The sequence below is a fragment of the Tetragenococcus halophilus subsp. halophilus DSM 20339 genome, from assembly GCF_003841405.1.
Taxonomy (GTDB): Bacteria; Bacillota; Bacilli; order Lactobacillales; family Enterococcaceae; genus Tetragenococcus; species Tetragenococcus halophilus.
The window spans coordinates 634384-692054 of the sequence record NZ_PXYA01000002.1; the positions used below are offsets into that span (position 1 = coordinate 634384).

The 57671-nt window shown below is 35.6% G+C and carries 55 protein-coding genes, 8 tRNA genes, 2 rRNA genes, 2 pseudogenes and 1 other annotated feature (2 of these 68 only partly in view); of the genes and pseudogenes, 52 read left to right on the plus strand and 15 right to left on the minus strand.

The genetic code is table 11. From position 1 onward, the window contains the following. The 16 genes from C7K42_RS08675 to C7K42_RS08750 form a co-directional block, all read left to right on the plus strand. A 23S ribosomal RNA gene (locus C7K42_RS08675) occupies window positions 1-276 on the plus strand (it extends 2637 nt beyond the left edge of the window). An 84-nt stretch (window positions 277-360) separates the two neighbouring features. Continuing rightward, window positions 361-476: ribosomal RNA gene (gene rrf, locus C7K42_RS08680) — 5S ribosomal RNA — on the plus strand. A 7-nt stretch (window positions 477-483) separates the two neighbouring features. Continuing rightward, window positions 484-556: transfer RNA gene (locus tag C7K42_RS08685), tRNA-Val, on the plus strand. Window positions 557-558: 2 nt separating this feature from the next. Next, window positions 559-631 (plus strand) — tRNA-Lys (locus C7K42_RS08690). 13 nt (window positions 632-644) lie between these two features. Then, window positions 645-726, plus strand: a tRNA-Leu gene (locus C7K42_RS08695). Window positions 727-737: 11 nt separating this feature from the next. After that, window positions 738-810 (plus strand) — tRNA-Thr (locus C7K42_RS08700). Between the two features lie 11 nt (window positions 811-821). Further along, window positions 822-893 (plus strand) — tRNA-Gly (locus C7K42_RS08705). Window positions 894-908: 15 nt separating this feature from the next. Continuing rightward, window positions 909-994, plus strand: a tRNA-Leu gene (locus C7K42_RS08710). Window positions 995-1015: 21 nt separating this feature from the next. After that, window positions 1016-1089: transfer RNA gene (locus tag C7K42_RS08715), tRNA-Arg, on the plus strand. 3 nt (window positions 1090-1092) lie between these two features. Further along, window positions 1093-1166: transfer RNA gene (locus C7K42_RS08720), tRNA-Pro, on the plus strand. 137 nt (window positions 1167-1303) lie between these two features. After that, window positions 1304-2182 (plus strand): ribosome small subunit-dependent GTPase A, encoded by an 879-nt coding sequence (gene rsgA, locus C7K42_RS08725; protein ID WP_014125858.1) that lies wholly within the window; start codon window positions 1304-1306, stop codon window positions 2180-2182. 10 nt (window positions 2183-2192) lie between these two features. After that, window positions 2193-2843, plus strand: a complete 651-nt coding sequence (gene rpe, locus C7K42_RS08730) for a ribulose-phosphate 3-epimerase (protein WP_014125857.1) — start codon at window positions 2193-2195, stop codon at window positions 2841-2843. Next, window positions 2843-3481, plus strand: coding sequence for a thiamine diphosphokinase (locus C7K42_RS08735; RefSeq protein ID WP_103099860.1), 639 nt, complete (start codon window positions 2843-2845; stop codon window positions 3479-3481). The genes rpe and C7K42_RS08735 overlap by 1 nt, the downstream gene beginning before the upstream one ends. 126 nt (window positions 3482-3607) lie before the next feature. Continuing rightward, window positions 3608-4465 carry a rod shape-determining protein MreC gene (gene mreC, locus C7K42_RS08740; RefSeq protein ID WP_014125855.1) on the plus strand — a complete coding sequence of 286 codons (858 nt, stop codon included), beginning with the start codon at window positions 3608-3610 and terminating at the stop codon, window positions 4463-4465. A gap of 1 nt (window position 4466) precedes the next feature. Next, entirely contained in the window at window positions 4467-4973 is a 507-nt protein-coding gene (gene mreD / locus C7K42_RS08745) for a rod shape-determining protein MreD (protein ID WP_103097213.1), read from the plus strand. A gap of 189 nt (window positions 4974-5162) precedes the next feature. Then, the gene (locus C7K42_RS08750; protein ID WP_124175418.1) at window positions 5163-7040 is read left to right on the plus strand and encodes a C40 family peptidase; all 1878 of its coding nucleotides are present in this window, start codon (window positions 5163-5165) and stop codon (window positions 7038-7040) included. A gap of 65 nt (window positions 7041-7105) precedes the next feature. Here the strand turns inward: C7K42_RS08750 and C7K42_RS08755 are convergent, their stop codons facing one another. After that, window positions 7106-7795 carry a prepilin peptidase gene (locus C7K42_RS08755; RefSeq protein ID WP_014125852.1) on the minus strand — a complete coding sequence of 230 codons (690 nt, stop codon included), beginning with the start codon at window positions 7793-7795 and terminating at the stop codon, window positions 7106-7108. Window positions 7796-7963: 168 nt separating this feature from the next. On the opposite strand from C7K42_RS08755, the gene C7K42_RS08760 reads away from it, so the two are divergent. From C7K42_RS08760 to C7K42_RS08780, 5 genes are all read left to right on the plus strand, one after another. Further along, window positions 7964-8434: a Dps family protein gene (locus tag C7K42_RS08760; RefSeq protein WP_014125851.1), complete on the plus strand. Its 471-nt coding sequence runs from the start codon at window positions 7964-7966 to the stop codon at window positions 8432-8434. Window positions 8435-8649: 215 nt separating this feature from the next. After that, window positions 8650-9093, plus strand: a complete 444-nt coding sequence (rplM, locus tag C7K42_RS08765) for a 50S ribosomal protein L13 (protein ID WP_041591865.1) — start codon at window positions 8650-8652, stop codon at window positions 9091-9093. A gap of 15 nt (window positions 9094-9108) precedes the next feature. Then, entirely contained in the window at window positions 9109-9501 is a 393-nt protein-coding gene (rpsI, locus tag C7K42_RS08770; RefSeq protein ID WP_014125849.1) for a 30S ribosomal protein S9, read from the plus strand. A gap of 259 nt (window positions 9502-9760) precedes the next feature. Beyond that, window positions 9761-10657, plus strand: coding sequence for a proline iminopeptidase-family hydrolase (locus C7K42_RS08775; protein WP_061841184.1), 897 nt, complete (start codon window positions 9761-9763; stop codon window positions 10655-10657). A gap of 121 nt (window positions 10658-10778) precedes the next feature. Then, the gene (locus C7K42_RS08780) at window positions 10779-11516 is read left to right on the plus strand and encodes an alpha/beta hydrolase (protein ID WP_103099738.1); all 738 of its coding nucleotides are present in this window, start codon (window positions 10779-10781) and stop codon (window positions 11514-11516) included. A gap of 30 nt (window positions 11517-11546) precedes the next feature. Here C7K42_RS08780 and C7K42_RS08785 read toward each other — a convergent pair whose 3' ends face one another. Next, on the minus strand, window positions 11547-12023 hold the full coding sequence (locus C7K42_RS08785) for a GNAT family N-acetyltransferase (RefSeq protein WP_014125845.1): 477 nt from the start codon (window positions 12021-12023) through the stop codon (window positions 11547-11549). A gap of 164 nt (window positions 12024-12187) precedes the next feature. Between C7K42_RS08785 and C7K42_RS08790 the strand changes: the two genes are divergently transcribed. Continuing rightward, window positions 12188-12940: a DeoR/GlpR family DNA-binding transcription regulator gene (locus C7K42_RS08790; RefSeq protein WP_103099739.1), complete on the plus strand. Its 753-nt coding sequence runs from the start codon at window positions 12188-12190 to the stop codon at window positions 12938-12940. Between the two features lie 72 nt (window positions 12941-13012). Here the strand turns inward: C7K42_RS08790 and C7K42_RS08795 are convergent. From C7K42_RS08795 to C7K42_RS08805, 3 genes and pseudogenes are all read right to left on the minus strand, one after another. Then, window positions 13013-14423 (minus strand): annotated as a pseudogene (locus C7K42_RS08795) (PTS galactitol transporter subunit IIC). A gap of 19 nt (window positions 14424-14442) precedes the next feature. Further along, a complete protein-coding gene (locus tag C7K42_RS08800) occupies window positions 14443-14748 on the minus strand; it encodes a PTS sugar transporter subunit IIB (protein ID WP_038024326.1) in 306 nt (101 codons plus the stop codon). Beyond that, window positions 14741-15244 carry a PTS sugar transporter subunit IIA gene (locus C7K42_RS08805; RefSeq protein ID WP_014125840.1) on the minus strand — a complete coding sequence of 168 codons (504 nt, stop codon included), beginning with the start codon at window positions 15242-15244 and terminating at the stop codon, window positions 14741-14743. The genes C7K42_RS08800 and C7K42_RS08805 overlap by 8 nt, the downstream gene beginning before the upstream one ends. A gap of 183 nt (window positions 15245-15427) precedes the next feature. On the opposite strand from C7K42_RS08805, the gene lacA reads away from it, so the two are divergent. From lacA to lacD, 4 genes are read left to right on the plus strand one after another with little or no spacing between them, the layout of a single operon-like run. Continuing rightward, window positions 15428-15856 (plus strand): galactose-6-phosphate isomerase subunit LacA, encoded by a 429-nt coding sequence (lacA, locus tag C7K42_RS08810; protein ID WP_014125839.1) that lies wholly within the window; start codon window positions 15428-15430, stop codon window positions 15854-15856. 28 nt (window positions 15857-15884) lie between these two features. Next, the gene (gene lacB, locus C7K42_RS08815) at window positions 15885-16400 is read left to right on the plus strand and encodes a galactose-6-phosphate isomerase subunit LacB (RefSeq protein WP_103099740.1); all 516 of its coding nucleotides are present in this window, start codon (window positions 15885-15887) and stop codon (window positions 16398-16400) included. 26 nt (window positions 16401-16426) lie between these two features. Further along, complete coding sequence (locus tag C7K42_RS08820; protein ID WP_103083592.1) at window positions 16427-17359, plus strand: tagatose-6-phosphate kinase; 933 nt, start codon at window positions 16427-16429, stop codon at window positions 17357-17359. 15 nt (window positions 17360-17374) lie between these two features. After that, complete coding sequence (gene lacD, locus C7K42_RS08825) at window positions 17375-18331, plus strand: tagatose-bisphosphate aldolase (protein WP_231834353.1); 957 nt, start codon at window positions 17375-17377, stop codon at window positions 18329-18331. A gap of 183 nt (window positions 18332-18514) precedes the next feature. Here lacD and C7K42_RS08830 read toward each other — a convergent pair whose 3' ends face one another. Continuing rightward, window positions 18515-19003, minus strand: coding sequence for an arginine repressor (locus C7K42_RS08830; RefSeq protein ID WP_014125835.1), 489 nt, complete (start codon window positions 19001-19003; stop codon window positions 18515-18517). 80 nt (window positions 19004-19083) lie between these two features. Beyond that, window positions 19084-19569: an arginine repressor gene (locus tag C7K42_RS08835; protein ID WP_014125834.1), complete on the minus strand. Its 486-nt coding sequence runs from the start codon at window positions 19567-19569 to the stop codon at window positions 19084-19086. 357 nt (window positions 19570-19926) lie between these two features. Here C7K42_RS08835 and arcA point away from each other — a divergent pair, with 357 nt between their 5' ends. The 5 genes from arcA (at window position 19927) to C7K42_RS08860 (ending at window position 25471) form a co-directional block, all read left to right on the plus strand. Then, entirely contained in the window at window positions 19927-21159 is a 1233-nt protein-coding gene (gene arcA / locus C7K42_RS08840) for an arginine deiminase (protein WP_103099741.1), read from the plus strand. Window positions 21160-21177: 18 nt separating this feature from the next. Further along, complete coding sequence (gene argF, locus C7K42_RS08845; RefSeq protein WP_038024312.1) at window positions 21178-22197, plus strand: ornithine carbamoyltransferase; 1020 nt, start codon at window positions 21178-21180, stop codon at window positions 22195-22197. A gap of 138 nt (window positions 22198-22335) precedes the next feature. Further along, window positions 22336-23268, plus strand: coding sequence for a carbamate kinase (gene arcC, locus C7K42_RS08850; RefSeq protein WP_014125831.1), 933 nt, complete (start codon window positions 22336-22338; stop codon window positions 23266-23268). A gap of 21 nt (window positions 23269-23289) precedes the next feature. Next, complete coding sequence (locus tag C7K42_RS08855) at window positions 23290-23982, plus strand: Crp/Fnr family transcriptional regulator (protein WP_014125830.1); 693 nt, start codon at window positions 23290-23292, stop codon at window positions 23980-23982. A gap of 43 nt (window positions 23983-24025) precedes the next feature. Further along, window positions 24026-25471 carry a YfcC family protein gene (locus C7K42_RS08860; RefSeq protein WP_041591864.1) on the plus strand — a complete coding sequence of 482 codons (1446 nt, stop codon included), beginning with the start codon at window positions 24026-24028 and terminating at the stop codon, window positions 25469-25471. A gap of 251 nt (window positions 25472-25722) precedes the next feature. Here C7K42_RS08860 and C7K42_RS08865 read toward each other — a convergent pair whose 3' ends face one another. Continuing rightward, the gene (locus tag C7K42_RS08865) at window positions 25723-26178 is read right to left on the minus strand and encodes a MarR family winged helix-turn-helix transcriptional regulator (RefSeq protein ID WP_014125828.1); all 456 of its coding nucleotides are present in this window, start codon (window positions 26176-26178) and stop codon (window positions 25723-25725) included. A 5-nt stretch (window positions 26179-26183) separates the two neighbouring features. Beyond that, window positions 26184-26653, minus strand: a pseudogene (locus tag C7K42_RS08870) (YbaK/EbsC family protein). A gap of 101 nt (window positions 26654-26754) precedes the next feature. Here C7K42_RS08870 and C7K42_RS08875 point away from each other — a divergent pair. The 6 genes from C7K42_RS08875 (at window position 26755) to C7K42_RS08905 (ending at window position 34292) form a co-directional block, all read left to right on the plus strand. Beyond that, window positions 26755-27336 (plus strand): B3/B4 domain-containing protein, encoded by a 582-nt coding sequence (locus C7K42_RS08875; RefSeq protein ID WP_014125826.1) that lies wholly within the window; start codon window positions 26755-26757, stop codon window positions 27334-27336. Between the two features lie 116 nt (window positions 27337-27452). Next, complete coding sequence (locus C7K42_RS08880) at window positions 27453-28559, plus strand: IS4 family transposase (RefSeq protein WP_014125825.1); 1107 nt, start codon at window positions 27453-27455, stop codon at window positions 28557-28559. Between the two features lie 321 nt (window positions 28560-28880). Then, window positions 28881-29330: a GNAT family N-acetyltransferase gene (locus tag C7K42_RS08885; protein ID WP_014125824.1), complete on the plus strand. Its 450-nt coding sequence runs from the start codon at window positions 28881-28883 to the stop codon at window positions 29328-29330. Window positions 29331-29401: 71 nt separating this feature from the next. Continuing rightward, window positions 29402-29595, plus strand: a binding site (T-box leader). Window positions 29596-29653: 58 nt separating this feature from the next. Next, a complete protein-coding gene (argS, locus tag C7K42_RS08890) occupies window positions 29654-31345 on the plus strand; it encodes an arginine--tRNA ligase (RefSeq protein ID WP_014125823.1) in 1692 nt (563 codons plus the stop codon). A 620-nt stretch (window positions 31346-31965) separates the two neighbouring features. Beyond that, window positions 31966-33264: a group II intron reverse transcriptase/maturase gene (gene ltrA, locus C7K42_RS08900; RefSeq protein ID WP_232510086.1), complete on the plus strand. Its 1299-nt coding sequence runs from the start codon at window positions 31966-31968 to the stop codon at window positions 33262-33264. Window positions 33265-33425: 161 nt separating this feature from the next. Then, window positions 33426-34292, plus strand: a complete 867-nt coding sequence (locus C7K42_RS08905) for a GRP family sugar transporter (RefSeq protein ID WP_103097170.1) — start codon at window positions 33426-33428, stop codon at window positions 34290-34292. A 54-nt stretch (window positions 34293-34346) separates the two neighbouring features. Here the strand turns inward: C7K42_RS08905 and C7K42_RS08910 are convergent, their stop codons facing one another. After that, window positions 34347-35459, minus strand: coding sequence for a helix-turn-helix domain-containing protein (locus C7K42_RS08910; protein ID WP_103097166.1), 1113 nt, complete (start codon window positions 35457-35459; stop codon window positions 34347-34349). A gap of 203 nt (window positions 35460-35662) precedes the next feature. Between C7K42_RS08910 and C7K42_RS08915 the strand changes: the two genes are divergently transcribed. From C7K42_RS08915 to C7K42_RS08950, 8 genes are all read left to right on the plus strand, one after another. Beyond that, window positions 35663-36445, plus strand: a complete 783-nt coding sequence (locus C7K42_RS08915) for a sulfite exporter TauE/SafE family protein (protein WP_061841019.1) — start codon at window positions 35663-35665, stop codon at window positions 36443-36445. Between the two features lie 170 nt (window positions 36446-36615). Further along, the gene (locus tag C7K42_RS08920) at window positions 36616-38037 is read left to right on the plus strand and encodes a cytochrome ubiquinol oxidase subunit I (protein ID WP_094244090.1); all 1422 of its coding nucleotides are present in this window, start codon (window positions 36616-36618) and stop codon (window positions 38035-38037) included. Then, on the plus strand, window positions 38030-39049 hold the full coding sequence (gene cydB / locus C7K42_RS08925; RefSeq protein WP_103097163.1) for a cytochrome d ubiquinol oxidase subunit II: 1020 nt from the start codon (window positions 38030-38032) through the stop codon (window positions 39047-39049). The genes C7K42_RS08920 and cydB overlap by 8 nt, the downstream gene beginning before the upstream one ends. Continuing rightward, the gene (cydD, locus tag C7K42_RS08930; protein WP_061841016.1) at window positions 39046-40764 is read left to right on the plus strand and encodes a thiol reductant ABC exporter subunit CydD; all 1719 of its coding nucleotides are present in this window, start codon (window positions 39046-39048) and stop codon (window positions 40762-40764) included. Before cydB ends, cydD begins: the two co-directional genes overlap by 4 nt. Beyond that, complete coding sequence (gene cydC, locus C7K42_RS08935; protein ID WP_061841015.1) at window positions 40757-42502, plus strand: thiol reductant ABC exporter subunit CydC; 1746 nt, start codon at window positions 40757-40759, stop codon at window positions 42500-42502. Before cydD ends, cydC begins: the two co-directional genes overlap by 8 nt. 239 nt (window positions 42503-42741) lie before the next feature. Continuing rightward, window positions 42742-42852 (plus strand): putative metal homeostasis protein, encoded by a 111-nt coding sequence (locus C7K42_RS08940; protein WP_103099774.1) that lies wholly within the window; start codon window positions 42742-42744, stop codon window positions 42850-42852. Between the two features lie 25 nt (window positions 42853-42877). Beyond that, window positions 42878-43858, plus strand: a complete 981-nt coding sequence (locus C7K42_RS08945) for a metal ABC transporter substrate-binding protein (protein ID WP_014125814.1) — start codon at window positions 42878-42880, stop codon at window positions 43856-43858. Window positions 43859-44077: 219 nt separating this feature from the next. Further along, the gene (locus tag C7K42_RS08950) at window positions 44078-44515 is read left to right on the plus strand and encodes a NusG domain II-containing protein (protein ID WP_014125813.1); all 438 of its coding nucleotides are present in this window, start codon (window positions 44078-44080) and stop codon (window positions 44513-44515) included. Between the two features lie 93 nt (window positions 44516-44608). Here C7K42_RS08950 and C7K42_RS08955 read toward each other — a convergent pair whose 3' ends face one another. The 3 genes from C7K42_RS08955 to C7K42_RS08965 form a co-directional block, all read right to left on the minus strand. Next, window positions 44609-46252: a peptide ABC transporter substrate-binding protein gene (locus C7K42_RS08955; protein WP_103083659.1), complete on the minus strand. Its 1644-nt coding sequence runs from the start codon at window positions 46250-46252 to the stop codon at window positions 44609-44611. Between the two features lie 22 nt (window positions 46253-46274). Next, complete coding sequence (locus C7K42_RS08960; protein ID WP_103099775.1) at window positions 46275-47693, minus strand: transglutaminase-like domain-containing protein; 1419 nt, start codon at window positions 47691-47693, stop codon at window positions 46275-46277. Window positions 47694-47989: 296 nt separating this feature from the next. After that, window positions 47990-48970 carry a polyprenyl synthetase family protein gene (locus C7K42_RS08965; RefSeq protein WP_014125810.1) on the minus strand — a complete coding sequence of 327 codons (981 nt, stop codon included), beginning with the start codon at window positions 48968-48970 and terminating at the stop codon, window positions 47990-47992. A gap of 102 nt (window positions 48971-49072) precedes the next feature. Here C7K42_RS08965 and C7K42_RS08970 point away from each other — a divergent pair, with 102 nt between their 5' ends. Together C7K42_RS08970 and C7K42_RS08975 are read left to right on the plus strand one after the other, a co-directional pair. Further along, window positions 49073-49978, plus strand: coding sequence for a prenyltransferase (locus tag C7K42_RS08970; protein ID WP_014125809.1), 906 nt, complete (start codon window positions 49073-49075; stop codon window positions 49976-49978). Between the two features lie 25 nt (window positions 49979-50003). Next, window positions 50004-51200 (plus strand): NAD(P)/FAD-dependent oxidoreductase, encoded by a 1197-nt coding sequence (locus C7K42_RS08975; protein WP_014125808.1) that lies wholly within the window; start codon window positions 50004-50006, stop codon window positions 51198-51200. 87 nt (window positions 51201-51287) lie between these two features. On the opposite strand, the gene C7K42_RS08980 is transcribed toward C7K42_RS08975, so the two are convergent. Beyond that, the gene (locus C7K42_RS08980) at window positions 51288-51752 is read right to left on the minus strand and encodes a MerR family transcriptional regulator (RefSeq protein WP_014125807.1); all 465 of its coding nucleotides are present in this window, start codon (window positions 51750-51752) and stop codon (window positions 51288-51290) included. 128 nt (window positions 51753-51880) lie between these two features. Here C7K42_RS08980 and C7K42_RS08985 point away from each other — a divergent pair, with 128 nt between their 5' ends. The 5 genes from C7K42_RS08985 to C7K42_RS09005 all read left to right on the plus strand — a co-directional run bounded on the left by C7K42_RS08985 (window position 51881) and on the right by C7K42_RS09005 (window position 57399). Next, on the plus strand, window positions 51881-53344 hold the full coding sequence (locus C7K42_RS08985) for an MDR family MFS transporter (RefSeq protein WP_014125806.1): 1464 nt from the start codon (window positions 51881-51883) through the stop codon (window positions 53342-53344). Continuing rightward, a complete protein-coding gene (locus C7K42_RS08990) occupies window positions 53341-53841 on the plus strand; it encodes a DUF4811 domain-containing protein (protein WP_014125805.1) in 501 nt (166 codons plus the stop codon). Before C7K42_RS08985 ends, C7K42_RS08990 begins: the two co-directional genes overlap by 4 nt. A 494-nt stretch (window positions 53842-54335) precedes the next feature. Beyond that, window positions 54336-55760, plus strand: coding sequence for an NAD-dependent succinate-semialdehyde dehydrogenase (locus tag C7K42_RS08995; protein ID WP_014125804.1), 1425 nt, complete (start codon window positions 54336-54338; stop codon window positions 55758-55760). Window positions 55761-56082: 322 nt separating this feature from the next. Beyond that, a complete protein-coding gene (locus tag C7K42_RS09000) occupies window positions 56083-56589 on the plus strand; it encodes a VanZ family protein (protein ID WP_014125803.1) in 507 nt (168 codons plus the stop codon). 87 nt (window positions 56590-56676) lie between these two features. Further along, window positions 56677-57399 (plus strand): YebC/PmpR family DNA-binding transcriptional regulator, encoded by a 723-nt coding sequence (locus C7K42_RS09005; protein WP_014125802.1) that lies wholly within the window; start codon window positions 56677-56679, stop codon window positions 57397-57399. Between the two features lie 41 nt (window positions 57400-57440). On the opposite strand, the gene C7K42_RS09010 is transcribed toward C7K42_RS09005, so the two are convergent. After that, on the minus strand, window positions 57441-57671 hold the 3' portion of the coding sequence (locus C7K42_RS09010; protein WP_014125801.1) for a L,D-transpeptidase family protein. It continues 1173 nt past the right edge of the window; the window shows 231 of its 1404 coding nt (coding positions 1174-1404); its start codon lies off the right edge, out of view — the gene reads right to left on this strand; its stop codon occupies window positions 57441-57443.

Sequence of the window (57671 nt, forward strand, 5' to 3'; positions counted from 1 at the left end):
GCGTAGGAAATTTGCGAGGCGCTGTCCTTAGTACGAGAGGACCGGGATGGACCTACCGCTGGTGGACCAGTTGTCGTGCCAACGGCATCGCTGGGTAGCTAAGTAGGGCAGGAATAAACGCTGAAAGCATCTAAGCGTGAAGTCCCCCTCAAGATGAGATTTCCCCTTTCTAAAAGAAAGTAAGATCCCTGAGAGAAGATCAGGTAGATAGGTTCGAAGTGGAAGACCCGTGAGGGTTGGAGCGGACGAATACTAATCGATCGAGGACTTAACCACAAAGGTTTGGATTTTCGGTGAAGCGAAGCAGTTGTTTTTCATCCAGTTTTGAGGGAACCGAAAGGTTCACTCAACGTCAAGTTGTGTGGTGATGATGGCAAGAAGGAGACACCTGTTCCCATGCCGAACACAGTCGTTAAGCTTCTTAGCGCCAATTGTAGTGAGGGGCTTCCCCTTGTGAGAGTAGGACATCGCCACGCAGCAAGCGGAGGTTTAGCTCAGCTGGGAGAGCATCTGCCTTACAAGCAGAGGGTCATAGGTTCGAGCCCTATAACCTCCATTGAGTCGTTAGCTCAGTTGGTAGAGCATCTGACTTTTAATCAGAGGGTCACAGGTTCGAATCCTGTACGACTCATTTCACAAAATCAGCGGGTGTGGCGGAATTGGCAGACGCACTAGATTTAGGATCTAGCGCCGCAAGGCGTGGGGGTTCAAGTCCCTTCACCCGCATGTAGGAACAAGCCGGCTTAGCTCAGTTGGTAGAGCATCTGATTTGTAATCAGAGGGTCGAGGGTTCAAGTCCTTTAGCCGGCATCCGACAAGCTGCGGAAATAGCTCAGCGGTAGAGCACCACCTTGCCAAGGTGGGGGTCGCGGGTTCGAATCCCGTTTTCCGCTTGATGCCAAAACCACGCCGGGGTGGCGGAACTGGCAGACGCACAGGACTTAAAATCCTGGGGTAAGTAATTACCGTACCGGTTCGATTCCGGTCCTCGGCATTGAACAAAATATGCGCATATGCGCCCATAGCTCAACTGGATAGAGTGTCTGACTACGGATCAGAAGGTTGAGGGTTCAAATCCTTCTGGGCGCGTAACGGGAAGTAGCTCAGCTTGGTAGAGCACTTGGTTTGGGACCAAGGGGTCGTAGGTTCGAATCCTGTCTTCCCGATGGATTTGATTTTTCATTTAAAAAGGCGTTAGAAGAAGAGAATTTTCTTTTTTCTAGCGTCTTTTTTTGAATGAAATAAAATATAATAGACAGTTAATATGATACAATATGATTAAAAAGATAAAGGAGGAGGATTTTTGAAAGGACAAATCCAAAAAGCACTAAGTGGATTTTATTATATTTATTCAGAAGGTGAAATTTATCAAACAAGAGCTCGCGGAAATTTTCGCAACCGAAAAATCACTCCTTTAGTAGGTGATTATGTTGTTTTTGAAAGTGAAAATTTGACAGAAGGCTATTTACTTGAAATTTTGCCAAGAAAGAATAAATTGTTACGTCCACCGGTGGCAAATGTCGATCAAAGTGTTATCGTAATAAGCTTAACTGAACCTCAATTTTCTTATTTTTTATTGGATCGTTTTCTGATAAGTATTGAGTATGAAGATATTGAACCGCTCATTTATTTAAGTAAGGCTGATTTATCGGTAGCACCTGAGTTGATTGAGGAAATTGCCACGACCTATAGGAAAATAGGTTACACAGTTATTGTCTCAACCGAAGAAAAAGCAATGTCAAATTTACAAAATTTATTTCCTAAATGTTTAACTGTTTTTACTGGTCAGTCTGGTGCAGGAAAATCTGCTTTGTTAAATCGTTTAATGCCCCAGTTAAACTTGGAAACAGCAGAAATTTCTGATGCGCTAGGACGTGGCCGTCATACAACTCGTCATGTTGAATTACTTCCTGTTGCAGACGGATTAGTTGCTGATACGCCGGGCTTTAGTGCAATTAATTTTTCTACAATTACAGAAAGAGAGTTAGCAAAACAGTTTCCCGAATTTGTCCAGGCTTCAAGCTATTGTCGCTTTCGGGAATGTCTGCATTTAAACGAACCTGACTGTGAGGTTAAACGACAAGTAGAAACAAATGATATTGCTAAAAGTAGGTATGATAATTATGTGTATTTTTTAGATGAAATAAAAAATAGAAAACCTGTTTATAAAAAGAAAAGGTAGGGATATAAAGATGAAAATTTCACCATCTATTTTAAGCGCTGATTTTGCAAATTTACAACGGGATATTGAACTAGTAGAGGAAAATGGTGCAGATTATATTCATGTAGATGTCATGGATGGACACTTTGTACCTAATATTACATTTGGCCCAGATGCGATCAAAGCGATTCGACCTGTAACTAAATTACCATTAGATACGCATTTAATGATTGAAAATCCGGAAAGTTATATAGATGACTTTGCTGAGGCAGGAGCTGATATCATTGGTGTGCATGCTGAAGCGACAGCCCATATTCATCGCGCGTTACAAATGATAAAAAATAAAAATGTTCAAGCAGAAGTGGTTATCAATCCTGGCACATCTGTTGATTCTATTTATCATGTGTTATCTATGGTGGATCAAATACTTGTTATGACAGTTAACCCGGGTTTTGGCGGTCAATCTTTTATTGAAGAAACACTTTACAAAATTGAGCAATTAGCTAAGTTAAAGGCTGAAAACGGTTATAAATACGATATAGAAGTCGATGGTGGAATTGTTCCTGAGACTGCAAAGCAATGTAAAGAAGCAGGCGCAAATGTCTTTGTTGCTGGTAGTTATATTTACAGTGCAGAACAACCTAAAAAACAAATTCAACTTTTGAAAGAAGCGGTTGAATAATGAATATTTTACTAGCAGCGGGAGGTCCAATTTCTAAGTGGCCAGATATAAAGACAAATTATGATTTGTATGTCGGCGTTGATCGGGGAAGCTTTTTTTTACAACAAAAAGGATTGCCTCTAGATGTTGCTGTTGGTGATTTTGATTCGTTAGATTCACAAGAGCAAACGGATGTTTTTGATTTAGCTAAAAAAGTAATAACTTCCCCCGTGGAAAAGGACGATACAGATACACAGCTAGCTTTAGAAATGGTCTTAAAAGAATATCCAAATGCTAAAATTACAATAGTTGGCTCAACCGGTGGAAGAATTGATCACTTTTTAGCAAATTTATGGATAGTATTAGAACCGCGATTTAATAAATATTGTCAAAATATTTATTTACAAGATAGACAAAATACAATTGCCTTTTTACTACCAGGAGAGCATACAATTACAAAGGAAGTTGACAAGCAATACTTAGCTTATTGCTGTCTAACACCGGTTTCTGATCTAACGTTAACTAAAAGTAAGTATACCTTGGATAATCAACAAGTGCTATACCCAACTTCTTATGCAAGTAATGAGTTTATTGGAAGTCAAGCAGAAGTTACTTTTTCAAAAGGAATTATTGCTGTTATTCAAAGCAAAGATGAATGATAAATATAACACATTATTTTCTATAAAAATAGTTTAAAAAAAGTTAAGAGTGTCTAGTTATCTTTTGTTTAGCGCTATTTAGTGGTACAATCTATCCATTGAGTTTGAAATAATTGAGGTGCACTTGTGAAAAAATTTAATCCAAATAAAAATATTATTATTACCTTAATTATCGTAATTATTATCGTTACTGTTTTAAGTATCACTATGGCTAGACGTGCTGTTGCCCAAAAAACTTCTTTTGCGCAAGTAATTGTCAATGATACTGTTGCTGTGGTTGATAAAACTTTGTATACCCCGGTGCGTTGGTTTGAAAATGGTGTGGCGTCTATTCAAGATTTGTTTGTTACCTATCAAGAAAATGAGCGTTTAAAGGGTAAAATCGATAATTACGATGAAGTTGTTCAGCAAAATGAAAGTCAGAAAAGAGAGATTTCGAATTTAAAGGAAGAATTAGATTTGAATGAAACGCTGACAAATTATGAAAAAAAACCGGCTAATGTTATCTCGCGTTCACCAGATTCTTGGCAAGATATGATGGTTGTTGATCAAGGTTCAGAAGAAGGGATCAGCGACAATATGGCTGTCATGGCCAGAAATGGCTTAATTGGTCGTGTTCTTGAAGTTAACGCACATTCTTCAAAAGTAGAATTATTAACTTCTGATAACCAGACGAGTAATCATTTCCCAGTTCGAATAACAACTGAAGATGGAGATGCTTTTGGTTTGCTAAAAGGCTATGATCGGCGTAATCAAGCATTGGTTGTTGAGGAATTGACTGGTGAAAGTGATATTAAAGAAGATGATACAGTGCAAACATCTGGACTTGGTGGTAATTCTCCGTCAGATCTGAATGTTGGAAAAGTCATTGAGGCAGAGCCTGATGATTTTGGTTTAGATAGAAAAGTTTATGTTCAACCTGCAGCTGATGTTAATGATGTGTCAGTTGTTACAATCATCGAGCGCACAGTAGGTGAAGACTAATATGGATAAAGTTAAAAAACAATATGTGGCAGCTCCGATTTTCTTTTTGGTTATGTTATTAGATAGTCACTTGACTCGTACCTTTTTGGCTTGGAGTAGTGAGGCTAATATTTGGAAGACACATTTACTATTATTGATATTGATGTTTTGTGTTCCAAAATTTTCAAAACATTATATGATAACAACAACTATTATCCTGGGGGCTATCTTTGATTTATATTACATAGGTGTCTTAGGGATTTATGCGGTTAGTTTACCGTTAGCTGTTTGGGGGATGTATCTATTATACGATCTTCTTTATCAAAATATCTTTACTATGTTTTTTGGCTGGATTATTTTGGTAACAGCTTATGAATTAGCTGCGGCGGGTATACAAGTCGTTTTTAAATTATCGATAATCAACCCTGTTTTTTTTGCTACAAACTTTTTAGGTCCAACTTTATTAGTTAATATTTTATTCTTTTTCATTATTTATTACATTGTCAAGGTGCTATTCCGCTGGGAGTAGCACCTTTTTTAAGTCAAAATTATGACGAATGGTTAAAATATATTTCAGAATTGAAATATATTTGTAACAATTCTTTTATTGTAATGTCATATTGCTGTGTTACAATCATTTTATCGGTGAAAAAGAGTTTAAGAATTCTTATACTTCTTAAGCAATTATATAATAAAGTTAAAGTTGGAGGAATGAAAAGTGAAGAGACGTGTATTGACGGCGTTACTATCATGCTCATTAACACTTGCTGCAGTTGCAGCTCCAAGCGTAGTCTTGGCTGATGATTTTGACCAGCAAATTGAAGAAAAAAGTAAAGAAATTGATGACTTGCAAGGAAAACAAGCAAGCGTTCAATCAGAAATTGATTCATTAGAAGGAGAAATTTCTGGTATTAATGAAAAGGCACAAAACTTGCTTGCAGAGCAAGAAGAATTGGATGAGCAATCTAAGCAATTGGAAAATGAAATTGCTGATTTGCAAAAGCGTATCGACAAACGCGAAGAAGCAATTCGTGAACAAGCTCGTGATGTACAAGTGAATGGTTCAGATACCAATATTGTTGATGCAGTTTTAAATTCTGATTCATTAACAGATGCATTCGGACGTGTACAAGCAATGAACACGATCGTAGATGCTAATAATGATTTAATAGAACAACAAAAAGAAGATAAAAAAGCTGTTGAAGATAAAAAAGCTGAAAATGATGAGAAGCAAAAAGAAATTCAAGCTAATCAAGCAGCTTTAGAAGAACAAAAAGGTCAATTGCAACAAAGCCAAGCAGATTTAGATTATAAAAAAGCTGATTTAGCTTTACAAGAATCTTCTAAAAATGACGAAAAAGAAGATCTTCAAAAACGTAAAGATGAAGCAAAAGCGGAATTAGCACGCATCGCTGAAGAGCAACAACGCGCTGAAGAAGCACGTCAACAGGCTGAAGCTCAACAAGAAGCTGATAAAGCAGCTGCTCAAGAAGCAGAGCAAACTGAAGCTCCTGCAGGAGAAGCAGAAGTACCAGCTGAATCAAGCGAAGTAGAAGCACCAGAAACTACTGAAACTTCTGAAGAAACAGTTGAAGAACCAGAAGCAACAGAAGAAACAACGACAGAAGAAAGTGAAGAAGCAGAAGTACCAGCTGAATCAAGCGAGGTAGAAGAGCCAGAAACTACTGAAACTTCTGAAGAAACAGTTGAAGAACCAGAAGCAACAGAAGAAACAACGACAGAAGAAAGTGAAGAAGCAGAAGTACCAGCTGAATCAAGCGAAGTAGAAGAGCCAGAAACTACTGAAACTTCTGAAGAAACAGTTGAAGAACCAGAAGCAACAGAGGAAACAACGACAGAAGAAAGTGAAGAAGCAGAAGTACCAGCTGAATCAAGCGAAGTAGAAGAGCCAGAAACTACTGAAACTTCTGAAGAAACAGTTGAAGAACCAGAAGCAACAGAGGAAACAACGACAGAAGAAAGTGAAGAAGCAGAAGTACCAGCTGAATCAAGCGAAGTAGAAGTACCAGAAACTACTGAAACTTCTGAAGAAGTAGTAGAAGCACCAGAACCTTCTACGCCGGTTGAAGAAAATATTCAACCAGAAGCACCAGAAAGTTCTGAACCAGAAACACCTAATAACGATAATCAAGGTAACTCTGGAAACCAAGAAGCTTCTCAACCAACAGATGTATCACAACCAAAAGAAGAAACTGAAGAAACACCAGAACCTTCTGCAAACGCTGATAGTTCAGCAATTTTGGCTGAAGCACAAAAACATATGGGCACACCATATGTGTGGGGTGGAAGAACACCAGACGGTTTTGACTGTTCAGGCTTTACACAATATGTTTATAAACAAGTAACAGGTAAAGATATTGGTGGTTACACTGTACCGCAAGAAAATGCTGGTCCTCAAATTTCTGCTAGCCAAGCAAAACCAGGAGATTTGTTATTCTGGGGCTCTAAAGGAAGCACTTATCACGTAGCAATTTCTATGGGTGGAAGTTCATTCATCCATGCACCAAAACCAGGTGATACTGTGAAAGTTGGAGATACACAATACTTCACACCAGATTTTGCAGTAAGCATGTAAAATAAAGTTAAAGCTGACGAAATTTCGTCAGCTTTTTTTTCGTTTTAAAAAGCAAATCTCATTTATTATAAAAAATGAATTATAAATAAACTCAGACTTAAAAAAGGAACAAAAGGTAGTTTTAACTTTTTTATTTCGTGTGAAGTTGTAATAGAAATAAACCAATAAGTTATCAAGGTAGTGAAACTAGCGAAAAATAAGAGTTGTGACACCTCAAGAGGCGTAAGCCAAGGGATCCAAAATAAGAGTAAAAGTAAATCACCCATACCCATCGAATTTCGCAAAAATAAAGCGATAATGATGCAGATAAATAAATAAAGTAAAAGGCTTTCCCAATAAAAATGAGCATGGGAGTATAGTAATAAAGCAATTAAAATAAAGTGTGTTGGATAAAAAATTTTTGGTTCGATAATTAAGTAATAGACGTCAGTCAATGAAAGTAATAAAGCGATTGTTAGCCAATATAAAGTGATAATACATTCTAGTGTTGTTGATTGGTTAAAGCTAAATACGAAAATCAGGCCATATAAGATTTCAGTAACAAAGTAAGTTATTGGAATTTTTTTATGACACGTTCTGCAGCGAAAGTTTAGTAATAGAAATGAGATGATCGGAATCATTTCCCAAAATTTTAACGTTCGCTTACAATGTACACAGTGTGACCTACTTATAATAAACGGTTGTTTAATAGGTATGCGTTCAGCAATGACGCATAAAAAAGAACCTAGACAGCTTCCCAATAAAAAGTAAAACATATATTTTTTCCTCCCTTTCTTTTCTAATGATAATTACGCAAAAAAACCGTATTTCTATTATTTTATAAGGTTGTTATTTGAGAACCTTTCTCAAATAATGGAATCTATTTTACTTTTTTATTGGTTCATATTATGCTTAATGTATTGAGAAAGAAGGAGGAATTGTAAATGAAGTTCGGAAGAACAAAAGAAACATTGAATCAATTGGTAGCCGATTTAAGTCAGTTTGCAGCAGTTATTCATCAAGCTCATTGGTATATGAGAGGCCCCGGATTTTTGACATTGCATCCGATGATGGATGACTATATGGATGAAATCAATGATCAATTAGACGTCATCGCAGAACGTTTGGTTGCATTAGATGGTTCACCTTACTCAACACTTCAAGAGTTTGCAGATCATACTGGTATCAAAGATGAAATCGGTACGTGGGATCGTTCAATGTCTGAAAGACTAGAAACGCTAGTATCTGGTTATCGTTATTTAGCTGATCTTTATCAAAAAGGGATTGAAATTTCTGGTGAAGAAGGCGACGATAGTACTCAAGATATCTTTATTGCGCATAAAACGGATATTGAAAAGAATATCTGGATGATACAAGCACATCTTGGTTATGCACCAGGTAATGATCCGGAATAGATAATAAACTTTATTAAAATCATTTTTCATGAAACCTATGACCGCTTGTCGTAGGTTTCTTTTCTTTATTTACAATTTTTTCTTATTATTGAGAGAAAAACATTGACTTTAAGCTCTTTTATAGGTATTATATTAAATGGTATTGTTTGCCCCACGAGAGCCCCGGAAACTCAAGTGTATGTCAAACATTCGAAATTGAATTGGAGGAAAAAATCTTGCGTACAACATATATGGCTAAAGCAAGCGAAGTAGATCGCAAATGGTATGTAATTGATGCAACTGATGTTCCTTTGGGACGTCTTTCTACTGTAACAGCATCAATCCTTCGCGGAAAAGATAAACCAACTTATACACCTCATGTGGACACAGGTGATAATGTTATTGTAATTAATGCAGATAAAGTGAAATTAACAGGACATAAAGCGACTGATAAAAAATATTACCGTCATTCTCATTATCCAGGTGGTTTAACATCAACTACTGCTGGTGAAATGCGTGCTAAGAATTCTCGTCGTTTGATTGAAACTTCTGTGAAGGGTATGCTTCCTAAAAATTCTTTAGGCCGCGCTCAAGGAATGAAGTTACATGTTTATGGTGAAGCAACTCATCCACATGCTGCTCAAAAACCAGAAGTATTGGACATTACAAACTTAATCTAATAGGAGGAAATTTTATTGGCACAAGCACAATATATCGGCACCGGCCGTCGTAAAAATGCAGTTGCCCGTGTACGCTTAGTACCAGGAACTGGTCAAGTTACTGTAAATAAAAAAAATGTTGAAGATTATATTCCACATGCTGACTTGCGTGAAGTAATTAACCAACCTTTCGGCGTTACTGAAACAAATGGCACATATGATGCTTTTGTAAATGTCGACGGTGGTGGTTATGCAGGGCAAGCTGGTGCAATCCGTCATGGTATTGCTAGAGCTCTTTTAGAAGTAGACCCTGACTTTCGTTTAGCTTTAAAACGTGCTGGATTACTTACTCGTGATGCACGTATGGTAGAGCGTAAAAAAGCAGGCCACAAGAAAGCTCGTAAATCACCACAATTTTCAAAACGTTAATCAATTTCTTATTGTATCAACGTTTACGATTAATTTTTGGTTCAAGTTGGGTCAAATGATTAATTTGATAAAGAATTTAATAGATTTAAAGCATCAGCATCTTGCTGGTGCTTTTTTTAAGCCCATTTTGAGATAAAATAGCGTTAAATATCCATAAAAAAACTTTTTTGCCAGTTCATTTCAATTAGTGTTATGATAGTTTTGTAACGTTGTTTTATACTAACAAATATCTCAAATTTTATAGAAATTAGGTGAGTAAATGGTACGTGAAGGAAATACGATTCTTACTTTGGATAATGGTTATCATTTATGGACGCGTACAGATAATGCTGGCGGTGATATAAAACTCCTTTGTTTACACGGAGGCCCTGGTGGTAACCATGAGTATTATGAAAATTTTGCTGAAAAACTAAGTGATTTAAATGTACAAGTGACGATGTATGATCAGTTGGGTTCATGGTACTCGGATCAACCCGATTTTACGCAACAAGACAACATCGACAAATTTTTACACATGGATTATTTTGTGGACGAGATCGAAGAGGTTCGGCAAAAACTTAATTTAACTGATTTTTATTTGATTGGACAGTCATGGGGCGGCGCATTGGTACAAGAATATGCCTTAAAATATCCTCAGCATTTGAAAGGAATTATTATTTCGAGTATGACAGATAATATCCAAGAGTATATGGATAATATCAATGCGATTCGTGCAAAAGAGTTTACTGATGAAGAATTGGCGTTCTTGCAAGATTGTGAAGCTAGAAATGATTTTAACGAACAGTATGAAGAATTGATTGATAGGTTAAATCGAGACTATATTGATCGTAAACAACCTCCAGCAATTCGTCATTTGACTTCAACAATAGGTGAACAAGTTTATAATTATTTCCAAGGAGATAATGAGTTTGTGGTAACAGGCAAATTAGCTGGTTGGGATCGCAGTCAAGATATTCATAAAATTCAATTGCCTACGCTCATCACTTATGGAGAACATGAGTCGATGCCATTAGCTGTTGGCAAACGAATGGCTGAAACAATTCCGTATGCACGTTTTGTTACAACTCCAAATGGTGGACACCATCATATGGTGGATAATGCGCCAGTTTATTTTGAGCATTTGATACAATTCTTGCAAGATGTTGAAAAAAAATAAAGTGATTTCGTAGAGAATAACCCAGGTAGGATGCCTTAGCTAAACATCATATCTGGGTTTATTTTTTATAAAAAAAAGATTCGTATGAGCAGGAACAGTATGGAGAAGGGGGTATAATTTTATGAAAAAATGGGCATTATGGCAAAAGATCATAGGAATTATTTTATTGACTGGGATTATTTTATTTAGCACTGGTGCCATTTACGTATATCAAAGTACATACACAGCTTCTGAAGTAGCACAGAAGCAAAGTGAACAAGCAACACATGAAAAAGACTATGATCTTTACTCTGATGGCAAGTCAAGTGAACTAGGGGTTATCTTCTATCCTGGCGCTTTTGTCGCGGCTGAGAGTTATAGTCAGTGGGCCTCACAAGTCGCTTCAGCAGGTTATAGTGTCTATGTATTACATATGCCCTTAAATCTAGCTGTTTTTTCAAAAAATGCTGCACAACCAATCATGGATGACCATCCAAACCAGTCTTTTATCTTAGCCGGTCATTCCCTTGGTGGAGTAATCGCTAGTCGCTTTGTAGCAGAACACCCAAAAGAAGTAGCAGGTATGATTTTTTTAGCCAGCTATCCAGATGAGAAAGGAAGTTTGCAAGATACAAATTTGCCTGTTCTTTCTATTACTGCTTCAAAAGATGGGGTGCTAAACTGGGAAAAATATCAAAAGGGGAAAAACTACTTACCAGAGAAAACAGACTATATTGAAATAAAAGGAGGCAATCATGCTGGTTTTGGAATATATGGCGCACAAAAGGGTGATTCTAGTGCAACAATTACAAAAAAGGCACAGCAAACGAAAATCAGCATATGTATTACTGAATGGTTAGACAAATTAAAGGAAAAATAGCTTCAATATTTAGTCAGAAGAGATAAGTTATCAGTTTAATTCTTTATAATACCAGAGATCCATAGCATTGTGCTCACTATTAATTAAGGGTTGTTTTAATTGTTTAAATTCGTATTTTTCATATAAATGCCAAGCGTTTGTTAATGTTGTATGTGTTTCAAGATAACAAGCTTCATAGTGTTTATATGCATAATCTAAAGCAGTATCCATTAACTTTTTAGATAGACCTTGTCCTTGAAAGTTACTATCAATATATAATTTTTGTAATTCACAAACTTTAGACATCGCCTCTAGTGGAGCAATACCAATGCCACCGATAATTTTATTTTGATATTCGATTACCCAGTAGCAAGCATCGGAAAGTTGCTCATAATAAGAAGATAAATATTTTAATTGGGGATCATAATAAGCTGTACCTGCTTTATCTAATCCTAAAGAAGCTAAGGAAGTTTGGATTAATAAAGCTAATTGTTCATTATCGTTTTGTTGTAAAGTTCGTATAGTCATTAAGATAAGCCCCTCCTTACTTTGTACTTTTCTAGTATAGTATGCAATGAATCAATATTTGTCAATAATTATGTAAATTTGTTCTAAAAATGTTTATTTTTGTTTTCAATTTTTGTTTGTTTTTGTAGAATATACATTAAAGGGAAAACGTGAGGAGTAAAGTAATGTTAAAAGAAGAACGTTTAGATGCAATTGTTGCCTTAGTCGATCAAAAAAGAGTGATTAAAGTAAATGATATTGTAGATAGGTTGGGGGTTTCTGATATGACTGTGCGTAGAGACTTGACTGAATTAGAAGAAGCGGGTCGTTTAAAAAGAGTTCACGGTGGCTCACAGACTTTAAATGTATATCGTCCAGAAGAATTATCACATGCTGATAAACAAATTATTAATAAAAGTGAGAAAAAAGAAATTGCCCAAAAAGCGCTTAAGTTGATCCAAGAAGATGAAACAATCTATTTGGGTCCAGGGACCACCATAGAACTGTTAGCCGAGATTATGAACTTTGAGAACTTACGTGTAGTGACTAATTGTCTACCAGTGTTTCAAACCTTAAGACAAAAAAAGGGGAATATTAAGGTTTATTTGCTAGGTGGAGAAATGCGAGAATTAACGAAAGCCTTTTTTGGAGAAATAACGAATAAAGCATTACAAGATATGCACTTTCATCGCGCTTTTTTCAGTTCTAATGCAGTCAAAGGAAATGAAATTATGACTGCGACAATAGAAGAAGGTCAGACACAAGCGATTGCTTTAGATAACTCGGTAAATCGATATTTGCTAATTGATTCATCAAAAGTAGAAAAAGAAGATTTTTATACCTATTATAATCTAAGTGATGTTACAGCCGTGGTAATGAATCAAGATGATTACGACATGTATCAGAAAGTGGAAAAAGAGGTACAGGTGATTGTTTGAACTCCTTTAACAAAAATAAAACGCCCGGTCTTTTGACGTATATGTCAGAAGACCGGGCGTTTTAAATAGCTTTTAACTTTCACTTTTTTCAGCTGCATAAGCTGCGTTTCGTTTATTCATTTCACGACGATACCACATAAATATTAATAAGTAGGCAATAAGTGCAAGGACTGCATAAATAATAAATTCGATCTCTCCTTGGGAAGCATTCCCAACAAGATAACCTAAGAATTTTTCCATAGGACCTTCCATTGTTGTTTGAGAGATCAATTGGTTAGATGCAACGCCTTCGGGAAAAAGCACCAATGTTTTTAGCCATATTGGTAACAAATGGTGCTACTAAGGTACCAGCCCATAAAAATACAGGTAATTCAATGGCGCCAATGACGATCATACGGATGATTCTACCTCGGGTTACCACAAGTAATGCCGGGGTAATCCCCATGGCTATGATACCTCCTAACGGTAATAAGTAATTTCCAGGAAGTATTACAGCTTCTAATAGCATAATTGGTGCTAAAATGTTAGCTGCTGCCCAAATTTCAGCGCGACCAGCCAAGAAAGGCCAATCAAGTCCGATATTTAGCGTGCGTCCTTTTAGTCGCTTGGAAGCAAAATCAGTAATCCCTTGTGACAGAGGTTCGATAGAATCAATAAACCACTGACCAATAAGGGAGAATAACTCTAAACTTACTGCAGCCGTGAAGGCTAATTCAAAGATTTCGGTTGGATTTTGACCGGCAAGTAAACCTACGAATATACCTAGGTAAATACCTATAGCAAATTTAGAACCCCAAAAACCAACTTTATTGTTTAATTTGGCTGCGTCAAAATCATATTTGTCCAACCAGGGAAATATTTTGTCAAAAATTTTATCAAAAACCATGATAATTGGATTCATCATATAGTTCATGTGAGTCGTAGTCATTGGATTGTTTTCAGGTGCATCTAATAGATCGTTGAACGTTGGTTTCATCAGATCGGAATTGATAATTTTTAAAATACCAATGAAAACAACTAAGGCTGTAGCTATTAATAAATTTGCCCCCGACCAAATAGCAAATAAGCCAACAAAAGCTAAATGCCAAACATCGAATATATCAACATCTAACGTATTTGTTTTTTTCCATATAAGCATAATGACATTTACAATAACTAGAACTAATAGAAAATAAAGTGTGTAAGGTGAACCTCAGGTAATTGTTGCTAAAGGTGCCCAACCAACATCGGTAATATTTAAAGAAAGGCCTGTTCGTGCGACAAAATCTGCCATAGCTTGAGAAAATGAACTTGTCAACATATCAATAATTGCGCCGATTCCGGTAATGGCAATGCCAAGTTTTAGCCCACCTTCTAATGCTCGAGAAGGTTTAACCTTAAAGACTAAAGCAATTAAGGTTAAAACAATGGTCATCATCGGTGCTGCACCTAGGTCAATCAGTGGTTGAAATATTTTATTCGCTATTTCAATAATAGCACTCATACTATGTCCCCCTGTCTAATCACTGTTTATCAAGTTTTTTGATTGTATCTTCTAGTTCTTGATATACCGGTTCGGCCATTGCAGGGATACGATAAAGGATCGGTCCAGCATCAACCACAGGAATATCAATGTCAAAACCTAAATTCGAATTGGCGATCTGGGTAAAGATATCATAGTTCTTCAATTTATCTTGATTAATATCTTTGATCATGGTGGTATCGACTTTTACTTGATAACCACGATTTTTCATTTCATTTTCCAATGCACTTTTGATTTGGTGACTAGAATTTACACCAGCACCGCAAGCCGCTAAAATTTTAATCATTTGTAATTACCCCTTTAAAATTGTTTTTTAGAAAATTGAATAATTCGATAGCGTCTTCTGTATGGAAAAAGTTTATTAATTCATCTTTTTCACATGAGTTAATGAAATCCATAATTGTAGCGAGTAGCCCAGCTTGTTCTTGTCCGTTTTGGTTTAAAATCATAAATAAAAACAAAACATCTAATTCTTCCTCTGGTGCAATCATATTGTGGAAGTTAACTGGTCTGATTAGCTTAATTGGTATAATCCCATTTGTTTTAACAAACTGACTTTCTGTGTGTGGAATAGCAATGTTAGCTAGTTCAGGGTCAATTGGCGCTAAACTAATGCCAGTAGGATAATGTTGCTCTCTTTCTAGTAGATTCGCTAAAAAATCTTCTGTTACGCAATCTTGTCTTAGTAAATCCTGATAAACTTCTGCAAATACCTCCTTTTGAGTTGTCTTATTTGAGATATATATACGGTCTGTTGTAAATAAAGTTTCAAATGATGGCATCAATATCCTTCTTTCGTTTGTTAATGTTTAAATACAACCGCTTTCAATTCTTATTATAAATTATTTTGTTTGTCAACAAAAAATAAAATAAAATAAACATTTTAAAACTTTTTATGTTGAAAAATGTTTATTTATGTTTTATTATGAAACTGAATTAAGAAATAATATGAAGGAGGAAATAAGATGAGAGTTGTAATCGGTTCAGATTCAGCGGGGATGGAACTAAAGGAATATATTAAGGATTATTTATTGGAAGAAGGTTATGAAGTTGTTGATAAAAGTGAACAAGCCTCAGTTGATTTTGTTGAAGCAACTTTAGCCGTGGCACAAGATTTGTTAAAAAATGAAGATAGTTTAGGTATTGCTATAGATGCCTATGGTGCCGGAAGTTTTATGACGGCAACCAAGGTTAAAGGGATGGTTTCTGCTGAAGTTTCTGATGAACGATCAGCCTTTATGACGCGAGAACACAATAATTGTCGTTTGATTACCATCGGGGCTGAAATTACAGGAAAAGATCTAGCAAAAAATATTGTGAAAGAATTTTTGAATGCAAGCTATGACGGTGGAAGACATCAAATTCGTGTTGATATGCTCAATAAAATGGCATAAACATCTTTAAAGAAAGAAGGACTTATTTATGAAAATTGCATTAGGAAACGATCATATTGTGACAGACACAAAAATTGCGGTTTCAGATTTTTTAAAGGACAAGGGTTATGAAGTATTAGATGTAGGTGCCTATGATTTTACACGCACCCATTACCCTATCTATGGGAAAAAAGTAGGAGAAGCTGTTGCTAGTGGAGAAGCGGATTTTGGTGTATGTATTTGCGGTACAGGTGTGGGCATCGCTAATGCTGCAAATAAAGTACCTGGCGTTCGTTCCGCTTTGGTACGCGATATGACAAGCGCAATATATTCAAAAGAAGAGTTAAATGCTAATGTGATAAGTTTTGGTGGAAAAATTACAGGTGAGTTTTTGATTTGCGACGTTATCGAAACTTTTCTTAAGTCAGAATATAAAGAGACAGAGGAAAATAAACAATTGATTGCTAAAATTAATCATGTAGAAGAAAATCATCCTGAGCAAGAAGATCCTCATTTCTTTGATGAATTTATTGAAAAGTGGGAAAGAGGGGAATATCACGATTAATAAAAATGTTTGGGGAGGTTGGAAGATTGATTATCTCTATTACCATGAATCCTTCGATTGATATTTCTTATCCCTTGGAAACTTTACATTTGGATACTGTCAATCGTGTGATAAATGTCACCAAAACCGCAGGGGGAAAAGGATTGAATGTTACTAGAGTATTACATCAAAGCGGTGCAGATATTCTAGCAAGCGGTCTAGTTGGGGGACATTTTGGCGCCTTTATCCAAGAAAAACTTAGTAATGAAGGCATTTGCCATCATTTCTTCATGATTGAGGGAGAGACTCGCAATTGTATTGCCATATTACATCAAGGAAAACAGACAGAGATTTTAGAGCAAGGGCCTAGTATTACTAATGATGAAGCAAAAGGATTTTTAAGTCATTTTGATCAGATGATTGAACAAGCCAGTATGCTAACTTTTTCCGGCAGTTTGCCTGCTGGTTTACCTGATGATTATTATAAAGACATGATAGATTTATGCCATAAGAAACATAAACTTGTGGTGTTAGATTGCTCAGGTAGGGCTTTGCAAAATGCTTTAAAAGGTCAAATCAAACCATTATTAATCAAACCCAATAGAGAAGAACTAGCCGCTTTGCTAGGAAGAAATGTAAAAAATACAATTACAGACTTAAAAGAAGCGCTTATGTCACCTTTGTTTGATGGTATTGAATGGGTTGTAGTTTCCTTGGGGGCAGACGGTGTATTTGCTAAACATTACGATACATTTTATCAAGTAAAGATTCCTCCAATCGAAGTAGTAAACCCTGTAGGCTCAGGAGATGCTATGCTCGCAGGTCTAGCTCAAGCTTTAGATTATAAGCAAAGTGATGAAAAGGTATTAAAACACGGCAATGTGTTAGGCATGTTAAATGCCCAAGAAAAAGTGACTGGACAAGTGAATATGCAAAATTATCGGGTGTTGTTTGACCAGATCCAAATAAAAAAGGTTTAAGTGAGGGATGTAGTAGTGAAAGCATTAAAACCGTTAGTTGATGAAAACCATATTATTAGTGCTCTTGCAATTGATCAGCGAGGTGCATTGAAAAAGATGATGGATAAGTTTCAAGCGCAAGAAGCAACGGATCAACAGGTAAAAGATTTCAAAGAAATTATAGCCTCTGAATTGACCCCATATGCTTCGGCGATTTTATTGGATCCAGAATATGGGTTACCTGCCACAAGAGTAAAAGATCGTCATGCAGGAGAATTATTAGCCTATGAACAAACTGGTTATGATCCTGAGATTCCAGGTCGCATGCCTCGTCTTTTACCTTCTTGGTCTGTTAAAAGAATCAAAGAGCATGGAGCAGATGCTTGTAAGTTTTTACTTTATTACGATGTTGATGAAGCAGTTGAAATCAATGAACAAAAGCAAGCTTTTATAGAACGTATTGGAGCAGAATGTATTGCTGAAGAACTTCCCTTCTTTTTAGAGTTAATCACTTATGATGCTTCTATTGCGGACAATAAAAGCAAAGCGTTTGCACTAAAAAAACCACATAAAGTAAATGGTGCTATGAAGGAATTCTCAAAAGATCGTTATAAAGTGGATGTGTTAAAGGTTGAAGTACCGGTTAATATGGCTTATGTAAAAGGATATACCGAAAAAGAAACCGCATATACGCAAAAAGAAGCCTGTGAGTATTTCCAAGAACAAAGCAATATCAGTCAGCTACCCTTTATTTTCTTAAGTGCAGGTGTTAGTACAGAAACGTTTCAGGAAACCTTACGTTTTGCAAAAAAAGCTGGGTCCACTTTTAATGGTGTTTTATGCGGACGTGCAACTTGGGCAAATGGGGTTGAAAACTTTATAAAAGAAGGTGAAGACTCTGCTAGACAATGGATACGAACTCAGGGAAGAAAAAATATAGAAGAACTGAATGAAGTGTTACAGGAAACTGCTACACCAATTGGTTTTTATTAGCTATAGCATAGGAAATAACATGTAAAGTTAAAACCTAAGTACTACCTAGGTGGAAACCGAAGGGATACCTAGAGTGCAAAAACTTGATTTCAGGCAAAATTCCAAAGAGTAATTTAACAAAGTTAAAAAGTTTACTTAACTAAAAAGCAACAGGCATGCTTAATTTTTGCTGCCTGTTGTTTTTTAGTTTCCTATTTGTTCTCTTGTTTGTTTTTGCCAGATTGAATTGAAATAATTCTCCATCTCTATAGCACGAGTTTCATCTGAAACGATCAAAACAACAGTATCAAAACCAGCAAGGGAGCATTTTACTTCAGGTAAATGTATCTCATCAATCATCGACGCTAATAAGGAAGCATTATCAGGAAGTGTGTGGACAATAGTTAGGAATTGAACGTGTTCGATCTTAGTAACTATATCATTAAATATACTAATTAATTTCTCCGTTTCTCCTTGTTTTTGTAAGGAAGAAGTATCATATAGTACAAATTTAGGTTTTCCCTTCTCATCAATTGTTTTAATTATTTTTAAGTCACGTATATCTCTAGAAATAGTTGCCTGTGCAATAGTTATATCTTTTTTTTGTAGTCGCTGTAATAACTCTTCTTGAGTCCGAATTGTATTTTGACTAATTATTTGTTTGATTAAACTTTGCCGTTCATTTTTATGCAATTTTTTCACCTCTTAATGTATCTTAATTCATATTAATTATATCAAAAATAAAACTAAAGGACTACTTAATAATATTTTTATTAAGAAACGTGAAATAAATATTGTTGAAAGTATTCATTCACCATGCGAGCGTCCTCTTCATTTTTAGAAAGTATTAAAATGGTATCATCACCAGCAATACAGCCAACAATTTTGCTATTAACTTCTACACGAACTTTATCGATTAAAACACCAATCGCGTTACCATTGCCAGGAAGGACTGTTAGTAGGTTGGTAAATTCTATTTGAGTTAAAGAGACTCCAGTTTCCATAATAATATCGCTCAGACGTTCTTCTTCTGACTTCTTCTTTGTGCCTAAAACAGAATTGTTTAATATACGATAATATGATTTTCCACTATTATCTTCTACTTTTGTAATATTTAATTCCCGTATATCGCGAGAGATGGTTGCTTGTGTAGTAAGAGCTTTTTCTTTTTCAAGTAGGCTTAATAATTCGTTTTGAGTAGAAACTTCATTTTCAGTAACAATTTTTTTTATGATAGCTTGACGTTGTGTACGGTTCATTTGTTCACCACCTTCACTTAACTAATTTTAGATCTTCTATTATTATTATAACAAGTACTACACATTTTTTCCTTATAAAGTGTAGTTAAATGAGCTAGTGGGAAACGATTGTATTAAAGTGAACAAGCGTTTCAAATTAAAGAATAAAAAAAATTATGTATAAAATGAAAAATTAATGATAAATATACAGCAAAAATTTGCATTTTAAAAAAAAGCGCATTCTATTTCGTTGAAAATATACTAATAATTGAATAACGTTGTATAATTTCCTTTTTATTTGCTGAATATTTCACAATTGGTGATTGGATAATTTATTATCCTTATGTTGTAAGTTAAATAAAGAGGAGGACTTAAGTTATGAGTAAGCCAATTAATGTTTTTTCAGAAATTGGAAAGCTTAAAACGGTTATGTTACACAGACCTGGGAAAGAACTGGAAAATTTAATGCCTGATTATTTGGAAAGACTACTATTTGATGATATTCCATTTTTAGAACAGGCTCAAAAGGAGCATGACCATTTTGCAGGCATGCTTCGTGATAAAGGAGTAGAAGTTGTTTATTTGGAAGATTTGGCAGCGGAGTCATTGGTTAGTGAAGAAGTTCGTATACAATTCATTGATCAATACTTAGATGAAGCAGGTATTCGTAGTCATGCGGTAAGAGAAAAAGTAAGAGAAATGCTGATTGCAACTGAAGATAATCGTGAGTTGATTGATAAAACGGTTGCCGGGATTCAAAAGGTTGAAATGCCAGAATACCAATTTGAAGGTTTAGCTGACATGATAGAAAGCGCTTATCCATTTGTAATTGATCCAATGCCGAATCTATATTTTACTCGAGATAATTTTGCTACAATGGGTAACGGGGTCTCTTTAAACCATATGTATTCGGTAACAAGACAAAGAGAAGCTATCTATGGGCAGTATATTTTTGAATACCATCCACGTTTTGCAGGCAATGAAGTCCCTAAAGTTTATGATCGTAATGATACAACTCGTATTGAAGGTGGTGATGAATTAGTACTTTCTAAAGACGTTTTAGCCGTAGGAATTTCTCAACGGACAGAAGCTGCTTCTATTGAAAAACTAGCAAAAAATATTTTTAAACAAGAATTAGGTTTCAATTGCGTTTTAGCCTTTAATATTGGTGAATATCGTAAATTCATGCACTTAGATACTGTCTTTACGATGATAGATTATGATAAATTTACAATTCATCCAGAAATTGAAGGTGAGTTAGAAGTTTATTCAATTACACCAAAAGCAGATGGCGAATTAAATATTGTGCGAGAAGAGGACACATTGGAACACATTTTAGCAAAATATTTAAACCGTGATTCTGTACAATTAATTCGTTGTGGTGATGGCAATGTTACTGCTGCTGCAAGAGAGCAATGGAATGATGGTTCAAACACTTTAACAATTGCTCCAGGGGAAGTGGTTGTATATGACCGTAATACGGTAACTAACAAAGCGTTAGAAAAAGCAGGGGTAAAATTAAATTATATTCATGGTAGTGAACTAGTGCGTGGACGTGGCGGTCCTCGTTGTATGAGTATGCCTTTATATCGTGAAGACCTTACAAAATAAAGAACAGGAGAGTTTATAATGACATCAGTATTTCAAGGACGTAGCTCATTAGCTGAAAAAGATTTTACTCGTGGAGAATTAGAGTACCTTATTGATCTTAGTTTGCATTTAAAAGATTTGAAGAAACGTGGCGTACCGCATCATTATTTAGAAGGAAAAAACATTGCGTTACTATTCGAAAAAAATTCAACAAGGACACGTTCTGCATTTACAACTGCAGCTATTGATTTAGGGGCTCATCCAGAATTTTTAGGTGCAAATGATATTCAATTAGGAAAGAAAGAATCTGTTGAAGATACTGCAATTGTATTAGGTAGCATGTTTGATGGTATTGAATTTCGTGGTTTTAGTCAGGACACAGTCGAAGAGTTAGCACAACATTCTGGTGTTCCCGTGTGGAATGGATTAACTGATCAATGGCATCCTACTCAAATGATCGCTGATTTTATGACTGTTAAAGAAGCTTTTGGACAATTAGAAGGTATTACTCTTGTCTATGTTGGTGACGGACGTAATAATATAGCAAATAGTCTTTTAGTAACAGGGGCAATTTTAGGAGTAAACGTACGAATCTGTTCACCTAAAGAACTTTCACCTACACAAGAGGTAGTAAATTATGCCGAAAAATTTGCTAAAGAATCGGGCGCACAATTGATGGTTACTGATGATGTAGCAAAAGGTGTTAAAGATGCAAATGTTTTATATACTGACGTTTGGGTTTCTATGGGTGAAGAAGACAAATTTGAAGAACGAGTTAATTTATTGAAACCTTATCAAATTAATATGGATATGATCCAAAAAACAGGTAACCAAGATAATAATTTAATCCTTCTCCATTGCTTACCTGCTTTTCATGATACTAAAACACAATATGGAAAAATGGTTTCTGAGGATTATGGAATTGATGAAATGGAAATTACTGATGAAGCATTTAGAAGTAAATATGCACGACAATTTGAAGAAGCAGAAAACAGAATGCATTCAATTAAAGCTATCATGGCTGCAACGTTAGGTAATTTATTTATCCCACGTGTGTAAATAAGCAAACGTTTTACTGTTTTAAATTTAAAAGTAAAAAATAGTTTGTGGTTATTATATAGTTTAATTAATGTTAACTGCAGACTATTTTTTACTAATAATTTTTATTTATTAAAGGAAAGGAAGGACATAATAATTATGGGTAAAAAAGTTGTCGTAGCTTTAGGAGGAAATGCGATTCTTTCAGATGATGCCAGCGCGAAAGCGCAACAAGAAGCGTTGGTTCAAACTTCTAAATATTTAGTTCAATTAGTCCAAGCTGGTAATGATTTGATTATTTCACATGGAAATGGACCACAAGTAGGTAACTTATTATTACAACAACAAGCTGCTAATAGTGAAAAGAATCCAGCTATGCCGTTAGATACTTGTGTAGCTATGACACAAGGTAGCATTGGTTATTGGTTGTCAAATGCTATGAGTAACGAACTAGCTAAGAAAGAGATTGATAAACAGGTTGCTACCGTGTTAACACAAGTTGTTGTTGATGAGAATGACCCCGCTTTTAAAAATCCGTCAAAACCAGTAGGCCCATTTTTAACTAAAGAAGAAGCAGATGAGGAAATGAAATCTGGAGCAACTTTTAAAGAAGATGCAGGCCGAGGTTGGCGTAAAGTTGTACCTAGCCCTAAACCCACTGATATCCATGAAGCAAGTACAATTAATAAGCTAGTAAATAGTGATGTTGTTACGATTTCATGTGGTGGTGGTGGCATCCCCGTTGTAGGAAAATCTTTGCAAGGCGTAGAAGCTGTTATTGATAAGGATTTTGCTTCAGAAAAACTAGCTGATTTAGTTCAAGCTGATACTTTTATCATTCTAACAGGTGTAGATAATGTATATATAAATTATGGCAAAGAAAATGAGAAAAAATTAGAACAAGTAACAGTTGCAGAATTAGAAGAATATAAAGAACAAGGTCATTTTGCACCAGGTAGTATGTTACCTAAAATTGAAGCTGCTATCTCGTTTGCGAATAATAACCCGGAAAAACAAGCGATAATTACATCTTTAGAAAATTTAGGTAAAATGGAACAAAATGAGACTATCGGTACCGTTATAACTAAATAAAAGCTTTTTAGGAGAGTTAAAATGGAGATAGAAGAAGTGATTACGAGATATAATAAATACTTTCAATATTTTTCTGATCAAGAAATTAATTTGATTCAGCGTAATAGTTTAGTGAGAAATTACCGGAAAAGGCAAGTATTGTATAGTCCAGGAGATAGCAGGTCTCATCTTTATCTTTTGAACTCAGGTACAATTAGAATTGAAAAATCCGACATCAACGGGGAATTCATGTATTTACAGTTCATACCTAGCGATGAACTGTTTCCCTTAATTGGATTGTTTTATGATGAGACTTATACTTTTTCAGCAATCGCGCAAACGGATATTGAAGTCGTTATTATACCAGTAAAATTCTTTGAGAAACTTCTTAGTAATAATGCGAAACAATTAGTCAAATATTTACAGATACAATCTGAGGCCTTAAAAACTAAAAATATGAAAATTCAAAAGGGCATAATAAGTAATACTTATGATCGTGTTATTACTTCTCTTGCAATTTTATTTAGTGATTTAGCAGAACGGAATCAACGGACAGGCGAAATAGAACTTGCCTCTCCGGTGACGATTACGGATATTTCGACAATGAGTGGTACAACTCGGGAGACCACTAGTAGCATAATTAAACAGCTCGTTCAATCAAAACTGATTCGCTATAATCATAAACGGTTGATTTTCTTAGACAGTACTTTTTTTGTTGAACGACTAACAAATTAAAAAGAAAGAAGGTCGGACACAGTCTCTAACTGTGAAAAATAAAATGGCAAAAAAAAAGAAAAGAAAAGAATTATCGTCATTTAGTATTTTATTTATTATTCTTATTGCTTTAGGTATACTAACAATAATACTAAATGGTCAGACATTTTCTCCGCAGACGGTCGATGGCGAGACGGTTAATCAAGTAGTTGGCGCTAAAATATCAGATATTGTGATGGCTCCATTCAATGGTTTCCGTGATGCAATTGAAATTAGTGTGTTTATTTTAGTGCTAGGTGGTTTTTTGAATATTGTTACTCAATCGGGCGCACTTGAATCTGGCATACAAATGGTGGTAAAAAAGTTAAAGGGAAATGAATTAATTATAATTCCTATTTTAATGGTATTATTTTCAATTGGTGGATCTACTTATGGTATGGCTGAAGAAACAATTCCTTTCTATAGCTTATTAACTGCTACGCTAGTAGCGGCAGGTTTTGACACAATTGTTGCTGTAGGTACTGTGTTACTCGGTTCTGGCTCAGGGGTAATTGGCTCAACTGTTAATCCATTTTCAACAGGCGTAGCAATGGATGCTTTGAGGGGAATCGGTATTCAGCCTAACACAGGGGTCATTTTATTGATAGGATTTATGCTTTGGGCTGTTTCTACTGCTTACTCCATTTTTATTGTGATGCGTTACGCTAAAAAAGTAAAAGAAGACAAGGGTTCAACAATTCTTTCATTGCAAGAACAAGAGGATATGAAAGAAAACTTCGGGCAAGAAGATAAAAAAGATTTGACTTTTACGAAACGTCATAAAATTATTTTATCTATTTTTGCATTTTGTTTTCTAGTTATGATTGTATCGTTGATTCCTTGGGGAGATTTTGGGGTTACGATTTTTGATGGATGGACTTCCTTTTTAACAGGAGAAAGTTTCGGCGATTGGTATTTTGGAGATTTAGCAATGTGGTTCTTCATTATCGGTCTAATTTGTGCAATTGTTGGAAGATTCTCTGAGAAGGAAACAGTAGATTCTTTTGTTGAAGGTAGTAAAGATATGTTATCTGTTGTTTTAATTATCGTAGTAGCGCGTGGTGCTTCAGTATTAATGTCTACTACCTATTTAGATCTATTTATTTTGGATAAAGCTGCAGGGTTATTACAAGATTTCTCTCCAATTTTATTCGTAATTGGTGCTTATGTATTGTATTTAGGTCTATCTTTCATAATCCCTTCTACTTCAGGTTTGGCCTATGTTTCTATTCCTGTTATGGGTGGATTAGCAAATAACATAGGTTTAAGTCCAGATGTGATGGTTATGATTTTTGCCTCTGGTTGTGGTTTAATTAACCTAATTACGCCTACTTCGGGTGTTGTAATGGGTGGATTGGAAGTATCAAAAGTAAATTACTCTACTTGGATAAAATTTATGCGTAAACCAATAATTGTTTTAGGTGTTTTGAACTTACTTATTTTGATTATTTCAATGCTAGTAGCTAGTTGATTATTAAAAAAACTTGGGTGTTCAAATAAAGGTACCCAAGTTTTTTTAATTTAGTACTTTATTGCAGTGACGCAATTGAGAATAAATTTTTAATGATTATATTAACAAAATCAGCCAGTACTTTCGTAAAAAAGTTGCTGGTTTTTTTGTAATAAAAGGTTTTAGATAATCTATATTAGTTTATAACTTGCTACTCTAACTTTCTTTTACTAATGTAGATGAGTTTTCTAATTAGCAAGAATAAAACAGTTCTATTCGTAATTTCTTTTATAACCTTGCCGAACAAAGTCCCAATCGAATGAAACATTTGAGCTCACTATTTTCAATAAGTTCAATAATTGCTTTTGTTCTTTTAAGGAAAGATTAGCTAATGCTTGTTTACTTGAATATTTCTCTTCTCGTTGCAGATAATCATGTAATTTTTCTCCCTTTTGTGTGACAAAAAGGCATCGAATTTTTTTATTTGTTGAATCAGCTTTTTTTAAAATCAGCTGCTCCTGTTCAAGATGTTTTACTGTTTTAGCTACAGCTGTGCGATCATTTTTGACTAACTTGGCTAAGTTATCATTGATAATACCTGGGTTTTCATAAATTCTACTTAGATAAAGGTATTGCCCTTTATTCAAATGGATATCTTTAAATTCAACATTACTAATATAGTCTAAGGCGCGTGCGATGTTTCCTATTTCTCGTAAAATTTGAGACAATGATTTCACTCCTTGGGATAAATGTAGTATTTATTTTTAAATAAACCGATAATAGTAAGCAAATCTTTTGCTAAAATAACCATTGTTTGGTCTGGTCTACCTGGAGCAAAACTAATTTCTCCTGGTTAAATAACTCTTCGTCAACAATGATCGTGATGTTTGAATCATAGCCTAGCGGGGAAACAGCGCCAGCTCTTTGTCCAGTTGTCTGTTCCATTTCATTTTTTGCAACAATTTTTAATCGTTTTCCTGTTAATTGGTGAATTTTTTTAAAATCCGCTTTTTTTGTTGTGAAAGTGAAAAAGATATAATATTTGTCATAGGAATCTTTTAAAAATAAGCTTTTTGTTTCAGTACCTGAGAAACCCTTTTTTGCTTTAACAACTAAGGCATCCTCGTTACTGAAGATTTCTTGGTGTTGATATAATTCGTAATACAACCCTTGTTTATTTAATGTAGTTACCAAATTTAGCATTGAAATTCCACCTCTTTTTACTACAGTACAATAATAATGTTGAATATTCAACATTATTATTGTACGATTAATGAAAAATATGACAAAGGAGTTAACTTAATATGAAGCAAAAATTTATTGTGAGAGATTCATTCTGGGAGCTTTTCCCAGAAACAGAAATTGCCGTTTTATTAGCAGATGACGTGAGTAATCGTTCATACGAAAATATGCCTAAAGATCTTTTAAAACAAGCAAATTCACGTGCAATAAAATGGGTAGAAGAAGATCCTATCAGTGCAAATCCGGTTATCAAAGATTGGCGAACGGCTTATCAAAGATTTAAAACTAAAAAAGGCGCACGTTGTGCTGTTGAAAATTTGTTGAAGCGTGCTAAGCAACAAAATGGTGTCAAATCAATTAATCCTGTAGTAGATATCTATAATTCCGTTTCCTTAGAGTGGGCTTTTCCTGTTGCTGGAGAAGATAGAGATTTTCTTAAAGGAGATCTTGAACTAACGATTGCACAAGGAGGAGAAATATTTGTTCCAATTAGTGAAGAAAGGACAGAAGAAGCACTTACAGGAGAAGTAGTGTATAAAGATTCTGAGTCTATTATTAGTCGTTGTTGGGCTTGGCGAGATAGTGCTCGCGTACAAGTTACAGAAGATACTACAAATTTAGTTTTTTATATGGAAAATCACTAGTGGTGCATGAAACATTTTAAATTCACTCATTATGTTTCACACTATTTCCATCCATAAAAAAATCCTTTATACTGGTCTTGGATGACTTATCCAAGACCAATACAAAGGACAAACACATGGATAAGTATAAAACAATTTCAGCTTTTAATAAATGGTTTTCGAATATTATTTTAAAAAAATTACCTTTTTCTATTCGTGAGAAAATTTCTCAAGCCGACAAGTATCATAAAAAGTTTGATTTTGAACACTTTTTGAAAGTGTTTCTCTATGGCATCGACAATGAGTGCGAAAGTTTACGTGAAATAGATACAGCGTTTGTTTCCCCTGATCTACAACAGACCATGGCGTTAGATGCCATTAGTCATTCGCAGCTTTCCCGTGAGCTCGCCCAGATGGATGACGAAATTTTGTGGGCGATTTTCGCGCAGTTACTGGAAAAAACACGGTCAAAAATACCGGTGACCAAACGAAACGCACTCTATCTCGTGGATTCTTCCACTTTTTCGTTAAATACCACTCGGTACCCTTGGGCAGACTTTCGCTCAACCAAAGCAGGGATCAAACTGCACTTAAAACTCTGTTTTATGGATAAAGAACACTTGTATCCGGATCAGTTTGAAGTCACGAATGCGGTTGAACATGATGACAATCACTTAGAAGTTTTTGTCAATCAACCGGAAGCGACCTATATCTTTGATCGTGGCTATATTGATTACGAGCGACTGGACGAGATGGAAGCTGACGGCTACTTTTTCGTCACAAGAGTGAAGAAAAATGCCAAAGTTCATGTCCTAGAAACTTATGAACCTTCTCAGAGTAAAAACATTTTGCGTGACCAAATGGTAGTGTTAGGCACTCAGGTTTATTTCACTTCCCCGTTTCGCTTGGTCACGATTCAGGATGAAAAAGGAAAACAATTACGCTTTGTCACCAACCGTTTTGATGTGACCGCCCAAGAAGTGGCCGACATGTACAAAGCGAGATGGCAAATTGAACTATTTTTTAAGCATATCAAGCAACATATGACGATTAAAAAGCTATTTTCATACAGTGAAAAAGGGGTAAGCAATCAAATCATTCTCGCCATGATTGCCAGTCTATTGACGTATTTACTCAAAGTAGAGACAGGAAGTAAGAAATCCCCGTTCCAAATCAAGCGCCTATTAAAACATCTGCTTTTTCAACCTTTTGAAGAATTGTGGGTATTACTCGTTCCTACGTGACGAAATAGCATTTGTCGTCGTTGCAACAGTATTCAGATAAATAATGAAAAAATTTTTTCTGGAAAAGTCATCCCTTGCGTAAGCATTTGATTTTTTTGTCATTTTTTAGAAAAAGTTAAAATCTGAATATTCTGATTATATTAATGCACCACTAGTGATGGAAAATATAAACCCTGAACGTAAAGCTGAACACAAACAGGCCATTCAGTTATTACAAAGTAGGCTAAAGCAATACCTATCCATTGAAACCACTTTTGGTCTAATCACAAAACAACAACCAGAGATAACGCTTTGATTTTACTTAGAAAGAGAGTGTGTAGTTTGCAGACAAAGATAAAAAAGTTTTCTGAATTAACTCTTCATCAATACCATTACTTAATGGCAAACCGAGTGGCTGTGTTTGTAGTGGAGCAAGCTTGTCCGTATCAAGAAATTGATGCTATTGATATGCAAGCCTATCATTTTTGGTTAGAGGATGAACAAGCTAACTTACTTGCTTATGCTCGTGTTTATTCTGAAGAACATTTGGTTCATTTCGGTCGAGTACTTGTTAAAAAGAAAGAACGTGGGAAGGGTCTAGGCAAAGAGTTGGTGCGACAAATAATTGAATGGATCCAAGTTTATTTTCCCGGGGGAAAAATGCATATTGAGGCACAAACTTATTTATATAATTTTTATACTTCGTTTGGGTTTGAAGCAGTATCGGAAGAATACTTAGAAGATGGTATTCCTCATATTAATATGGAAAAAAATGATTATGCGACTTCTTAATAGAAAAGGTTGTTAAAGAAGTCATACTGGTAAAAGATAAGAAAGTTTGTTATAATCTTCCTAAATATTATAAAAAATTAGAGATCAAGAGATTATCTTTTCAAAGTTCTTATAAGCGAGTTCGGAAATGGTGGAAGCCGAATGGATATGAAAAGGGAAACGCACTTGTGAAATTTTGCTTAGCAAACGGAGTCTGCCGTTACCAGATAGAGTTGGTTTGAAAACAAACAATAAGAGTGGTACCGCGGGAAATCTCGTCTCTAGCGTTTAAAATGCTAGAGGCTTTTTTTGTGGAAAATAATAAAGAAATTTGGAGGATATAAATGAATAATAAAGAAGTTGTAGCAAAAATAATCTTTGATGTCGTACACGATGATTTAACACTTGATCAAGTAGAGTATCTACTAGAAAACCCTAAGTCAGCAGCACATGGTGATGTGGCTTTTCCTACGTTTTCTTTGGCTAAGATTTATCGTAAGGCCCCGCAACAAATCGCCAGTGAATTAGCTGAACAAATTGACGATACTGCTTTTGAAAAGGTGGAAGTTGTAGGCCCTTATATAAACTTTTTCATGGATAAGAAAAAAGTTTCTCATGATGTATTAACAACAGTGATCGAACAAGGCGAACATTATGGTGATTTTAATATAGGCAATGACGATAATGTGCCTATTGATATGTCTTCACCTAACATTGCCAAACCTATTTCTATGGGGCATCTTCGTTCAACGGTAATAGGAAATTCAATTGCACTTATTTTGCAAAAAGTTGGTTATCAGCCTGTTAAAATTAATCATTTAGGTGATTGGGGCACCCAATTTGGTAAGTTGATCGTAGCTTATAAAAAATGGGGAATAGAAGAAAAAGTACGTAATAACCCCATTGAGGAGTTATTGAATCTTTATGTTGAGTTTCATGAAAAAGCTGAAGAAGAACCGGCATTGGAAGAAGAAGGAAGAGCTGCTTTTAGGAAGTTAGAAAATGGCGATCAAGAAGCTGTTGATTTATGGAAATGGTTCCGCTCAGAATCGCTAAAAGAATTTGATAAGATATATGATATGTTAGGAATAACTTTCGACTCTTACAAAGGGGAAGCTTTTTATGAAGATAAGATGGATGAAATTGTTGAATTGTTGGAAGAAAAACATTTATTGAAAGAAGACCGAGGCGCTGAAATCGTTGATTTGTCTGCTTATGATCTTAACCCTGCTTTAATTAAAAAACGTGATGGCGGTACGCTTTATATTACGCGGGATATGGCAGCTGCTTTATATCGTAAGCGTACTTATGACTTTGCGAAGTCTTTATATGTGGTAGGAAATGAACAAAGTTATCATTTTAAACAATTAAAAGCAACATTAAAAGAAATGGGTTATGATTGGTCAGATGACATGATCCATATTCCATTTGGATTAATTACAAAAGATGGTAAGAAATTATCTACACGTAAAGGTAAAGTGGTTCTTTTAGAAGAAGTTTTAAATGATGCGATCCAGTCAGCACAAAATCAAATTGCTGAAAAAAATCCTTCTTTAGAAAATAAAGAAGAAATAGCCAAGCAAGTAGGTGTAGGGGCTGTTATTTTTCATGATTTAAAAAATGATCGTTTGAATACATTTGATTTTACTCTAGAAGAAGTAGTACGTTTTGAAGGTGAAACTGGGCCTTATGTACAATACACTTATGCTCGCGCAATGAGTATATTAAGAAAAGCAGGGTTTACCCCAGATAAGAATAAAAATTATGCTTTAGATGATGAAGGAAGCTGGGAGATTGTTAAATTTATTCAAGGTTATCCTGAGATGGTTTTAGAAGCGGCAGATAAATACGAGCCTTCTGTTGTAGCTAAACACGCAATTAGGTTGTCTCAAGCATTTAATAAATATTATGGGAATACTAGAATCTTAGCTGAAGACAAACAACAAGAAGCTCGCTTAGCTTTGGTATATGTGGTAACAGTCTTGTTAAAAGAGGACCTACATTTATTGGGATTGCAAGCTCCCGAGAGGATGTAAAAAATGATCATTAAATAAAAGTGTATTTAAACTTACATTTTGTAAACATTGTTATTTAAAAGATAGCAAAAGCATTGAAGCGCTGAGTAGCTTCGATGCTTTTTTATATGCATCGAAATTTTTGGTGCGCTCGGCATGGGCGATAACTTGGTGGTGAAAGTCCACTACAGGCTTGGCAGTAGGAACTGTTAGCCAAAAGCAAGGGTGTCCGTCGTGAGGCGGAATCTGAAGGAAGCTGGAGGCAAACACTCGCACTGACGAACAGGAATCTCATAAGAAGGCTGAATTGGGACGGACGAGCTTGCAAAACAAAGCAAAGTCCAATACTGCCCGAATCCCATACAGTAAATGAGGCGGTGACGTGAGTGGAAAGTTATCGCACCTTACCCGAGGAGGTCTGCCTAGCGATAGAAATCGTAGTAACAACGAATAGATAGAAGTCAGCTGAGGTCATAGTAGGGAAAATGTACCGAAGGACCGAACAATATTCATACAAAGTATAGATTGGAGGTTAGAGGAAGCAAAGAAGACAGAAAACAACCATAAGGTTGGCAATCTACAGAGGGATAAGGTGGAACCTGAAAGCGTATGTAGATGTGTCGAGTTATCCTCTAGGAGAAATGAAAGAAATGTATCGTAAGTCTTCATCTTTGATGAAGTCCGTTGTAAGAAAAGAAAATCTTAAGACAGCCGCAACAAGGGTCCGACGTAATAAAGGAGCCGCTGGTGTCGATGGTATGGCTGTGGATGAAGTAGAAGACCACATTGAGAAGTTGTATGCGCCACTAAGGCAGAAATTGCTTCAAGGGACCTACCAGCCACAACCGGTCAAACAAGTCGAAATACCGAAACCCAATGGTGAAAAACGCCAATTGGGAATCCCATGTGCGCGTGATCGCGTAGTTCAACAAGCGATTCGACAAGTCATTGAGCCCATCATTGACCCATACTTTCTTCCACAAAGCCACGGATTTCGCCCGAATAAGGGAACACACACTGCTTTGAAGCAATGTGTCGCCTATTATGAGGAAGGCTATAAAGTGGTGGTCGATTGTGACTTGAAACAATGCTTTGACACACTAAATCATGACAAGCTCATGTATCACTTAGAGCAGTTTATTCAAGATAAGGCAATTCTCAAGGTTATTCGTAAGTTCTTGACGAGTGGTGTGATTAACCTGTCTAGCGAATACGTAGAAAGAAAGTCGGGTGCACCTCAAGGGGCGGTCTTATCGCCTCTTCTCTGTAATATTTACTTACATGAACTGGATAAAGAACTTGAGAAAAGAGGACACCAATTTGTTCGTTATGCCGATGACTTCGTCATCTATGTCAAGTCAAAACGTGCGGGCGAACGAGTGTTAAAAAGTGTGACCCGTTTCATTGAAAAAGATCTTAAACTCATTGTTAATCAAGACAAGAGTCAAGTGGGGGCACCAACGCGTTTAAAATTCTTGAGCTGTCTGATAATGAAAGTCAATGGCACCTGTCGTTTTATCCCTACCAAAGAAGCCAAGAAGAAATTCAAAGCCGAATTGAAACGTCGAACAAGCCGTAAGCGTGCGGGTGATTTTCGAACGATCATAGAGGAAATCAATCAAGTCACGCGTGGCTGGATAGGCTATTTCGGATTGGGATTTATTCGAGGTTTTATTCAAAAGGAAATTGAACCATGGTTACATCACCGCATCAGGCAGCTGATCCTCAAACGTTGGAAAGTTCCCAAAACGAAAATAACGAAGTTATTGTCTTATGGTTTAGATTTAAACGGCGCCAAGAAAATCGGATCCTCTAGAAAGAAATATTGGCGACTGTCCAAAACGTCTGAAGTTCATCGGACACTTACAAACGAAAGACTCCACCGATGGGGCTTAGTTTCACTAAGCGCCTTGGTAGAGTCTGCTTACGCAAGATATTGAACCGCCGTATACGGAACCGTACGTACGGTGGTGTGAGAGGTGACTAGCCAATTAATGGCTAGTCACCTACTCGATTTCTTTTATTTCAAAAGCGTTAGCATGACTTGTGGAACATTTTTTGAAAAATAAAATAAGTATAAATAACGGGAGGTCTTTTATTTATGGGTAATATTTTACTTGCGCTTGTACCCGCAGTAATGTGGGGGATTCAACCCTTAATTTTACAAACAATCGGTGGAAAAACTTCAAATCAACAAATGGGAATGTCTCTAGGGGCATTGATCTTTTCTATTGGTGTTTTATTTTTCCATCAACCTGTGTGGTCATGGCATTTAATACTTGCTTCATTTGTCTGTGGGTTAGCCTGGGCTTTTGGTCAAATTACACAAATTGAAAGTTTTCATATTATCGGAGTGTCAGCTGCAATGCCAATTTCAACCGGCATGCAATTGATCGGAGTAACTTTATTCGGAATTTTTTACTTCCATGAATGGACAAGCACTATGGACTATGTATATGGGATCAGTGCCTTAATCGTTATTATTCTTGGTGTATTTTTTACCGCTTATAGAGAAAAAGGCGACAACAGTAGTAAACAAGGGGCTATGCAAAGAGGACTTTTTGTTTTAGTTTTATCAACGATTGGTCAAGTAACATACAATGTTATTCCACGTATGGCTGATCTTAACGGCTGGGATGTATTATTCCCGCAAGGAATCGGTATGGCAATCGGTGCAATGGCTTTTAGCTTCTTCTTTGATAAAAAACCAGAGCTTTTCAGCAAGAAGTCATTTCAAAATATTGCTGCAGGTGCCGCTTTTGCGATCGGAAATATTGGTATTTTACTTTCCAATAAAGTAAATGGTGTAGCAGTAGGGTTTACCTTATCCCAAATGAACGTCATTGTTAATACCCTTGGGGGACTTATATTCCTTAAAGAATCAAGGACTTCAAAAGAATTAAAACTAACGATTGGTGGTTTAATCTTGGTAGCTGCCGGTGGTATTTTGATCGGTTTAACGAAATAATAAAGTGTAGGAGTACTATGTCGGGATACAGCGCATTTTTGTATCCCGGCTTTTTTAGTCTTCAGCAATGATTTGGCTGCTATTTTTGCTGGAAGACTCATATTGTAATAGCTTTTCATAAAAATAAGGTAACTCTGGATGGGTGGTTAATATTTGCCGATAATTTGGTAAAAGCTTTGTAAAACTTTGGGTCAGTCTTTTAGTATCTTTTACAAAGAAAAAAGGATTATAGGTAAGTAAGAAACTACCCGAGTAAAGGTCGCATAAACTATGTAAGCGATGGAGTTTCTGAGATAAAGAAATAAGCTTTAACTCATTTAATGCTGTATGAGCATGCAAAGCAAAATCTAAGCCGCTGGTCAATGAAGGCCTTAACCAAATATTTTCTATACCAGAGAATTGTTTCCATAGAAATAATAGACTAGTGTCGTTTATTTGAAATGGGATCGGGTAGTACTTAGTTATGGGCGTGAATACAGCTTTACTAAGGAGAAAGCCCTGACTAGTTCGATATTGCTGTACTTCTTTATAACGTTCATATAACGTTTGCTTACTATATGTAAAAGGTGGATCGTATAACAAAGATACTAATAGGAAGAAGTATCGAATCTGTAATTCGTTTCCCTTTAATGTAGGTGCAGATGTGAAAGAAACGGTTAAATCATAACTGGATAACAGCGGTTTCATTTTTTGCATACGTCGTTGCATAGTGGCTTTAGACAGATAAAACTCATCTTCTAATTTTTTGAATGTACAAAAGGGATTTTCTATTATTTTGACTAGTATTTGAAAAGAAAAACTTCGTGCTAACAATGAACTTAAAAACAGATTAGCATCTTCTGGAGAATAGATTGCTGTGATTTTCGGCCCTTTTATATAAAAAGAAATCCCCATAGAAACATTACTTTCGTTTTGTTGCCAAATAAAGATATAACGTTTCAAAGATTTTAAGCTAAGTCCTAAATGAGACGCAATTTCTTTTAGCGGGCAAGGATTTTTTATCTGTAAATACTGGAACACTCGGAATATAATTTTATCTTGTTTTTCTAATAGAATATCAAACATATCATCACCTCTGTGCGAAGGTATCATAAAATTTAGATTGGAAAAAATTTCAAATTGGTAAAAAAGCGGTGATATTGCCATGATGAAGTTGAAATAAACCATTTTTCTGTGGAAAACTATTTACTTTTATTCTTCTAAAGCTGGAAGTAACAAGCTTTATCCCTTAGTTTAGTTATCCACACATGTTGGTTTTTTCTACTTAAAAATGTAATTATATACATGTTTATGTATTTTGTGTGAATGTTTGCTTTTCTTTTTATTGAGGGTATTATGTGAATATAAGTAAAAATAGAAAGGGAAAAACGATGTTTAAGGGTTTTGTTTATTTTTTAGTCATTGTTTTGGCGAACACAGTAGGTGCTATCTCTGGTATGGGCGGTGGCGTAATCATTAAACCTGTGCTGGACTTTATTGCAGCAGATCCTGTAGGGGCTGTTTCCTTTTATTCTTCAGTTGCTGTATTTGTCATGTCTATTACTTCCACAGTGCGACAAGTTAGAGCTGGCGCTAGTGTTTCATGGCGTTTTGTCCTCTGGATTGCGGGTGGATCGATTTCGGGCGGCTTTCTTGGGAATCATACATTTGATTTTTTCCTCAATAGTTTTTCAAGCGGGACAGGTGTGCACCTGCTTCAAATTATTTTGACTATGATAACTTTACTCTTTGCGCTCTTTTATAATCATTTCAATTTTGGTAAATTCTATTTAAGGGGTAGAATTTGGTATTTGATTTGTGGCCTTATTTTAGGCTTTTTAGCTAGTTTATTGGGCATTGGGGGCGGTCCGATTAATGTGGCACTTTTGATCTTAATGTTTGGTGTGACGATCAAAGAGGCAACTGTTTATTCGATTTGTACGATTTTTTTCTCACAACTATCCAAGCTAGGGACGATTACTTTGACTACGGGTTTTGCTCTTTATGACTTATCTATACTTTTTTATGTTATTCCAGCGGCAATCATTGGTGGGTTTCTTGGTGCAAAGGTTAGTCGATTGATTTCGGCTAAACAAGTTTCTAGGGTTTTTGAAGCCGTGATTCTTATTGTTTTATTGATTAATTTGTATAATGGTTTTCGTCTTTTTCTATGAGAATATTTTTAGTGAAAAAATAAGCAGAATAATTGCATTTCGCGCAAAAAAGCATATGATTAAATTGAATAAACTTGTTGTCATACAAGAAATAAGCGAGTATACTGTATAAGGTTTTTTGCATTTATTTATAAAAGATATTAAGTAATGAAAGTATTGGAGGAGTAAAAATGGATATTGTTACATTGGCGCGGTTCCAATTTGCAATGACAACGATTTTTCACTATTTTTTTGTACCTTTTTCCATTGGAGTGGCTTTGCTCGTTGCAATTATGGAGACATTATATGTGACAAAAAAGGATGAAAGTTACAAAAAGATGGCAAAATTTTGGGGAAATATTTTCCTATTAAGTTTTGCTGTGGGTGTTGTAACGGGAATTATTCAAGAATTTCAGTTTGGCATGAACTGGTCAGATTATTCACGCTTTGTAGGGGATATATTTGGTGCGCCCCTAGCTGTAGAAGCATTATTGGCCTTTTTCTTAGAATCCACCTTTTTAGGTTTATGGATGTTCACCTGGCAAAGAGTAGGGCCAAAATTGCATGTCTCTTTCATGTGGTTAGTGACGCTAGGCTCAATTCTTTCGGCTTTTTGGATTTTGGTTGCCAACAGTTTTATGCAGCACCCTACTGGCTTTACCTTCCGTAATGGACGGGCAGAGATGAACGATTTTGGTGCATTGATCAAAAATCCACAAGTTTGGTATGAATTTTCTCATGTCATTTTAGCTGCCTTTTTGATGGGTGGGATTTTGATTGCCGGCATGTCTGCATTTCGTTTATTAAAACAACGTTCCTTGAGCGAATTAAGTACAAGTATTTTTAAAAAATCATTGCGTGTTGGTTTAGGTGTCGCTTTATTTGGTTCTTTAGGCATATTAATTTCTGGAGATATGCAGATGCAAGCCTTAGTTGAAGACCAACCGATGAAATTTGCTGCAACAGAAGGCTTATATGAGGATTCTGATGATCCAGCTTCTTGGACGGTGATTGGCTGGATGGATGAAGCCGAACATAAACGAGTCTTTGGTATTCACGTACCTTATGTTTTAAGTATTTTATCTTATCATAGCCTTTCTGGGGGCGTTGAAGGGATGAATTCACTTAATGAATCGATGACGGCAGAGTATGGAGATGATAATTACTTCCCACCTGTTAATGCGATGTTTTGGAGCTTTCGTATTATGGTAGGCTTTGGTATGTTGATGTTGTTGGTCTCTGTATTGGGATTATTTTTCACGCGTAAGAAAAATCCATCCCTTTATAAGAAACCTTGGATGTTATGGGTCGTCGGTTTAATGACCTTTACTCCCTTTATTGCCAATACCTGTGGATGGCTAGTTACTGAACTTGGTCGCTATCCTTGGACCGTCTATGGTATGTTTAAAATTCAAGATAGCGTGTCTCCCAATGTGACCCCAGCTTCATTATTATTTTCTAATATTGTTTATTTCTTGCTATTTGGCGGTTTAGCAGTTGTTATGATCTACTTAGTTGTTCGTGAGTTACGTAAGGGTCCAGATGTGCAAGAAGAACAAGAAAAAGAAGAACCTGCGACTGATCCTTTTGACGGAGGTGCTTTTAATGAGTAGTCTACAATTATTTTGGTTTATTTTAATCGGTGTCTTATTTGCTGGCTTCTTCTTTTTAGAAGGTTTTGATTTTGGTGTTGGGATGTCAGTAAAAACCTTAGCAAAAAATGATCAAGAAAAAGATCAAGTGATACAAACCATTGGACCTGTTTGGGATGGAAACGAAGTTTGGTTAATTTCTGCAGGAGGAGCGATGTTCGCTTCATTTCCTATGTGGTATGCTTCTTTATTTAGCGGCTATTATTTGATTTTATTTATCATTTTAGCAGGTTTGATTATTCGGGGTGTTTCTTTTGAGTTTCGTAGTGGAATGCCGGAAAATAAAAAATGGATTTGGGATTGGACACTAGCAATAGGTAGCTTTATTGTTCCTTTTTTCTTTGGCATCTTGTTTATCAGTATGATTCAAGGAATGCCAATGGATGCTAACGGCGATATGATGGCGCGTTTTACTGACTATATTAATTTATTTTCTGTTGTGGGCGGTATTGCTTTATTGTTACTATGTTATTTACATGGGATGAATTATATTTCTTTGAAAACGACAGGCCCTATCCGAGAACGTGCTAAAAAATATGCGCAAACATTGTATTGGGTGTTATATGTTGGATTGGTTGTCTTTGCCGTTTTAATGTATTTCCAAACGGACTTTTTCACATTACATCCTGTTTCAACTATAAGTTTATTAGCAGCGATTGTTTTATTAACTGTAGCGGCGAATTATTGTTCTTATACAAACAAGGAATTAACTGCATTTTTAACAAGTGGGTTTACGCTCATCGCTTTAGTTGCTCTTTTATTTACGGGTATGTTCCCACGTGTATTGATCAGTTCAACCAACGCTGCTCACGACTTATTGATCGCCAATGCTTCCTCTTCGCCGTATACACTTAAAATTATGAGTTATACTGCTATTGGTCTGTTACCTTTTATTTTAGCCTATATTGCTTGGACGTATTATATATTTAGAAAACGAGTGAAACATACTGAGATCGCGGGGTATGGTGAATGATTGATAAAGCCGTAATGGTTTTACCAAATAGTAAAAAGATTATGGGGATGCTTGCAGGGCTTGCAGTTTTGCAAGCTCTCTTTATCATTGGTCAAACTTACATGTTGTCAGCAGCCATTACACATTTATGGAATGGTGGAAAGATCACTGACCAATTGTTTGAAATCTGTGGTTTTATTATTATCTTTTCTGCTCGACATGGTATTAGCTTTTTGCGGGATAAACTGTTGGATCGTTATGCAGGCGAGCAAGCTGTATCTCTACGTAAACAGTTATTAGAAAAAGTTTTTCGCGTGGGTCCAAAGATCGTGCAAAAACAAGGTTCAGGAAATATGACAACAATGGCATTAGATGGGATTGAACAAGTAGAAAATTATATTCATCTTATTTTTTCTAAAATGATGAATATGATGATCATTCCGTGGCTTATTTTAGCGGTTATTTTTTACCTAGATATTCAATCTGGTGTGATATTATTGTTGATCTTTCCTCTGATTATTATTTTTATGATTGTCTTAGGCTATGCTGCACAAGCAAAAGCGGATAAGCAGTACAAAGCTTTTCAACTTTTATCAAATCATTTTATTGACTCATTGCGTGGCCTGGATACCTTGAAGATGTTTGGCTTGAGTAAGAAGTATGGGAAAAGTATTTACAATACAAGTGAAGAATTTCGTAAATCAACCATGAGTACTCTGAAAATGGGGATTTTATCAACTTTTGCGCTCGACTTTTTTACTACTTTAGCGGTCGCAATCGTTGCTGTGATGCTTGGCTTACGTTTAATCAATGGGCTGATTCCGCTTTTTCCGGCCCTGGCAGTGTTAGTGTTAGCGCCTGAATACTTTTTACCTGTTAGAGAGTTTGCCAATGATTATCATGCGACATTAGATGGTAAAAATGCAATGACTGCTATTAATAATGTACTTAATGAAGCAGAAATGAAACAAGAATCCATTGATTTAAAAACATGGGATGAAAATAGTCGTTTATCTTTAGAAGGCGTGTCAGTTTCTTATGAGGGGAAAACGGTATTGTCCGCAGATTTTTCTGTTAAGGGTTTAAAGAAGATTGGTATTATAGGAATGAGTGGTTCTGGAAAATCGACTTTGATTAATACTTTAAGTGGTTTTTTACAACCAACGGAAGGAAAAATTGAGCTAGGTGATCAAAGGGTTGCGAATTTTGCTTTAGAACAGTGGCAAAAACAAATGATTTATATTCCGCAAGACCCCTACGTTTTTCAACTATCTTTAAAAGATAATTTGGCTTTTTATACACCAGAAGCAAGTGAAGCAGATATTTTAGAAGCGGTAAGAGTCGCGGGCTTGAGCGAGTTAGTAGCTGAACTACCAGAAGGATTAGAGACACAGTTAGGAAGTGGCGCTCGCAGGCTAAGCGGGGGACAAGCCCAACGAATTGCATTAGCACGGGCATTTTTGGATAAAAAGCGCAAGGTTTTAATGTTTGACGAGCCGACAGCCCACTTAGATATTGAGACAGAAGTCGAATTAAAAGAAAGAATGTTGCCTCTAATGAAAGATCGTTTGGTCTTTTTTGCAACACACCGGCTGCACTGGATGGCTCAGATGGATGAAATCATTGTACTTGATCAAGGAAAAATTGTTGAAGCTGGAACTTTTAGCGAATTATCTGCTAAAAAGGGTTATTTTTATCGTCTGTCACAACAAATGAGGGGGAAAGAACATGCATAATATTCCTTTATTTAAAGCACTAGCTAAAGACAGTTGGATACGTCCCTTTTTAAAACGATATAAAAAGACGATGATTGTGGCTTTGGTATTAGGATTTATGACGTTCTTTTGTGCAGGTGCTTTGATGTTTACCTCAGGATTTTTAATTAGTCGGGCTGCTTCTATTCCAGAAAATATATTACTTATTTATGTTCCCATTGTTTTAACAAGGGCTTTTGGAATCGGGCGTCCGGTTTTTCGCTATATTGAGCGTTTAGTTAGTCACAACTGGGTTTTAAAGATGACCTCACAATTACGTTTGAAATTGTATAATACCTTAGAAAAAGATGCGATTTTTTTCAAAAACCGTTATTCTTTAGGAGATATTTTAGGACTATTAGCTGAAGATATCAATCATATTCAAAATCTTTATTTACGGACAATTTTTCCGACAATCATTGCCTGGATTTTATATATTTTTGTTGTTATTGCACTTGGGGTATTCTCTATTCCTTTTGCTTGTTTAATGGCTTTGTTACTTTTTAGTGTGATTATTGTGCTTCCTTTGTGGTCGGTTGTTGTCAATGGCGCAAGACAAGAAAGAGAAAAACAATTAAAAAATGAGCTTTATACTGAACTAACAGATAATATTATTGGGGTTTCTGATTGGATTTTTAGTCAACGTGGACATGAGTATGTCAATTGGCATGGCCGATCAGAAAAACAATTACAAGACACACAAGCAGGCTTACAAAAGTTTAATCGACGTCGTGACTTTTTCCTGCAAGTAATTATGGGCATTATTGTTGTGGCCTTGTTATTTTGGACCAGTCAACAATTTCCTGGAAATCACGGAGGCGCAGCAAATTGGATTGCAGCTTTTGTTTTAAGTGTTTTTCCTTTAGTAGATGCCTTTAGTACTTTGCCTGATGCTGCACAAGAAACAAATATTTATAAGGATTCTATTAAACGATTAAATGCTTTACCGACAATGACAGAGCAATCTACTGAAAAAGCATTAGAAGGTTCCTTAGATATCAAAATTGAAGATCTTGTTTTTCGCTATGAAAAAAATAATCGGAAAATATTAGATCATTTGAATATAACGATCCCTCAAGGTGAGAAATTAGCTATTTTAGGACGCAGTGGCTCAGGAAAGAGTACTTTAGCTTCATTGATTCGCGGGGATTTAACGCCAACAAGTGGAAATGTTCAACTAGCAAATCTTTCTACTGAGCAAATGGGTGATGATATTTCAGAGTATATTGGCGTCATTCAACAAACGCCTTATCTATTTCATACGACGATTTTAAATAATCTACGTATTGGCAATGAGCAAGCAACAATTGATGCTGTGTGGGAGGTATTAAGACGGGTTGGCTTAAAAAAATTGGTAGAAGAGCTTCCTGATGGCTTAAATACTATGGTAGATGAAGCAGGTCTACGCTTTTCGGGTGGAGAACGACATCGTATGGCACTAGCGAGAATTTTACTAAAAGATGTTCCTATTGTATTACTGGACGAACCTACAGTTGGTTTAGACCCGATTACAGAACAAGCATTGATTGATACTTTCTTTGAACAGTTAACAGATAAAACGATTATTTGGATTACGCATCACTTGCAAGGAATCGAAAAAATGCGGCATGTCATATTTATTGAAGACGGACAGTTGGAAATGTCGGGAACACCAGAAGAATTGGCTAAAAGCAATACACGCTATCAAAAATTAAAAGCAATCGATGAAGGGAAATTTTAAAGATGAAATTTCTTTTCTCTGCGAGGCCAGAAAGAGATGCTTTCTGGCCTCCTTTTGTTATTTATCTTTTAGAATGAAAGTGATAAATAGGAATGAACAGTCACATGAAAGAAATTTCATGTTTTTTTATATTGACATTGAGTGTTCTTTTTGCTAAATTGTTTAATGGCAAATCGAAATAATTTCGGTTTATAAAATAATAAAAGCGTAACAATTATAAGCTTGTTTAGAGGTGGAGAATGGAAAAAACGGATTTAAGTAGTGCATATTGTCGGATGAAAAGTCCTAATATTAAAACAAGAAAACGTGCACTAAAAATTATTTATGCATATAAACGAAATAAAAAATAAATAATTTATACGAGAGGATTGGAAAATGAAGAAGAAAATTTTGTTAGCTGTAATAACTTTGTTTACCACTAGTGCATTAGCTGCTTGTAGTAATGACGAAGGTAGTGATAATAATGCAGATGATGGAAAACTTTCAATTGTTACCACATTTTATCCAATATATGATTTTACACAAAATGTTGTTGGAGATGAAGGTGACGTAGAATTATTGATTCCAGCAGGTACGGAACCACATGATTTTGAACCTTCTGCCCAGCAAATTGCTAAAACACAAGATGCAGATGCATTTGTTTATCACGATGATAACATGGAAACTTGGGTGACTGATACTATTGAAGGTTGGGAAGATGGTAATCCAGAAATTATAAAAGGAACCGAAGATATTGAATTAATGACAACTGCAGAGGATAGTCATGAAAAAGAAGAAGGTCACGATCAAACTCATGAGTATGATCCCCATACTTGGGTAGATCCGAAGTTGGCTATCAAGGAAGTGGAAGCTATCAATGAGCAGTTAAGCCAAGCCTATCCGGATAAAAAAGAGACTTTTAAAGAAAACACAGAAAATTATGTAAAAGAATTAGAAGAATTAGATCAAGAATATGAAGATAGTTTAGCCAATGCGCAGCAAAAAAGTTTTGTTACTCAGCATGCGGCTTTTGGCTATCTGGCTGATGCATACGACCTAAACCAAGTGTCTATTTCAGGCTTGTCTCCAGATGAAGAACCTAGCCCAGAACGACTAGCAGAACTAAAAGATTATGTAGAGGATAATGATATTCAATATATTTACTTTGAAGAAAATGCATCTGACAAAATAGCAAAAACTTTATCTGATGAAGTTGGCGTAAAACTAGAAGTATTGAATCCATTGGAAAGTTTAACAGATGAACAAATGGATAATGGAGAAGATTATATTTCTGTGATGAAGGATAATCTGCAGGCTTTAGAAAAAACAACTGATTCAAAAGGTAAAGAGATTCAATCTGAAGAGTCAGGTGAATAGTTCACATAATGATTTTTATGAGTGAAGTGTGCGTTGTGTGATGTTTAAATCCTCCATAAGTTGTATTGGGGATAATTGATTTTGTAGCTTATGGCAAGTATTATATGGGTAAATGCATTGGTATTAATTTTGATTATAAAGTAGATAACTTGTAGGACAGATAGTTATTGATCTTTCTGATTTTTTCTGATGTTTAATTACCTAGGAGCTGTGTGCACATTGTTTAAAAAGAAAAAGTTAAAAGCATTTAGTCATAAAGCGCACATGAAAATAGGCGACGTAATCATTATTGCTATATTAGTGCTTGCATCTTTTCTGCCTATTGTTATATTTTATTTTCAGCAAGACCAAAATCAAGGCCAAGCAGAAGAAGCGACTGAAAAATCTGCTATCGTTCGTATTGACGGAAAGGAAGTCGATCGTTTTTCCTTGAATAAGGACAATGCTGTTCAAAAAACCTATCATCCAGCAGATGGCAAATATAATATTGTCGAAGTTAGAGACGGGCAGGCGCGCGTAAAAGAAGATAACAGCCCAGACCAAATTGCTGTTAACACCGGTTGGATTTCTGAGCCTGGTGAAACAAGTATCTGTCTTCCCCATAAGTTAGTTATAGAAATCTATGAAGAAGATGCTGAAGATACTTATATTTATTAAAACAAAGCCACTGAAAAAGAATGTAACGCCTTTTTCAGTGGCTTTTGCTTATATAGTAATCACTAGCTTTTATTCGATTGTTTTCTGAAGTTCCTAATTGTATGTGGCATATTTAAAAATTGTAGAAGCACCAAAATTCGGGTAATAAATACCTTTCAAATTATCCTTAACTAATAAAGAACGTGTTTGTTGATATAAAGGAACAATTGCTGCATCTTCTTCTACTAATGTTTTTTCTGCATCAATCATCGCTTGCCAACGTTTTTCTGGGTCGTTTCCGTAGTCACTAGTAATTTTATCCAAAAGGTCATCGTATTTATCACTTTCATAATTGGTGTTGTTTGGTGAACGTAAGGATTCTAAATAAGTCATGGGATCTTGGTAATCGGGTCCCCATCGACCCATAGCAAGTTCATATTCTCCATTACGTGTTAAGTCAATCGAATTATTCAAAGGAACGGATTTGACTTCCAAATTTAAGCCAGGCAGTGCTTCTTGTAATTGGTATTGTACGGTTTCTGCAACCTTCTTTTCAGCATCTTCATCTGATGTTAACAATTCGATGGTAATTTCATCGCCAATTTCTTTTTTGGCTTTTTCCCAATGTTCTTTGGCCTTGTCTTCATTTGTTTCCATCAGATCTCCAGCATCTTCACGAAAATCAGCATCTGTTTCTGGATTTTTTACAAAATCTTTTGGAATGTAACCATAGCTAGCGCTAGAACCATCCGCCAATACATCGTCAACAATACCTTCTTTATCAATCGCATAAGCAACAGCTCTGCGAACATCTTCATTAGCAAAAATAGTATCCTTATCGTTTGATTTTTGATTCATTTTGAAATAAAACACTTTTGAATCCGGTACCTTTTGTAGATTTGGATTATCTTCATTTTGTTTAACATGTTCTCCAGAGATTTCTGCTTGGTCTAATTCATCACTTTGGAATAAATTAAAAGCTGTAGCAGTTTCTTTGATCACATCTACGTTGACTTTCTCTAATTTGACTTTATCCGCATCATAATATTCTGGGTTTTTTTCTAAATCCCATTCCATGGAAGATTGATCCCAATTTTCCATGGTAAAAGCGCCATTTGATAAGATTTTTTCACTATCGTTTCCATATTCTTTCCCGTACTCTTCCACAAATTCTTCATTTTGTGGGAAAAATGGTGGGAAAGTCATAAGAGATGTAAAATAAGGGACCGGTTTTTCTAATTGAATTTCCAGTTCTTTGTCATTGTTTGCTTTGACACCTAATTTTTCCGGATCCATACCATCATTAATAATTTCTGAGCCATTTGCGACGGTTCCGTCAAGCAAAAACATATAATTTGCTTCATTTTCTGGACTAGCAAGCCGACGCCAAGCGTAAACGAAATCATCTGCCGTTACAGGGTCGCCATTGCTCCAATTGGCATCATCACGTAATTGGATAGTGTAGGTTTTACCATCTTCAGAAATTTCGGGCATATCCTCTGCGACTGCTGGGACAATTTCATTATCTTGATCGATATTATACAATCCTTCAAAGACATGGACTTGAGCGTTAATACTTGCAGTATCTTGTGTAACGAGTGTATTCATAGAGGCCACTTCGTTTTCTTCCATTAAATGTACAGTTTGTGCGTCGTTATCTGAACTATTAGCACCTTCTGTATTATTTCCTGTTGTACAACCAACAAGAACAACTCCTATAATAAAACTAGCACAAGCTAATATGATTTTCTTTTTCATTGAAACTCCTCCTTAAATGATCTTATAAAAAATCAAACCCTAATAAAGTGACATCCCAATCTAATTCATTAAAGCGTAACCCTCGTTGACCCGTTTCAAATTCTCCTCGTTGATTATCAATTGGATCTGCTCGTAGTTGTTTTTTTACTATAGAAAAATCTGCTTGGATATCATCATTTGCTGGCATACGAAATACATCAAGATTACCAAAATAATATTTCCAACGTTCCGTGTTATGACCACGATAGGCACTGCCCCCAAAAGAAGCATCTGCATAAACCCAACCGATTGTTGGTAGATAAAACTTTGCCCAGTCATGGGGACCTTGAGTATATTCTGAAATATATAAGCCAGATTCCCATTTTGCTGGAATACCCGCCATACGACATAAGGTAATAAATAAAATTGCTTGTACACCACAGTCGCCTTTTTGATTAATTGCACAGTATTCACTAATATTTGGAATTGTGAAGTATTCTTTCATATAAGAATAATTGACTTGTGTTGTTACAAACTCATAAATTTTATAAGCCTTTTCAAGTAAGGTCATATCTTTTGTTGTAAGTTCGGCTAAAAGTTTATACAAAAAATCCGTAAATAAAATATGAGGACTTTTTTCTGCTAGTTCGTTTTGAAACATTTTTTGTTCTTCTTTGGAAAGCTCTCTAGGAAAATCTTTTTGCGTTTCCATAACTTTAAACAAGTCGTAATAGTTTGCTTCAATTTCATAACTATGTTCTACTTCAAAAAATAAATCCTCATGACTTTCTGTTTGATAGGCGATCGTACGTTGACAAGCGTTAGTATCAGCAACTTCTAAAACAGCCCCTTTTGTAGACAAGATTTCCGAATGCTTTATATGGTTGTTATTTCTTGGTAAAGGTAAATGAGCAAGAAAGGGCGCCTCCTGGGCAGATATTGCTATTTTAGGAGTAATAGATTGTTTTAAGCGAATCTTGGCTTTTCGATGATCATGCTTTTTCATTTCTGTAATATTATCATCTAGTTCTGTTTGTCGTTCATTATCGATACTATTTTCTTCTTCATAGCGATAACGTTGATAATAATCACGTCGTGTTTTGACTAAGTTTTCAATAAAGCGACGATGAAAATATATTTGACCTTTTTTATAAATCCATTCCACGTTATTTGTACGTATAAGTTCCTTTGTCTCCTCAGGTTTTACATTTATAAAAGCTTCTTCCAGCATTTTTTGGGCTTTTTGTTGGTTGTAAGGAAACTGATCTTCTTTTAAAGCAGTCAAAACAACTAACTCGCCTTCTAAACGTTGTTTTACTGTTTGGCTCGTCTTGTCAAAATGAAGTTTTTGATGAATTAATTCTTCCGCAAGAGTAAAGTCTCCATTTTCTTTTGCCCGTGTTATATCATCTGGCAAAGGGACAGAAAGATAGCTGATATCATTTAGTTCAAAGGATTTCAATTAACATTCCTCTTTTCTATTAGTGTTATATTTTAGTATTATAGCAATCTTTGATTGTAAATGCCAGAAAATTCTATCAATTTTTTTAATTAATTTCTAATAATAATTTTGTTTAGAATAAGTACTTTAAAAAGTTCCTTAATAGAGTATTTTACTGGGATGAAAAATAGTATTTTGAGGTTTTTTTAAGGTATAATGATAATAAATTAAAATTTGGTAAGTTATTCTTGTTTGGAAAAAAGAAGTTATAGAAAAACTCTTACAAAAATGTGGTAGAAATTTGTCAGAGTTTTTCCTTAGAATGTACGTTGTAATAATTGTTTTGTTAGCTGAGTAATTTGCTTTTTAGCTGGGCCTGCTGCTAATTTTTCAATGTCTTCTAGTGCTTTTTTGGTATAATCTTGCGCAAACTCTTTAGCTTTTTGTACGCCACCATAAGTAACGACTAGCTCTGCTACTTTCTGTGCTTCTTCTAAAGAAAGTTCGTTTTCTTTGCTTAAGTATTTCATGAATGCTTCTGGATGTTCTTTTTTAGCAAATATCAGTGGTAAGGTATAGACTCCTTGGGCCAGGTCTTCTAAAATGGGCTTTTGTAATTCATATTGGTCAGCGGTATAATCTAAAATATCATCATAGACTTGAAAAGCAATGCCGATGTTGCGACCGATTTGTCCCGCTAAAGCTTCGGTTTTTTCGTCGGCCTTGCCAAAGTGAGCGCCTTGCACACAAGCCAGCCAAAATAATTCTGCTGTTTTTCCATTGATACTACGTAAATAATCATCAACGGTTTCTTGCTTATTAAAACGCGCATGCATTTGATCTAATTCACCGAGTAATAAACGTTTCATAGAAGCTGCATTAATAGCTAAATACTGCGAGCCATTCATCGTTTTTGTGAGCAGGTCAAAAAATTGCGTAAATAACAAATCGCCAGCGTAAACGGCAATATCTTTGCCATATCTTGATTGAACCGTAATGTTTCCTCGCCGCAAAGGAGAATCATCGATAATATCATCATGGATCAATGTTGCCATATGCAAAATTTCAATTGAGGCAGCGATCTGTAGCAATTGCTCTTGATCTTGTTTAGATGTATCACCTAAATCTGCAAATAAAAGAAAATAGGCTGGACGTAAGTATTTACCTCCTGATTTTGCAAAGTCGGTTAGTGTTTCTTGCATCTCCTTATTTCGTACTTGCAGTTGTTCTTCAATTAGTGAGCAAACGATTTGGAGTTTATTTTGAATCGTGGGATAATCGTTCCAGTAAGATAGCATTTGTACGTTTCCTTTCAACGTTTGATAATAACAGAACTATTTTAACTTATTATTGAACAAAAAGGCTACTTTTATGCTGAAAAAAATAAGAAAGGATAAAAAATGTCAATTCCTATATTTTTAGAGCTGGTGGAAATGAAGGCTAAAACAGCAAGTGTGCTTCCTTTTTTGATCGGGCTTTGTTATAGTTATTATCATTACGGCATAATCCATCTAGGGTATGTGGTTATTTATTTTGTGGCCATGTTTATTTTTAATATGGCTGTGGATATCTTAGATAACTATAATGATTACCGTCATGCCAAAGAAGGTCATGATTACAGAGAAAAAACCAACATTATCGGCCGGGAAAATCTGTCTTTACGATTTGTCTTTTGTTTGATGGTTACGATGATTGTTATATCTGCACTTATCGGCATTGCCTTAGCTTATATTGTTGGATGGCCACTTTTGTGGATGGGCTTATTTTGTTATTTAGTCGGGATTTTCTATTCATCTGGACCTCGACCGATATCAAGTTTACCGCTAGGCGAAATTTTCTCCGGCGTTACTATGGGCTTTATGATTTCATTAATTTGTGTGTATATCAATACGTTTGAAGCATTTCAGTGGAATTTTTCGGAAGTTTTAGGTATCGTAGTTATTGCATTGCCCAATACAATGTGGATCGCCAACTTAATGTTAGCCAATAATACTTGTGATAAAGAAGAAGATGAAAAAAATGAGCGCTATACATTAGTTCATTACATAGGAAAAATCAATGCATTACGCTTATTTGCTGGAATGAATGTCGTTGCTTTTGTGGCAATTTTAATTTCATTTCTTTTGGGCTTGGCTCCTTGGACTGTGCTGCTATCATTTTTAGTGGTGCCTTTTGTTTATGGCCAGGTCAAACTTTTTTTGCAAAAGCAAGTTAAAAGCCAAACATTTCCTTGCGCGGTCAAGATTCTTGCTGTAGGATCAATTGTACAAGTAATCACCTATTTATTAGGGATAATTATAGCATAAAAAAAGAGAAAGAAGAGGAGATATCATGAAGGAAGTTGCGATTTTAGGAGCAGGTTATGCAGGCCTAAGAGCTCTACGTGAATTGCAAAAACAAAGTGAACTGCACGTTACTTTAGTTGATCATAATGATTACCATTACGAGGCAACAGATTTACACGAGGTTGCCTCAGGGAATCAACCTAAAGAAAAAATTATCTATCCTATCAAGGATGTTGTGGATCCAAAAGTTACGACATTTATTCAAGATGAGGTTGAAAAAGTGGATCCAGACCAACAAGTGATTGAGTTAAAGAACAATCAGCCACTACATTATGATTATCTAGTCGTTGCATTAGGCTTTGAATCAGAAACATTTGGTATTTCTGGTGCGAAAGAAAATGCTTTAGAAATGGTCGATGTGGAAACTGCGGAAAAAGTTTATGATCACATTCAAGCGATGATGAAAAAATATAAAGAAACAAAAGATAAAAAATATCTGCGCCTTGTCGTTTGTGGTGCTGGTTTTACTGGAATTGAATTGGTAGGTGCTTTGCATGATGGTAAAAAACGTTATGCTCAAATAGCTGATGTTGATCCTTCAGAAATCGAAATTTACTGTATTGAAGCCGTGGCCAACATCCTTCCGCAGTTTGACGATCAACTGACGCAATACTGCTTAGATTATTTAGATAAATGGGATGTTCACCTATTAACTTCTAGTCCGATTAAGGCGATAAAACCAGAACGAGTTGTTTATAGTAATAATGATACAAATAAAGAGTTAGAAGCTGGAACAATCATCTGGACGACCGGCGTAAGCGGAAGCCATGTAATAGGCGAGTCTGGTTTTAGCGAAAAACGGGGTCGCGTGATGGTAAATGATGATTTGACAGATCCTGATCACAATAATATTTATATTATAGGTGATGTTGCAGCTGTTATGGATAAAGAAAGTGAACGTCCTTACCCTACAACAGGACAAATTTCTTTACAAATGGGTGAACAGGCCGCTAAAAATATTATGCAACAAGCTAAAGGAGAAGCGACTAAAAACTTTACTTACAAAAATCTTGGATCCGTCGCTTCTATCGGCAATACACATGCCTTTGGTTACGTTGGAAGCACAGATGTTAAAGGTTACCCAGCTTCATTTATGAAGAAAATGATTATGAATCGTTCTCTGTTGAAAACAGGCGGTTTGAAAGAAGTTATGGCAAAAGGGCGTTTTGATTTATATCATTAAAATGATGTTTAACTTAGAAATATTAAAAAATAAGCAAATCTGTCTATTTATAGACAAGTTTGCTTATTTTTTTATGGTTGTTTTTATTTAAACCAATTGTTGGTAATCAACCGAAGATTGACTATCAAAAAGATGGTAAGTAAGCTTTTCTTCAATGTCATCGTAGATAATAACCATGCATTCATTATTTGGTTCAAAATCACCAATAGTAAAAATAGTGTAACGATCTTTGATTACTTCTACATCTCGAATCGTTTGAGAAAAAACTTTACGAATGTGGGATACTTTTTTAAGATAGGTTGTTGCTTTTTCGTTTGCTGTTTTCAAGGTGAAACCTTCGTTTAAAAAATCTTGTATTAATTCAACTTTGATCACTGTTAGTAAACGATAATTGCGAGGAGAAGATTGATCCTCTTTTACAATGGAGGTGATCAAGCCCTTTTCTTCCCAATAACGTAATTGTCTAGGAGAAGTGCCACTCATTTTGCTTAATTCACTAATGCCGATTAATAAATCGTCGCTGATTAATAGGTCTTTCAAGGAATTTGCCATAAGATACCTTCTTTTTTTCGTATGATTATCTGTATTGTAACTTAGATTACATAATTGTCAAACTAGTTGACAAAGTTCGAGAAAAAGAATAAAGTAGTTAAGTTGAAAAAATAGAGAGGAAGAGAACTATGGGAAATGAACAACCAGTTGATATCCATGGAAAACCTTATAATCGTTCAATCATTGTTGCGATTTTAATGGTGGGCAGTTTTTGTACAGTATTAAACCAAACATTACTAAATACTGCTTTTCCTACCTTGATGCGTGCCTTTGATATTACTGCTTCAGATGTACAATGGCTGACGACAGGTTTTTTATTAGTAAATGGGATTATGATCCCTATTACAGCTTGGATGATCAATAAATTTAATTCGAAAAATTTATATTTATTTGCAATGCTTGTCTTTTTGATTGGAAGCATTATTTGCTTTACAGCACCTGTATTTTCAGTACTATTAATGGGCAGACTTATACAAGCTGCCGGTGTAGGTATTTCTATGCCATTATTACAAAATATTATGTATACTATTTTTCCGCCTGAACGGCGCGGTGCTGCCATGGGGATGGTAGGAATTGTTATCGCGTTGGCACCAGCTTTAGGTCCAACGCTTTCTGGTTGGATCATCGATCATTATTCTTGGCGTCAATTATTTGGTATTGTAATTCCTATTGTGATTTTAGTATTGATTTTAGCTTTTTTCTTAATGCGCAGTGTGATCCCGCTTTCCAATCCTAAAATCGACTTTCTATCAGTAGTATTATCTACTATAGGATTTGGCTCATTACTTTATGGCTTTTCTAGCGTTGGAAATAACGGTTGGGGAAGTTTTGAAGTGATTGGTTTTATTGGACTTGGTGCTATTGTTTTAATCTTTTTTGCTTGGCGTCAATTGCATATTGAAAATCCATTATTGGAATTACGTGTGTTTAAATCATCAACTTTTACCTTAGCTGCTATTCTTGCTGGTGTAACCAATATGGCAATGATCGGTGTTTCAATGGTTGTGCCCATGTATATCCAAAATATTCGCGGAGAATCAGCACTGACGTCGGGTTTAATATTACTTCCTGGCGCACTTGTTATTGGTGTGATGAACCCAATTACTGGTTCAATTTTTGATAAATATGGCTCTAAACGTTTAGCAACTATCGGTATGTTTCTTTTAACTTGTGCAACTGCACCATTTGCGTTTTTAACCCAGACGACGCCTGCTGCTTACATTATTGTTTTATATATCGTACGGATGTTTGGTATTTCCATGGTAATGATGCCTGTAACAACTTCTGGGATGAACTCCTTACCAGCCAAATTAATTAGTCATGGAACTGCCGTCAATAATACCTTTCGTCAAGTAGCTAGTTCTATCGGAACAGCTATTTTAATTAGTGTATTAACCAATGTAACAAATAACAATTTGCCTAAAGAAAGTGTGGCAGAAAAAACACCACTAGCTTACGGACAGCAAGCTTTGGATGCTACTTTATCAGGGTATCAAGCTGCCTTTGCAGTAGCTATTTTGTTTTGCGTTGTTGGTTTTGGATTAACTTTCTTTATTAAGAAAACGCCAAAAAGTAAGGAGGCCCACCTATGATTTTTATCATTCTTATCTTAAGTGCAGCAGCAACAGCCTTTTTCTTTATTTTAGCGCAAAAAAAGTGGCAACAGAGCCTTTCTTTTGTATTTGCTTTTCTTTTTATTCTAAGTATTGGTTTGATCGTAGCTAATTTCAATCAACATTTTGGTATGGCCCAAGAAACTAGCACCCAAACGCTTAATTTAGTATCTTCTGTCAAAGGACAAGATACAGATGCTTTATTATATAAGCCTTTAGGGGATGGAACAGAAAAAGTTTATTTATATCAAACGGAAGAGATGGATGAACCAAAGTCCACAGCTAGTCAAGATGTAAAAAATCATATCAATCAAGATGCGGACCAAGCGCAACTTACCATAAAAACAACAGAATGGGTTTATAAGAATGACTTTTATCAAACCTTGTTTGCTATGGCCGGAAATAATCATGAGTTTATTCGACAAGATAACCAGTTTGATTTACCTTCTGATTGGCAAGTGATAAGCGCAGAATGATCTATGTATCTTAAAAAATAAAACTAAAAAGAAAAGATATTGATTTTAATATTTGTTTTTTAATCGGGGCTTAACTTTCAAGAGTTGAGCCCCGATTTATTAAAAGTATAGATAAGAAATATATATTATTTAAAAGGTAATGTGTTATTTAACGGAAATTAATGAAGCTATTTTTTTCAAAATGGATGTATTTTATGTTATCTTTGTATTAGTGGAAATGACGGAAAGGTCTAGTTAAGATTCTTTTCGTATTTTGCTTGTTATAAGCTATGTAATAATAGCCCTTTATTCAAATTGGTAAAATTTGAAAAATAGGTCTAATTATGATAGCGATTATGTTTTTTTGATTGGACTTGGTAAATGTAGGCTCTTAACAGCCAGTAAAATTGTAAGCGTTTGTTCTTGCTGGGAGTATTCGGTAAGTTGTTTTAGTTGTCGCAAGGAAATGAGTTTGTTGTAGAAACGGTTTGTAAAAATATCAAGGAGGTATTGGATTGGCATACCAAACAGTAAATCCATATACAAATGAATTAGTAAAAGAATACCCTAATGCTACAGATCAACAGTTAGAAGAAGCTTTAAAAACAGGACAAAATTTATATGAAGAATTTAAAAAACAACCGGTAAAAGAACGTGGAGAAATTTTACACAATATTGCATCTAAGATAAGAGAAAAAGCAGATGAATTAGCGCGAGCTTGTACCATCGATATGGGAAAATTACTGACTGAATCACAAGGTGAAGTAGAGTTGTGCGCAGTTATTGCCGACTGGTTTGCAGACCACGGAGAAGAAATGTTAAAACCTGAAGAAATCGAAACCACTGCCACAGGAACAGCTGAAATCCAGCACCATGCTACAGGTGTTTTGATGATGGTGGAACCATGGAACTTCCCTTATTATCAAATTATGCGGGTATTTGCGCCTAATTTTATGGTAGGAAATCCTATGATTTTAAAACATGCTTCTAATACACCGACTTCTGCCCAAATGATGGCAGATATTATTCTTGAAGCAGGCGCTCCTAAGGGTTCTCTTACTAACATGTTTTTGACTTATGATCAAGTAACTGCAGCTATTGAAGATCCACGCGTACAAGGTGCTGCTTTGACAGGTTCAGAACGTGGTGGCGAAGCTGTAGCTAGTGCAGCAGGTAAAAACTTGAAAAAAACGACGATGGAACTTGGAGGTATGGATCCATTTGTTGTGTTAGATGACGCTGATATGGATGATGTTGCAGATATTGCTTGGCGTTCACGTTTATACAATACTGGACAAGAATGTACATCCTCAAAACGTTTTATTGTAATGGAAAATGTGTACGATGAATTTGTTGAACGCTTAAAAGAAAACTTTAGTAAAGTAAAAGCAGGAGATCCATTAGATCCAAATACTACACTTGCACCAATGAATACAAAAAAAGCAAAAGAAGACCTACAAAAACAAGTCGATGAAGCTGTAAAAGCAGGTGCTGAGGTTGTTTATGGTAATGAACCGATCGATTTGCCTGGACAATTCTTTATGCCAACGATTTTAACCAATGTTGATCGAGACAACCCTGCTTATACAACGGAGATGTTTGGTCCAATTGGGGTTGTTTATAAAGTCTCCACTGAACAAGAAGCTATTGAATTGGCAAATGATTCCTCCTATGGTTTGGGAGGCGTTGTGTTTGCTGGCGATAGTGAGCATGGTGCCGAAGTTGCCTCACAAATTGAAACAGGCATGGTTTTTGTTAACAATTTCAGATATTCTTTACCTGAGTTACCATTTGGTGGTGTGAAACGTTCTGGTTACGGCAGAGAGATGAGTCGTCTTGGACAAATGGCTTTTGTTAACGAAAAATTAATCGTAAAAGCGGATAAACCAGATATGAACAACCTTGCTGGTGGGCTAGTTGCAAGCAGCAATCCTGAATAGAATAATTAATATGCGCTGTTATTTTTTCAATAGCAGCGCCTTTTTTAACTGTTTGCCTAGTATGAAAGCATCTAAACAGCTAAGCAATGAAAGTTTTGAAAAAGCCATAGTATTTAACGTGAATATGATCTAAGTATAAAAACTAGTGTAATTTCTTTTAGCTTTAGAACTTTTAACGCTTAAGAGAAGTTGTACTGGTTTTTTATCTTATTGAAAGCAACAGCTAAATATTTTTTGCGAATTTTCCTAGATTAAAAAAATTTACAAAAAAAGTTTTTTAATTACCCATAAGGTGCTATGATAAGACATTGGGGGAAAGCAGATGTTAAAAAAATCTAGGAAAAATGGGAATTTGTATTTTATACTTGCGCTATTGATCATGGCTGTTTTATTTTATAGCTCGTCACAAACTTATGAAACACAATCACAAATTTCTTTATTAGAAAATGTTTTAAAAAACCAGCCCTTTAAAGATCAATTGAATAATATTTCATTTAAATATGCAGATGATGTAGTAAGCATCGAAGAAAAGGGTTATTTTTCTTTTGTGGAATTTTTTATACGTAAATTAGCTCATTTTGTAACTTACTTTCTTTTAGCTGGTAGTTTTTTCTTAAGTCTATTACCCAAATTAAAAGTTGTCGGATTTGCTGTTTTTTTTAGTTGGCTATCGGCTACAGGTTACGCGGGAATGGATGAGTTTCATCAGATGTTAACGCAAGATCGGACCCCGCTATTTCAAGATGTAATGCTGGATTCTTTTGGCGCTTTAACTGCTGTTTTATTATGCTGGTTAGTGCTGAAGCTAAAAAAGAGGCGTGTCTTGTAAAAACAGGGGTAAAACAGTTATAATATATAAGGATACAAAAGTTGGCTTGTACATGTCTAACCAATTTTTTACAAGGAGGAGATCTTTTTGTCAGGACATAGTAAATGGAATAATATTCAAGGCAGAAAAAATGCACAAGATGCTAAAAAAGGAAAAATCTTTCAAAAAATATCTCGTGAAATATATATGGCTGCTAGAAATGGTGGGCCTGATCCAGATACAAATTCATCCTTACGAATGGTAATGGATAAGGCCAAGTCTGCGAACATGCCCAATGATAATGTGGAGCGTGCGATCAAAAAGGCAACTAGCAGTACAGATGGAGCTAATTACGAGGAAGTAACTTATGAAGGTTATGGACCAGGCGGTGTTGCGGTTTTAGTTGAAACTCTAACAGATAATCGTAATCGCACGGCAACGGATGTAAGAGTTGCTTTTGATCGTAATGGCGGTAGTTTAGGTGAAACAGGCTCAGTGAGTTATATGTTTGATCGTAAAGGCTATATTGCCATCGAAAGAGAAAACTTGGATGTAAGTGAAGACGACATGCTAGAAAAAGTTTTAGAAGCAGGTGGTGAGGATCTACTCACTTCTCCTGAAGTGTTTGAGATTTATACGGCTCCGGAAGATTTTACTGAAGTACGGGACTTTTTGGAAAAAGAATTTAACTTGGCACAAGCAGAGTTAACAATGGTACCACAAACAACGGTTTTATTAGAAGGTAAGAAAAAAGAGCAATTTGAGCATTTACTGGACAAATTAGATGAAGATGATGATGTTTCAGAAGTATACACTTCTATTGAAGCATAAAAAAAGAGAGGTTTTTTGCCTCTCTTTTTTTATGCTTTTTTTTAAATAACTACTACAGGTGTACCTACATCGATGTCATTAAATAATTTTTCCATTACATCAGGTGGCGTATTGATGCAACCATGAGAGCCGCCTTCTTTCCAGCGGTCACCGCCAAAAGTTGGCTGCCAGTCTGCATCATGAATACCAACGCCTGTCCAATCGATAGGTAACCAAAAATCAACTGGAGATTCATAATCTTCCCCTGTTAAAGTAGCATCTTCTTCTTTATT

Excerpts from the sequence above, each read along its gene's own strand:
- C7K42_RS08940 (WP_103099774.1), top strand. The coding sequence starts at position 42,742 with ATGGAAAAAACGGATTTAAGTAGTGCATATTGTCGGATGAAAAGTCCT.
- C7K42_RS08915 (WP_061841019.1), top strand. The coding sequence starts at position 35,663 with ATGTTTAAGGGTTTTGTTTATTTTTTAGTCATTGTTTTGGCGAACACA.
- C7K42_RS08945 (WP_014125814.1), top strand. The coding sequence starts at position 42,878 with ATGAAGAAGAAAATTTTGTTAGCTGTAATAACTTTGTTTACCACTAGT.
- cydC (WP_061841015.1), top strand. The coding sequence starts at position 40,757 with ATGCATAATATTCCTTTATTTAAAGCACTAGCTAAAGACAGTTGGATA.
- lacB (WP_103099740.1), top strand. The coding sequence starts at position 15,885 with ATGAAAATTGCATTAGGAAACGATCATATTGTGACAGACACAAAAATT.
- C7K42_RS08780 (WP_103099738.1), top strand. The coding sequence starts at position 10,779 with ATGAAAAAATGGGCATTATGGCAAAAGATCATAGGAATTATTTTATTG.
- C7K42_RS08875 (WP_014125826.1), top strand. The coding sequence starts at position 26,755 with ATGAAGCAAAAATTTATTGTGAGAGATTCATTCTGGGAGCTTTTCCCA.
- C7K42_RS08905 (WP_103097170.1), top strand. The coding sequence starts at position 33,426 with ATGGGTAATATTTTACTTGCGCTTGTACCCGCAGTAATGTGGGGGATT.
- C7K42_RS08990 (WP_014125805.1), top strand. The coding sequence starts at position 53,341 with ATGATTTTTATCATTCTTATCTTAAGTGCAGCAGCAACAGCCTTTTTC.
- C7K42_RS08955 (WP_103083659.1), bottom strand. The coding sequence starts at position 46,252 with ATGAAAAAGAAAATCATATTAGCTTGTGCTAGTTTTATTATAGGAGTT.
- C7K42_RS08860 (WP_041591864.1), top strand. The coding sequence starts at position 24,026 with ATGGCAAAAAAAAAGAAAAGAAAAGAATTATCGTCATTTAGTATTTTA.
- C7K42_RS08760 (WP_014125851.1), top strand. The coding sequence starts at position 7,964 with ATGAAGTTCGGAAGAACAAAAGAAACATTGAATCAATTGGTAGCCGAT.
- C7K42_RS08920 (WP_094244090.1), top strand. The coding sequence starts at position 36,616 with ATGGATATTGTTACATTGGCGCGGTTCCAATTTGCAATGACAACGATT.
- C7K42_RS08965 (WP_014125810.1), bottom strand. The coding sequence starts at position 48,970 with ATGCTATCTTACTGGAACGATTATCCCACGATTCAAAATAAACTCCAA.
- cydB (WP_103097163.1), top strand. The coding sequence starts at position 38,030 with ATGAGTAGTCTACAATTATTTTGGTTTATTTTAATCGGTGTCTTATTT.
- ltrA (WP_232510086.1), top strand. The coding sequence starts at position 31,966 with ATGAAAGAAATGTATCGTAAGTCTTCATCTTTGATGAAGTCCGTTGTA.
- C7K42_RS08800 (WP_038024326.1), bottom strand. The coding sequence starts at position 14,748 with ATGATTAAAATTTTAGCGGCTTGCGGTGCTGGTGTAAATTCTAGTCAC.
- argF (WP_038024312.1), top strand. The coding sequence starts at position 21,178 with ATGACATCAGTATTTCAAGGACGTAGCTCATTAGCTGAAAAAGATTTT.
- argS (WP_014125823.1), top strand. The coding sequence starts at position 29,654 with ATGAATAATAAAGAAGTTGTAGCAAAAATAATCTTTGATGTCGTACAC.
- C7K42_RS08755 (WP_014125852.1), bottom strand. The coding sequence starts at position 7,795 with ATGTTTTACTTTTTATTGGGAAGCTGTCTAGGTTCTTTTTTATGCGTC.
- mreD (WP_103097213.1), top strand. The coding sequence starts at position 4,467 with ATGGATAAAGTTAAAAAACAATATGTGGCAGCTCCGATTTTCTTTTTG.
- C7K42_RS08735 (WP_103099860.1), top strand. The coding sequence starts at position 2,843 with ATGAATATTTTACTAGCAGCGGGAGGTCCAATTTCTAAGTGGCCAGAT.
- C7K42_RS08975 (WP_014125808.1), top strand. The coding sequence starts at position 50,004 with ATGAAGGAAGTTGCGATTTTAGGAGCAGGTTATGCAGGCCTAAGAGCT.
- C7K42_RS08775 (WP_061841184.1), top strand. The coding sequence starts at position 9,761 with ATGGTACGTGAAGGAAATACGATTCTTACTTTGGATAATGGTTATCAT.
- rpe (WP_014125857.1), top strand. The coding sequence starts at position 2,193 with ATGAAAATTTCACCATCTATTTTAAGCGCTGATTTTGCAAATTTACAA.
- C7K42_RS08985 (WP_014125806.1), top strand. The coding sequence starts at position 51,881 with ATGGGAAATGAACAACCAGTTGATATCCATGGAAAACCTTATAATCGT.
- C7K42_RS08855 (WP_014125830.1), top strand. The coding sequence starts at position 23,290 with ATGGAGATAGAAGAAGTGATTACGAGATATAATAAATACTTTCAATAT.
- C7K42_RS08910 (WP_103097166.1), bottom strand. The coding sequence starts at position 35,459 with ATGGTTTATTTCAACTTCATCATGGCAATATCACCGCTTTTTTACCAA.
- arcA (WP_103099741.1), top strand. The coding sequence starts at position 19,927 with ATGAGTAAGCCAATTAATGTTTTTTCAGAAATTGGAAAGCTTAAAACG.
- C7K42_RS08785 (WP_014125845.1), bottom strand. The coding sequence starts at position 12,023 with ATGACTATACGAACTTTACAACAAAACGATAATGAACAATTAGCTTTA.
- arcC (WP_014125831.1), top strand. The coding sequence starts at position 22,336 with ATGGGTAAAAAAGTTGTCGTAGCTTTAGGAGGAAATGCGATTCTTTCA.
- lacA (WP_014125839.1), top strand. The coding sequence starts at position 15,428 with ATGAGAGTTGTAATCGGTTCAGATTCAGCGGGGATGGAACTAAAGGAA.
- C7K42_RS08790 (WP_103099739.1), top strand. The coding sequence starts at position 12,188 with ATGTTAAAAGAAGAACGTTTAGATGCAATTGTTGCCTTAGTCGATCAA.
- cydD (WP_061841016.1), top strand. The coding sequence starts at position 39,046 with ATGATTGATAAAGCCGTAATGGTTTTACCAAATAGTAAAAAGATTATG.
- C7K42_RS09000 (WP_014125803.1), top strand. The coding sequence starts at position 56,083 with ATGTTAAAAAAATCTAGGAAAAATGGGAATTTGTATTTTATACTTGCG.
- C7K42_RS08880 (WP_014125825.1), top strand. The coding sequence starts at position 27,453 with ATGGATAAGTATAAAACAATTTCAGCTTTTAATAAATGGTTTTCGAAT.
- C7K42_RS08980 (WP_014125807.1), bottom strand. The coding sequence starts at position 51,752 with ATGGCAAATTCCTTGAAAGACCTATTAATCAGCGACGATTTATTAATC.
- C7K42_RS08970 (WP_014125809.1), top strand. The coding sequence starts at position 49,073 with ATGTCAATTCCTATATTTTTAGAGCTGGTGGAAATGAAGGCTAAAACA.
- C7K42_RS08805 (WP_014125840.1), bottom strand. The coding sequence starts at position 15,244 with ATGCCATCATTTGAAACTTTATTTACAACAGACCGTATATATATCTCA.
- C7K42_RS08835 (WP_014125834.1), bottom strand. The coding sequence starts at position 19,569 with ATGAACCGTACACAACGTCAAGCTATCATAAAAAAAATTGTTACTGAA.